Origin of the sequence: Micromonospora sp. WMMD1076 (genome assembly GCF_029581475.1) — a bacterium.
GTDB classification, from domain to species: domain Bacteria; phylum Actinomycetota; class Actinomycetes; order Mycobacteriales; family Micromonosporaceae; genus Micromonospora; species Micromonospora aurantiaca.
Genome location: NZ_CP120862.1, coordinates 614,940 through 660,000, shown reverse-complemented (window position 1 = coordinate 660,000; position 45,061 = coordinate 614,940). Strand labels below are relative to the sequence as shown.

General features: G+C 72.2%; 37 protein-coding genes, 2 tRNA genes, 2 rRNA genes, 1 other RNA gene and 1 pseudogene (2 of these 43 only partly in view). 27 read left to right on the top strand and 16 right to left on the bottom strand.

Annotated features, from left to right (window positions below; genetic code table 11):
- The 3 genes from O7622_RS03325 to O7622_RS03315 form a co-directional block, all read left to right on the top strand.
- Window positions 1-1,321, top strand: a 23S ribosomal RNA gene (locus O7622_RS03325) (it extends 1,789 nt beyond the left edge of the window).
- 79 nt (window positions 1,322-1,400) lie between these two features.
- Window positions 1,401-1,517: ribosomal RNA gene (gene rrf, locus O7622_RS03320) — 5S ribosomal RNA — on the top strand.
- A 206-nt stretch (window positions 1,518-1,723) separates the two neighbouring features.
- Complete coding sequence (locus O7622_RS03315) at window positions 1,724-2,350, top strand: NAD(P)-binding domain-containing protein (RefSeq protein WP_282311802.1); 627 nt, start codon at window positions 1,724-1,726, stop codon at window positions 2,348-2,350.
- Between the two features lie 58 nt (window positions 2,351-2,408).
- On the opposite strand, the gene O7622_RS03310 is transcribed toward O7622_RS03315, so the two are convergent.
- Entirely contained in the window at window positions 2,409-4,226 is a 1,818-nt protein-coding gene (locus O7622_RS03310; protein WP_282314021.1) for a VanW family protein, read from the bottom strand.
- Window positions 4,227-4,412: 186 nt separating this feature from the next.
- Here O7622_RS03310 and nudC point away from each other — a divergent pair.
- A pseudogene (gene nudC, locus O7622_RS03305) lies at window positions 4,413-5,318 on the top strand (NAD(+) diphosphatase); the annotation flags it as partial.
- On the opposite strand, the gene O7622_RS03300 reads toward nudC, so the two are convergent.
- Together O7622_RS03300 and O7622_RS03295 are read right to left on the bottom strand one after the other, a co-directional pair.
- Window positions 5,227-6,510 carry a polysaccharide biosynthesis protein gene (locus O7622_RS03300; protein ID WP_282311801.1) on the bottom strand — a complete coding sequence of 428 codons (1,284 nt, stop codon included), beginning with the start codon at window positions 6,508-6,510 and terminating at the stop codon, window positions 5,227-5,229. The pseudogene nudC and the gene O7622_RS03300 overlap by 92 nt on opposite strands.
- Entirely contained in the window at window positions 6,507-11,228 is a 4,722-nt protein-coding gene (locus O7622_RS03295; RefSeq protein WP_282311800.1) for an alpha-(1->3)-arabinofuranosyltransferase family protein, read from the bottom strand. The genes O7622_RS03300 and O7622_RS03295 overlap by 4 nt, the downstream gene beginning before the upstream one ends.
- A 163-nt stretch (window positions 11,229-11,391) precedes the next feature.
- On the opposite strand from O7622_RS03295, the gene O7622_RS03290 reads away from it, so the two are divergent.
- From O7622_RS03290 to O7622_RS03280, 3 genes are read left to right on the top strand one after another with little or no spacing between them, the layout of a single operon-like run.
- Complete coding sequence (locus tag O7622_RS03290) at window positions 11,392-13,275, top strand: hypothetical protein (protein WP_282311799.1); 1,884 nt, start codon at window positions 11,392-11,394, stop codon at window positions 13,273-13,275.
- Window positions 13,275-14,984, top strand: coding sequence for a hypothetical protein (locus tag O7622_RS03285; RefSeq protein ID WP_282311798.1), 1,710 nt, complete (start codon window positions 13,275-13,277; stop codon window positions 14,982-14,984). The genes O7622_RS03290 and O7622_RS03285 overlap by 1 nt, the downstream gene beginning before the upstream one ends.
- 35 nt (window positions 14,985-15,019) lie before the next feature.
- Complete coding sequence (locus O7622_RS03280) at window positions 15,020-15,214, top strand: hypothetical protein (protein ID WP_282311797.1); 195 nt, start codon at window positions 15,020-15,022, stop codon at window positions 15,212-15,214.
- On the opposite strand, the gene O7622_RS03275 is transcribed toward O7622_RS03280, so the two are convergent.
- The gene (locus O7622_RS03275; protein WP_282314020.1) at window positions 15,199-16,377 is read right to left on the bottom strand and encodes a glycosyltransferase family 4 protein; all 1,179 of its coding nucleotides are present in this window, start codon (window positions 16,375-16,377) and stop codon (window positions 15,199-15,201) included. The two genes, O7622_RS03280 and O7622_RS03275, sit on opposite strands and share 16 nt — an antisense overlap.
- A gap of 151 nt (window positions 16,378-16,528) precedes the next feature.
- Window positions 16,529-17,779 carry an acyltransferase gene (locus tag O7622_RS03270; protein ID WP_282311796.1) on the bottom strand — a complete coding sequence of 417 codons (1,251 nt, stop codon included), beginning with the start codon at window positions 17,777-17,779 and terminating at the stop codon, window positions 16,529-16,531.
- A gap of 113 nt (window positions 17,780-17,892) precedes the next feature.
- Between O7622_RS03270 and O7622_RS03265 the strand changes: the two genes are divergently transcribed.
- The 3 genes from O7622_RS03265 to O7622_RS03255 all read left to right on the top strand — a co-directional run bounded on the left by O7622_RS03265 (window position 17,893) and on the right by O7622_RS03255 (window position 21,706).
- Entirely contained in the window at window positions 17,893-19,050 is a 1,158-nt protein-coding gene (locus tag O7622_RS03265; protein ID WP_282311795.1) for a DUF3068 domain-containing protein, read from the top strand.
- A gap of 392 nt (window positions 19,051-19,442) precedes the next feature.
- Entirely contained in the window at window positions 19,443-20,066 is a 624-nt protein-coding gene (locus O7622_RS03260) for a DUF6230 family protein (RefSeq protein ID WP_194803292.1), read from the top strand.
- Between the two features lie 77 nt (window positions 20,067-20,143).
- Window positions 20,144-21,706, top strand: coding sequence for a DUF6114 domain-containing protein (locus tag O7622_RS03255; RefSeq protein ID WP_282311794.1), 1,563 nt, complete (start codon window positions 20,144-20,146; stop codon window positions 21,704-21,706).
- Window positions 21,707-21,751: 45 nt separating this feature from the next.
- On the opposite strand, the gene O7622_RS03250 is transcribed toward O7622_RS03255, so the two are convergent.
- Window positions 21,752-23,422, bottom strand: a complete 1,671-nt coding sequence (locus O7622_RS03250) for a DUF885 domain-containing protein (RefSeq protein WP_282311793.1) — start codon at window positions 23,420-23,422, stop codon at window positions 21,752-21,754.
- 73 nt (window positions 23,423-23,495) lie between these two features.
- On the opposite strand from O7622_RS03250, the gene O7622_RS03245 reads away from it, so the two are divergent.
- Complete coding sequence (locus O7622_RS03245) at window positions 23,496-24,470, top strand: DMT family transporter (protein WP_282311792.1); 975 nt, start codon at window positions 23,496-23,498, stop codon at window positions 24,468-24,470.
- Window positions 24,471-24,473: 3 nt separating this feature from the next.
- Here the strand turns inward: O7622_RS03245 and O7622_RS03240 are convergent, their stop codons facing one another.
- The gene (locus tag O7622_RS03240) at window positions 24,474-25,544 is read right to left on the bottom strand and encodes a PHP domain-containing protein (protein ID WP_282311791.1); all 1,071 of its coding nucleotides are present in this window, start codon (window positions 25,542-25,544) and stop codon (window positions 24,474-24,476) included.
- Window positions 25,545-25,601: 57 nt separating this feature from the next.
- Window positions 25,602-26,342: a M23 family metallopeptidase gene (locus O7622_RS03235; RefSeq protein ID WP_282311790.1), complete on the bottom strand. Its 741-nt coding sequence runs from the start codon at window positions 26,340-26,342 to the stop codon at window positions 25,602-25,604.
- A gap of 172 nt (window positions 26,343-26,514) precedes the next feature.
- Between O7622_RS03235 and O7622_RS03230 the strand changes: the two genes are divergently transcribed.
- From O7622_RS03230 to O7622_RS03215, 4 genes are all read left to right on the top strand, one after another.
- Window positions 26,515-26,811, top strand: a complete 297-nt coding sequence (locus tag O7622_RS03230) for a hypothetical protein (protein ID WP_282314019.1) — start codon at window positions 26,515-26,517, stop codon at window positions 26,809-26,811.
- A 72-nt stretch (window positions 26,812-26,883) separates the two neighbouring features.
- Window positions 26,884-27,054 (top strand): hypothetical protein, encoded by a 171-nt coding sequence (locus O7622_RS03225; RefSeq protein WP_018786529.1) that lies wholly within the window; start codon window positions 26,884-26,886, stop codon window positions 27,052-27,054.
- A gap of 122 nt (window positions 27,055-27,176) precedes the next feature.
- Complete coding sequence (locus O7622_RS03220) at window positions 27,177-27,701, top strand: tRNA adenosine deaminase-associated protein (protein ID WP_282311789.1); 525 nt, start codon at window positions 27,177-27,179, stop codon at window positions 27,699-27,701.
- Window positions 27,702-27,849: 148 nt separating this feature from the next.
- Window positions 27,850-28,317 carry a nucleoside deaminase gene (locus tag O7622_RS03215; RefSeq protein ID WP_348774067.1) on the top strand — a complete coding sequence of 156 codons (468 nt, stop codon included), beginning with the start codon at window positions 27,850-27,852 and terminating at the stop codon, window positions 28,315-28,317.
- A 28-nt stretch (window positions 28,318-28,345) separates the two neighbouring features.
- Here O7622_RS03215 and O7622_RS03210 read toward each other — a convergent pair whose 3' ends face one another.
- The 3 genes from O7622_RS03210 to deoD form a co-directional block, all read right to left on the bottom strand.
- Window positions 28,346-28,813: a thioesterase family protein gene (locus O7622_RS03210; RefSeq protein WP_282311788.1), complete on the bottom strand. Its 468-nt coding sequence runs from the start codon at window positions 28,811-28,813 to the stop codon at window positions 28,346-28,348.
- Window positions 28,810-29,448 (bottom strand): TetR/AcrR family transcriptional regulator, encoded by a 639-nt coding sequence (locus tag O7622_RS03205; protein ID WP_282311787.1) that lies wholly within the window; start codon window positions 29,446-29,448, stop codon window positions 28,810-28,812. The genes O7622_RS03210 and O7622_RS03205 overlap by 4 nt, the downstream gene beginning before the upstream one ends.
- Before the next feature lie 111 nt (window positions 29,449-29,559).
- The gene (gene deoD / locus O7622_RS03200) at window positions 29,560-30,267 is read right to left on the bottom strand and encodes a purine-nucleoside phosphorylase (protein ID WP_030502133.1); all 708 of its coding nucleotides are present in this window, start codon (window positions 30,265-30,267) and stop codon (window positions 29,560-29,562) included.
- Between the two features lie 75 nt (window positions 30,268-30,342).
- Here deoD and O7622_RS03195 point away from each other — a divergent pair.
- A tRNA-Ser gene (locus O7622_RS03195) sits at window positions 30,343-30,432 on the top strand.
- A gap of 39 nt (window positions 30,433-30,471) precedes the next feature.
- Here O7622_RS03195 and O7622_RS03190 read toward each other — a convergent pair.
- Genes O7622_RS03190 through O7622_RS03180 form a run of 3 tightly spaced genes read right to left on the bottom strand, consistent with a single transcriptional unit; the run spans window position 30,472 to window position 32,168 of the window.
- The gene (locus O7622_RS03190) at window positions 30,472-30,993 is read right to left on the bottom strand and encodes a hypothetical protein (RefSeq protein ID WP_348774048.1); all 522 of its coding nucleotides are present in this window, start codon (window positions 30,991-30,993) and stop codon (window positions 30,472-30,474) included.
- Window positions 30,990-31,604 carry a hypothetical protein gene (locus O7622_RS03185; protein WP_282311785.1) on the bottom strand — a complete coding sequence of 205 codons (615 nt, stop codon included), beginning with the start codon at window positions 31,602-31,604 and terminating at the stop codon, window positions 30,990-30,992. Before O7622_RS03185 ends, O7622_RS03190 begins: the two co-directional genes overlap by 4 nt.
- 51 nt (window positions 31,605-31,655) lie before the next feature.
- Window positions 31,656-32,168: an NUDIX hydrolase gene (locus O7622_RS03180; protein WP_282311784.1), complete on the bottom strand. Its 513-nt coding sequence runs from the start codon at window positions 32,166-32,168 to the stop codon at window positions 31,656-31,658.
- 323 nt (window positions 32,169-32,491) lie between these two features.
- On the opposite strand from O7622_RS03180, the gene O7622_RS03175 reads away from it, so the two are divergent.
- Entirely contained in the window at window positions 32,492-32,824 is a 333-nt protein-coding gene (locus tag O7622_RS03175; RefSeq protein WP_282311783.1) for a YciI family protein, read from the top strand.
- Complete coding sequence (locus O7622_RS03170; RefSeq protein ID WP_282311782.1) at window positions 32,821-34,041, top strand: DUF6596 domain-containing protein; 1,221 nt, start codon at window positions 32,821-32,823, stop codon at window positions 34,039-34,041. Before O7622_RS03175 ends, O7622_RS03170 begins: the two co-directional genes overlap by 4 nt.
- Before the next feature lie 64 nt (window positions 34,042-34,105).
- Here O7622_RS03170 and O7622_RS03165 read toward each other — a convergent pair.
- Window positions 34,106-34,190, bottom strand: a tRNA-Ser gene (locus tag O7622_RS03165).
- 81 nt (window positions 34,191-34,271) lie between these two features.
- On the opposite strand from O7622_RS03165, the gene ffs reads away from it, so the two are divergent.
- The 9 genes from ffs (at window position 34,272) to O7622_RS03120 (ending at window position 44,835) form a co-directional block, all read left to right on the top strand.
- Window positions 34,272-34,361, top strand: an RNA gene (ffs, locus tag O7622_RS03160) — signal recognition particle sRNA small type.
- A 107-nt stretch (window positions 34,362-34,468) separates the two neighbouring features.
- A complete protein-coding gene (locus tag O7622_RS03155; protein ID WP_282311781.1) occupies window positions 34,469-37,558 on the top strand; it encodes a DNA polymerase III subunit gamma and tau in 3,090 nt (1,029 codons plus the stop codon).
- A 108-nt stretch (window positions 37,559-37,666) separates the two neighbouring features.
- Window positions 37,667-37,975, top strand: coding sequence for a YbaB/EbfC family nucleoid-associated protein (locus tag O7622_RS03150; protein WP_013289051.1), 309 nt, complete (start codon window positions 37,667-37,669; stop codon window positions 37,973-37,975).
- Window positions 37,976-37,983: 8 nt separating this feature from the next.
- Complete coding sequence (gene recR / locus O7622_RS03145) at window positions 37,984-38,577, top strand: recombination mediator RecR (protein WP_013289050.1); 594 nt, start codon at window positions 37,984-37,986, stop codon at window positions 38,575-38,577.
- A gap of 322 nt (window positions 38,578-38,899) precedes the next feature.
- Window positions 38,900-40,561 carry an ABC transporter substrate-binding protein gene (locus O7622_RS03140; RefSeq protein ID WP_282311780.1) on the top strand — a complete coding sequence of 554 codons (1,662 nt, stop codon included), beginning with the start codon at window positions 38,900-38,902 and terminating at the stop codon, window positions 40,559-40,561.
- Window positions 40,562-40,638: 77 nt separating this feature from the next.
- Window positions 40,639-41,643 (top strand): ABC transporter permease, encoded by a 1,005-nt coding sequence (locus O7622_RS03135; RefSeq protein ID WP_282311779.1) that lies wholly within the window; start codon window positions 40,639-40,641, stop codon window positions 41,641-41,643.
- The gene (locus O7622_RS03130) at window positions 41,640-42,608 is read left to right on the top strand and encodes an ABC transporter permease (RefSeq protein WP_282311778.1); all 969 of its coding nucleotides are present in this window, start codon (window positions 41,640-41,642) and stop codon (window positions 42,606-42,608) included. Before O7622_RS03135 ends, O7622_RS03130 begins: the two co-directional genes overlap by 4 nt.
- A gap of 11 nt (window positions 42,609-42,619) precedes the next feature.
- Window positions 42,620-43,735 carry an ABC transporter ATP-binding protein gene (locus tag O7622_RS03125; protein WP_282311777.1) on the top strand — a complete coding sequence of 372 codons (1,116 nt, stop codon included), beginning with the start codon at window positions 42,620-42,622 and terminating at the stop codon, window positions 43,733-43,735.
- On the top strand, window positions 43,732-44,835 hold the full coding sequence (locus tag O7622_RS03120) for an oligopeptide/dipeptide ABC transporter ATP-binding protein (RefSeq protein ID WP_282311776.1): 1,104 nt from the start codon (window positions 43,732-43,734) through the stop codon (window positions 44,833-44,835). The genes O7622_RS03125 and O7622_RS03120 overlap by 4 nt, the downstream gene beginning before the upstream one ends.
- 58 nt (window positions 44,836-44,893) lie before the next feature.
- Here the strand turns inward: O7622_RS03120 and O7622_RS03115 are convergent, their stop codons facing one another.
- Window positions 44,894-45,061, bottom strand: partial view of a hypothetical protein gene (locus O7622_RS03115; RefSeq protein ID WP_282311775.1) — the 3' portion only. The gene runs 291 nt beyond the window's last position; only the last 168 of its 459 coding nucleotides appear in the window; the start codon falls outside the window, past its right edge; it ends in the stop codon at window positions 44,894-44,896.

Below are 45,061 nucleotides of genomic sequence, written 5' to 3'. Positions count from 1 at the left end.
AGCGAGTTCTTAGCGGCCCGTACCCCAAACCGACACAGGTGGTCAGGTAGAGAATACCGAGGCGATCGGGCGAACTGTGGTTAAGGAACTCGGCAAATTGCCCCCGTAACTTAGGGAGAAGGGGGGCCGGAGACGTGAAGCCCCGCGCGGGTGGAGCGTTGTATGGCCGCAGAGAGCAGGGGGAAGCGACTGTTTACTAAAAACACAGGTCCATGCGAAGAAGTAATTCGATGTATATGGACTGACGCCTGCCCGGTGCTGGAACGTTAAGGGGACCTGTTAGCTCTTCGGGGCGAAGCGGAGAACTTAAGCGCCAGTAAACGGCGGTGGTAACTATAACCATCCTAAGGTAGCGAAATTCCTTGTCGGGTAAGTTCCGACCTGCACGAATGGCGTAACGACTTCCCCACTGTCTCAACCACAGGCCCGGCGAAATTGCATTACGAGTAAAGATGCTCGTTACGCGCGGCAGGACGGAAAGACCCCGGGACCTTTACTATAGCTTGACATTGGTATCTGAATTAGCTTGTGTAGGATAGGTGGGAGCCGGTGAAGTCCATACGCCAGTATGGGTGGAGGCAATCTTGAAATACCACTCTGGTTGATTCGGGTATCTAACTTCGGACCGTTATCCGGTTCAGGGACAGTGTCTGGTGGGTAGTTTAACTGGGGCGGTTGCCTCCTAAAGGGTAACGGAGGCGCCCAAAGGTTCCCTCAGCCTGGTTGGCAATCAGGTGTTGAGTGCAAGTGCACAAGGGAGCTTGACTGTGAGACTGACAGGTCGAGCAGGGACGAAAGTCGGGACTAGTGATCCGGCACTGGCATGTGGAAGCGGTGTCGCTCAACGGATAAAAGGTACCCCGGGGATAACAGGCTGATCTTCCCCAAGAGTCCATATCGACGGGATGGTTTGGCACCTCGATGTCGGCTCGTCGCATCCTGGGGCTGTAGCAGGTCCCAAGGGTTGGGCTGTTCGCCCATTAAAGCGGTACGCGAGCTGGGTTTAGAACGTCGTGAGACAGTTCGGTCCCTATCCGCCGTGCGCGTAGGATACTTGAGAAGGGCTGTCCCTAGTACGAGAGGACCGGGACGGACGAACCTCTGGTGTGCCAGTTGTCCCGCCAGGGGCACGGCTGGTTAGCTACGTTCGGAAGGGATAACCGCTGAAAGCATCTAAGCGGGAAGCTCGCTTCAAGATGAGGTATCCCACCCACATTTGTGGGGTAAGGCCCCCAGCTAGACGACTGGGTTGATAGGCCGGAAATGTAAGCCCGGTAACGGGTTCAGTTGACCGGTACTAATAGGCCGAGGACTTGACTACCAAGCTGCTACGCGTCCACTGTGCAACTCTGAACAAACCACCACCCATGTTGTTGGGTTGGTTGACATGTTCATAGAGTTACGGCGGTCATGGCGGAGGGGAAACGCCCGGTCACATTCCGAACCCGGAAGCTAAGCCCTCCAGCGCCGATGGTACTGCACTCGGGAGGGTGTGGGAGAGTAGGACACCGCCGGACAATCCTTCAATTCAGGGCCACCCCACACCGGGGCGGCCCTGAATTGCGTCGTCCCCCGGAAACACCACGACGGACCGCCTCGGTCTCGTACCGTCGAGCCGGGACCGTCGACGCACGTCCGCCCGCCGGCTCGGTTGGCGCGAAACGTGACGTGCCGTACGCCGGGATCGTGATCGGGTCCGACCGCGCGGGGTACAGGAGTGGACATGGAGATCGGAATCATCGGGTCGGGGCACATCGGGGGCACCCTCACCCGTCGTCTGCGTTCACTCGGTCACGACGTCGCGGTGGCCAACTCCCGCGGGCCGCAGAGCCTGACCGACCTCGCCGCCGAGACCGGCGCCCGGGCGGTGCCGGTGGAGGAGGCCGTGCGGGGCGCCGATCTGGTGGTCATCGCGATCCCGGTGAAGGCGGTGCCGCAACTCCCTGCGGCGCTGTTCGACGGCAAGCTCGTGGTCGACGCCGACAACTACTACCCCCAGCGGGACGGGGACATCCCCGAGCTGCTGGACCGCAGTCTCAGCTCCAGCCGCTGGACGGCCGACCACCTCAAGGGCGCCCGGGTGGTGAAGGTCTTCAACAACATCCAGGCCGCGCACCTGATGGACGAGGGCAAGCCGGCGGGTACGGCGGGCCGGATCGCGCTGCCGGTGGCCGGTGACGACGCGGACGCCAAGCGGATCGTGATGGGGCTGGTGGACGAGCTGGGCTTCGACCCGGTCGACGCGGGCACCCTGGACGAGAGCTGGCGGCAGCAGCCGGACACGCCCGTCTACGGCACCGACCGGGACGCCGGCGGCGTACGCGAAGGGCTGGCCGCGGCGCGGCCGTGACAATCATGGGAAAGGCCCCGCCGGATACGTCCGGCGGGGCCTTTCTGCGTCTCGTGGATCAGTCGTCGCCCGGCTTCGGGGCGCAGATGAAGCGCGGCTCGGCGTCGTAGCGCCAGCTGAACTTCTCCCGCTTGAACACCTTGCCGTCCTTCTTGATGACCCGGTAGGCGTCCTGGGTGAACCCGACAGCGCCGGCGGCGGCGATGCAGGTCGGCCCGGGCGTCAGGTGGACCGTCTTCGGCTGGGTGATGTTGCGGCGCGGGCCGTACTCGGTCTTCACGCTGTCGTAGATCTTGGTGCTCCAGATCGAGACGGTGATCGAGCCGGACGTGTACGACGTGTCGATCAGGACGCCGTACGGCGTGTTGTTGCGGAACTTGAAGTCGAGCTGCGGCCAGTAGATGGTCGACTCGATCACCGCCGGGTAGCGGCTGAAGTAGAACGAGTGCGGCTTGTGCTCGACGTCCTCCAGCCCGGCGTAGTAGGTGGCGTTGAACAGCGTGGTGGTGAACTGGGAGACGCCGCCGCCGACGCCCGGCACCAGCTTGCCGCCGACGATCGTCGGCGCGTCCTTGTATCCCTGGTCGTAGCCGCGTTCGCCGGTGTGCCCGTTGAGCGAGAACGTCTCGCCCGGCTTCACGAGCGCACCGTCCACGTCCTTCGCCGCACGGACGATGTTCTGGCTGCGCGGTGACGAGAGGCCGCCGGGGAACTGGGTGGTGAACGTCGACACCCGCTCCTTGATGCCGAGCTTCGCCAGCTCCGCCTCGGTCAGCTCGGGGGCGGCCGGCTTCAGCTCGGCGGTCACCGTGCGGCCCTCGGCCTTCGGGAGCACCGCGAGCAGCGCCGGGCCGAGCGCGGCGGCGTCGACCTGGCGTCCGGCCTTGCTGGGCAGCACCTTCGGCTTGCCGCCGCTGATGGTCAGCCCGGCGTCCCGCGGCTCGACTTCAAGCTTCGTCAGCCGGTCCCCGAGCGCGGTACGCAGCCGCTTGACGTCGACCTTCGGGGTGAGCGTGCCGGCGTCGTCGGCGGAGAATCGCAGCGACCGGGCGATGGCGGCGGGCGGGACGGTGACCGAGCCGCCGTCGGTGGCGAGCGTGACCGGTGCGGCCACCGCCGGCCGGGCCAGCTCGGCGACGAGGCGGTCCACGTCCTCGCGAGTGGTCGCCGGCCACTTCTCGACGAGCGGCACGGTGACCGGCTCGGCGGCCAGCCACCCGGCCTTCACCACCGAGGTGGCGCCTTCGGTATCGATCGTCAGCGCCGGCTTCGGGTAGACCGGTTTCGGTGTGGTCCCGGTCCAGATGATCGCCGGCATGGTCATCTCACGCCCCTGCGCGCCCATCACCTTGCGCAGGGCCGCCCCCAGCTTGGCCTGGTCGACGGTCACCACCGGCTCGACCGCCCGGGAGCCGACGAGCCGGCTCACCGCGTGCGCGTCGGCCTCGGCAGCCGCCGCCACCGTCGCGTCAACGTCGATGGCGAGCCCCACCTCGGACGGCTTCAGCTCGGCCTTGTTCTCACCGACTGCGACAGCGAGCGGGGCGTCCAACTTGTCGGCCCGGCGTTCCAGCTCGGCGCGGAGCACCTGGGCCGCCTCCGCGCGGCTCCGCCCGCCCAGCTCGGTGCCGAGCACGGTGGTGCCGCGGGGCACGTCACCGGCGTACGCGTAGGCGCCCAGGCCGACGCCGCCGGCGAGCACGGCCGCGACGATCCCTCCGGCCAGCAGCAGCCGCGCCCGCCGCGAGCGTGTGGGCTTGGCCGCGCCGCCTCCGGGTGGTGTGGCGACCGGCTCCATCTCGACGCCGGGCCAGCTCACCGCCGCCACCTTGATGGTGGGACGGTCGTCGGCCGCCGGCATCTTCTCGCCGTACATCGTCACTGCAACCTCGATCGGAAGTACACGCGGGGACCGCTTCCCCCGCAGGAGACACCTACGGTAACCAACGCTCGGGCCCGCCGGGAGTGTCCGGTCCGGCGGTCGCGTCGGTTCACCGCCGGTGTCGCACCGATCACCCGTTTCGGGGCCGTGCCGTGGTGCGGAACGTGGCACGGTGAGATGGTGCGGACACAGGATCGGGTTCCGGCGTGCGGGGGCGGATGGCTGGACCGGGCGGCGGCGCGGCGCGCCGACGCGGACTGGCTGGCCGAGCGGCTGACCGACCCGGCGAGCGTCGTGCTGCCGCTGTGGCGGGACCGCTGCCTGGTCGACGGGGACGGCCCGGTCCGGCTCACCGGGGAGCGGGCGTCGACCGTCCGGGCCGCCGCGGGCGAAACCGTCTTCCTCGGGGTCGACGGGGACGCCGCTGTGTTCGCCGTCGATCTCTCCACGCTCGGCGAGCGGGCCGCCGTGGAGGCGGCCGCCGCGACGCGGGCGGCCGACCTGCGGGCGCTGGCCGGCCGGCTCGACCCGGCCGGGGCGGCCGTCCAGGCGTACGCCCGGGGGTTGCTGCTGTGGCACCGGCAGCAGCGATACTGCGGCGCGTGCGGCGCGGCGGCGGTCGCCGGTGGCGGCGGACACGTCCGGACCTGCGCGGACGCGGAGTGCGGGCGGCTGCTGTTCCCCCGGATCGAGCCGGCCGTCATCGTGCTCGTCGAGGCGCCCGGCCCACCGGGGCGCTGCCTGCTGGCCCGGCACGCCGGCGCGGCCGAGGGGGCGTATTCGACGCTCGCCGGCTTCGTCGAGGTCGGTGAGAGCCTGGAGGACGCGGTCCGCCGGGAGCTGGCGGAGGAGGCGGGGGTGACAGTCACCGACGTGATCTACCAGGGGTCGCAGGCATGGCCGTTCCCGGCCGGCCTGATGGTGGGTTTCCGGGCCGTCGCCACCTCCGAGCAGGTCCGTGTCGACGGCGTGGAGCTGCTGGAGGCGCGCTGGTTCACCCGGGCGGAGCTGCGGGAGCGGATCGCGTCCGGTCGGCCGCTGGGCCGGGTGGATTCGATCGATCACCTGTTGCTGGGCGACTGGCTGGGCGCCGAGGCGCCGGCACGGCCATCAGCAGTGTCGTGACCGCGGCCGTGGCGAGGGCCGCGACGACAAGACCGCCGACGGTACGCGGACGCACGATCGCGGCAACGGTCACCAGCGCGCCGGTGCCCAGCCACAGCGGCGCGGCCGGCCACCTGACGCCCCCGGCGAGACGGTCGTTGAGCAGGACGAACGTCACCGCGTAGAGCGCGCCGACGGCGGCGAAGAGCGGCGCGTACCGGCCGAGCGCCGTGTAGCCGGGTCCGCCGACGAGCCGGAAGGCAAGCCCGCCGGCGACTGCCGACGCGCCCACCAGGACCAGGCCGCAGGCACCCGTCACCGCGAGCGCGACCGTGCGGCTGCGGCGGTCCCCACGGGCCAGGCGTGGCAGGGCGAGGACGGCGGCGACCTGCGGCGCCCAGAGCGCGCCCTTGGTCAGGACGGTCCCTACCGAATACGCCCCGGAGCCCGGCGGCGGCAGCAGTTGCCGGGCCAGGAGCAGATCGGCGTAGGAGACGACGAGCATCGCCAGCGTCGCCCCGCACCCGGCGGTCACCTGGGCGACGGTCAGGCGCGGGGCGGCCGACGGACGCCGGGGCGTACCGGTGAGCCAGGCCAGCGCCGGGGGCGCCAGCGCGGCGGTGAGCGCCCCGATCGCGAGCGCGCCGGTCAGGCCCGCGCCGAGCAGCAGCCCCACGATCACCCCGCCGTAGCGCGCGGCGGCCAGCAGCGCCATCGCGACGGCGAGCCGCAGGAAGCGCTGACCGCCCTGCAACTCGCCGAGCGAGCGCGACGAGAGCACCACCGAGGCCGTGGTGACCGCCAGCAGCGCCGGTACCACTGCCGGCAGGTCCAGCGCGGCGACCAGCACCGGCGTCGCCACCAGCAGCGCCCCCGCGCACAGGGCGGCGGTCAGCACGGTGAGCCGCCGGGTGTCGGAAGGGCCGTGCCGGGCGTGGTGCACGGCGACCGCCAGTTGCAGGCCGAGCCCCGGCACACCGGCGATGGCCACCAGGCCGAGGGCGGTGGCGAGCGCGCCGAGGTCGTCCGCGGCGAGCTTCCGGGCGGCGAGCACCGGCACCAGGTAGGCCAGGCCGTTCACCAGGACACCGGCGAGCGTGACGGCGACGCCCGCCGCTCCCAGCCCGGTCCTCCGGCCGTCCGCCGGCTGCGGGCCTGGCCGGCCCTCGCTCACGTGATCTCCGAGACGCGGGACGCCGGGCCGCCGTCCGGGCCCGGCGCGACGTCCGGGCGCGGCCGCCCGTCCGAGTCGGGCTCGGCGCGACCGTCCAGGTCCGGATCCGGCTCGGCCTCACCGTCCGGCATTCGGCCCGCGTCGCGGTCCGTGGCCGGCTCGGCCTCGCCTTCCGGCATTCGGCCGGCGTCGCGGTCCGTGGCCGGCTGGGCGTCGCCTTCCGGCCCGAGGTCCGCGTCCGGCTCGGTGTCGCGGTCCTGCCCTCGGTCCGCATCGCGGTCCGCATCCCGGTCCCGACCCGGCTCAGCGTCGTGCGCCGCGCCCGGCCCGGCGTCCCGGTCCGGACCCGGCTCGACGTCGAGGTCCGGCCATCGGCCCGGACCCGCGCCTGGACCGGCGACGGCCCCGGCGAGGGCGGGGACGGGCGTCGGCCGCCCGGCCGGCTCCGGTGCCCGGGGAGCCGGCACGGCCGGGGCCGGGCTGATCCGGCGTACGGGCCGTCGGCGGGCGGTCGTGGAGAGCCAGAGCGCGCCCAGGGCGGCGACCGTCAGGAGTTGCGGCAGCAGGTCGGTGTGCCGGTCGCCCGATTCCAGATAGACCCACCCGGCCAGCGCCACGAGCGCGCCGGGGAGCCATGTCTCGGCCGCCCGGGCGATCCTCCGGACCCGCCGCGGGTCGCCGGTCCAGGGCAGGCGACGCGGCCCGGGTACGGCGAGCATGAAGCCCGCCGCGACCAGCAGGGCGCCGATGAGGCCGCTGTGGAGCACGAGCGCGGCGGCGCCGACTGCGAGCAGCGGCAGCGAGCGGGTGAGCCGTCGCCGGGCCGCCGGTGCGACGACGACCGCCCGATCCCCCGCGGGCCGGCGGTCGGGCAGCACCGCGAGCAGGACGACCGCCGCCAGCAGGACACCGCCGAGCAGCAGACCCATCCGGTACGGGGTGTCCGGCGTGAAGCGCAGCACCACGTCCCCGGAGACACCGGCGGGAAGGATCCAGCCCTGCTGCCAGCCGTCCACCACGAGCGGGGTGAGCGTCTTCCCGCCGACGGTCGCCTGCCAGCCGGTGTTGGTGTTCTCCCGGACCGCGAGCACCCGGTCGACGAGGTGCTCGGACACCCGTACCCGCCGCTCGGTGGCCGACCAGGAACCCACCTCGATGTCGCCGGCGGTGGCCGCCGCGGCGGGCGTCGCGGTCCGCGGCGCAAGCGCGACCCGGGTGGCGGTGGCGAGCGTGCCGGCCGTGGTGACCAGGCGGTGCTCGCCACTGCCCAGGTCGAGCTGCCGGGGCGTGTTCCGGCCACAGGCGGTGACCGGCATCTCGCGGAGCTCCAGCAGGTCGCGCACCGTGCCGGTGAGCGTGGTGGTGATCCGGGACGAGCCGACCTGGAGCGTCGGACCTGATCCGCAGGCCAGCTTCAGCGGTGTCTCCGGACGGGGTGCGACAGTGGTCCCGAGGGGCAGCACCGTCACCTCGCCGACAGCGATGGGCAGCGGCTCGGGCAGTCGCAGGCCGTACGGGTCGGTGCTGGTGGCGGACGGCTTGTCGAGGAACTGGATGGTGATCGAGTCGGTCCGCATCGGCGGGTCGAGCGTGAGCACGCCGTCGCCGGTGAGCAGGTTGCTGCGGAACCCGTCGTTGCCGACCACCCGGACGCTGCCGATCCGGGTGGCGGCGGTCCCGTCCTCGACGGTGAAGCGGATCCGGCTGATGACCTGCGGTTCGAGCCAGGTGAGGCGCAGGATCGGCGCCTCGTCGTTGAGTGCCGGCGACCAGCTCGTGGCCGGGTTGCCGTCGAGGACCGCGCCGGGCCGGCCGGCCGGGTCGGGTACCGCCGTCGAGGACGCGGTGACCTGCGGCGCGAGGCGCAACGGCTGGGCGTCGGCGACCAGCTTGTCCAGGGCGGCGTTCAGCTCCGGGCCGGGCGTCGGCCGCGCCCACAGCTTCGCGTCGTACGTCCCGGCCGTCGGCAGCGTGAATGTGCGGTCGATGGTGGAGGCGTCCTCCGAGCCGCGGATCGCGTCGGTGGAGCAGCGCGGACGGCCGTCGACGATGAAGCAGGCGGGCGTGGACGGCGCCGCCGACACGACCACGCCGGCCGGCTGGTCGGTGGCGGGGGCGGCGGGCAACTGGAGGGTCCGGCCGGTCTCGACGCCGGGGATCTTGATCTCGGTGATGCCGACCGTCTTGTCGCCGAACGGGCGCAGGTCGAACGCGGCGTCCACGGAGACCTCGACCTTGCGGGTGGCGTGCACGCCGGGCAGCTCGAAGACCATGTGGTCGCCGAACTGCTCGACGGTGCGGCTCTCGTACCCGGCGGTCACGGTGACTGTGGTGGGCAGGGCGTCGGCCTTCAGGTCGAACCACACCTCCACCCGGGTGACCCGGGTCGGGTTCGCCAGGTTCACCTCGATCCACTGCCTGTCGCTGCGCGAGTGCGGCGCCGACCGCCAGGACGTGGCGGTGTTCCCGTCCATCGCCGCGTACGGCTGGTATTCGGGCCGGGCGCCGCCGGTCGCGTCGATCTGGGAGCGGGCGGTCGAGGCGCGGATCCCGCTGATGCCCTCGAAGCGGGCGACCGTCGACCACTCCGGCCCCCAGTCGGGCAGGTAGTCGTGCGCGGGCGCGGACACCGCGAAGGTGTCGTCGGCGGTGAGCGTCTGGGAGGAGTTGTCGCGCAGCCGGCCGAACGAGACGTCGCGCCGGCGCAGCCCGTCGGTCATCACGACCCGCCCGGTGGTCTCACCGGCCTTCGCGTCGCCGGCCAGGATCGCGGGCGCGGCACCGAGCTGGCCCGAGGCGGCCAGGTCGAGCAGCGACTCGGGACCGCCGACGACAGTGGTCACGTCGTCGCGGTCGTACGCGACCACCGGCTGGACGGCCCGGTCCACCCGGTACACCTCAAGCGCCCGTCCGGGCACGTCCAGGCCCTGGTCGCGGAACTCGTCAGGGGTGTCGGAGCCGCCGCGTACCGGGCCGAAGGACACGACGCGGGTCAGGCCGGGCGAGCGTTCCAGTGCCTGCCGGACGACCGCCGGGCGGGCCGTGTCCGAGCGACCGTGGTCGAGGTCGGCGCGGAACAGGACGTGGCTGATCCCGGAGCGGGCGAGCAGGTCGGCCAGGCCGGTCGACCCGGCGCCGGTGGCGAGCGTCGACTCGATCGCGTCGAGCAGCCGGATCGTGGCGGGCGGGGTGAACGGGATGGCGTTGCGGACCGCCCACCGGCTGTCCAGCAGCGGCTGGGCGATCTCGTCGGTGGTGCTGCCCCAGTCGTACGTGGGGAAGCGCGCGGCGGGGACGACGAGCACGCGCCCGCGTCCGGTGTTCGCATCGAGCCAGTCGGTGGCCTCGTGCCAGTAGCCGGGCACATCCTTGACCGCGCCCGGCGTGGCCAGGCCACCGGCGAGTGCCGGTGAGGCGACGCCCGCGACCGCGACCATCGCGGTGCCGGCGGTGAGCCAGGCCCGGGCCGTGGCGCGGCCACGGCGCGGCTCGGGCGCGGTCCGGGCCGCGCGTACGGCGAGGCTGACCAGGTGCGCCAGGCCGAGCGCCAGCGGCAGGCGGAGCAGGACGTCGAACTTGTGCACGTTGCGCAGCGGGGCGCCGATGCCGTCGAGGAGCTGCTGCTGCGGCCCGGCGAGGATGTTCGGCAGGTCGCCGGTGTGCCCGAGACCGACGAGCGCGACGCCGAGCAGCAGACCGGTGATGAGGAACCGGCGGTGCGGCATCCCGCGCCGGGACAGGCCGAGCACTCCGAGCGCGGCGACGGCCAGGGTCGCCACGACGAGCAGCGTGTCGTTGGCCAGCCGGGCGCCGGGCGGGATGGTCGCGCCGAACGGGGAGGCCAGGTACGCGACCCAGTAGGAGGCGCCGCGCAGCGTCGTCACCGCGTCGGTGACGCTCGTGGTGTTGCGGGCGGTCTCGATGTAGTCGAGGAAGGGCGGGCTGTACCGGCCGAGGACCAGGAGCGGGATCAGCCACCACGCGGTGGCCAGGGCGACAGCGCCGCACCAGGCCGCGAGGGCGGTGACGCGGCGGCGCAGCGGCCGGAGCGTGGCGAGCCAGAGCAGGGCGAGCGGCACCACAGCGGCGACGGCTGTGGCGTTGACGCCGCCCGCGCAGGCGACGGCGACCGCCGACCCGGCGACCGCGCGGCGCAGCCGGGCGCCCCGGGCGAGTCCCACGAGCGGGATGAGCACCCACGGCGCGACGGCGCTGGGCCAGGACTCCACCGACGACCAGCCGAGCTGGGTCAGGATGCGCGGGGACAGCGCGAACGCGACGCCGGCGATCATCCGGCCGGCCGGGCTGCCGATGCCGAGCCGGCCGGCCAGCCGCACCACACCGAGGTACGCGACGCAGAACAGCAGCGCCCACCACAACCGCTGGACGATCCACGGCGCGATGCCCAGTTCCGTCCCGAGCAGGAAGAACGGGCCCATCGGCCAGAGATATCCGTACGCCTGGTTCTGGAGCTGGCCGAACGTGCCGGTGGGATCCCACAGGTGCAGCGAGCGCAGCAGCCAGCCGGCCGGATTGACGTTCAGGTCGACCTTGGTGTCCGGTACGACCTGCCCGGGGGCCTGCTGGAAGGCGAGGGCGGTGAGCGCGAGGCAGATCGTCAGGTGCCGGAATCGTCGCGCCGTCTGCCGGGCGCGGCCGGTCTCCCGGGCGGGGGTGTCAGTCCCCGTCGGCGACGTTGTCGTCCCGTCCGCACGCATTTTCGGCTCCCGTCTCCGCCGGCCGTACGCGCACCTGCAACATGACGCGTGTCGCGCGACGCTATCCGGACCGGACGCGCAGTGGCGACCTGGGGGCGCGGCGAGGCGTTATCAGGAGAACGGCCGTCCCCACGGCGTGTAAGCGTGTGGCAGGCTGCCGACCATGTCAATGCCACAAGCAGCGGCCGAGACGCGTCCGGCAGCCGTCGGCGCGGAGGACGACGGACCCGGACCGATCGGTCGCTGGATCGCCGCCGACCGCGTCCGCGCGGTCGCGATCGCCCTCATCGTCGTGTCCGTCGCGTCGCGCGCCGGGCTGGCCGCCCGTGGCTGGTTCTCACAGGACGAGTTCGTCATCGCCGCGCAGGTGCTCGACACCCGCCTGGACCCGGACTACCTGCTGGGCACGTTCAACAACCACCTCATGCCGGCCGGGCTGGCGGTCGCGTGGCTGATGGTCCGCGCGGCCGGTTTCGCCGGCTGGCCGTGGATCCTGCTGCTGGCGGCCGGGCAGGCGGCGGTGGGGATCGCCCTCTACCGGCTGCTCCGTGACCTGCTGCGGCCCGGCTGGGGGCTGCTGGTCCCGCTGGGCCTGTTCCTGTTCAGCCCGCTGACGCTCGAGGTGTCGTCGCTGTGGCTGGTCGGGCTGCTCGTGCTGCCGCCGCAACTCGCCCTGGTCCTCGCGGTGGCATCCCAGGTCCGGTACGTGCGCACCGGTCGTAAGCGGCACCTCGTCCTGGTCGCGCTCTGGGTCGTGTTCGGCCTGCTCTTCGACACCAAGGCACTGCTGATCGTGCCGCTGCTGTTCCTGCTGACCGCGTTCCTGTTCACCAAGGGCCGCGCGTGGCGCAGTCTGGTGACCACCGCCGTGCGGTTCTGGCCGGCGTGGCTGATGCTCACCGTGCTGTCCGGGGCGTACCTGGCGTACTACCTGACCCGCCCGGCCCGGGGGCTGGACGAGCCCACCTCGGTCGGGCAGGTCTTCTCCTTCCTCGGCGACCTGATCGGCGACACGGTGGTGCCGGGCCTGCTCGGCGGCCCGTGGCGCTGGACGTACGCCGGTGACGGGCCGCCGCTGTCCGACCCGTACGACATCGCGAAGTGGCTGTCCTGGGCGGTGCTCGCGGCGCTGATCGTGGTCACCGTGCGGCGGCGGCCGTCCGCCGGGCGGGCCTGGCTGCTGCTCGCCTGCTACCTCGGCCTGGTCGCGGCGCTGTTCGCGGTGACCCGGCTCGGCGGGCCGCTCGGGCCGCTGGTCGGCGTCGTTCCCCGGTACGTCGCGGACGTGGTGCTGGTGGCCGCGATCTGCGTCGGCGTGGCACTGCTCGGGATGAAGGACCACGACGAGGACGACGTCTCCACGTGGCCGCTGCCGACCGTGCTGCGGGAGCCGGGCGCCTTCGCCGTCGGCCTGGTCTCGATGGTGGTGCTGCTGGCCACGATCGGCGTGGGCACGCTGTGGAGCACCGCGCGGTTCGGCGACAACTGGAGCACCAAGCACGGGCGGGACTACCTGGCCACGACGCAGGCCGAGCTGGCCGCCGCGCCGCCGGGCACCGTCTTCTTCGACACGATCGTCCCGGACCGGGTGGTGGCCGGGTACTTCTGGCCGGACAACCTCCAGTCCCACTTCTTCCGTCCGGCGGAGCGCCGTCCGACGTTCGTGACGATGAGCGAGAAGCCGTCGACGTTCGACGAGAACGGCCGGATCCGGCCGGTCGTGGTCGAGGGACGCAAGGTCGCACCCGGCACCGTGGAGGGCTGCGGGCACCTGGCCGAGGGCGGCCGGACCGCCCGCATCCCGATGGACGGCTACCTGGTGGAGTGGCCGTACGTGGTGCACTTCGGCTACGTCAGCTCCGGTGACTCGACGGCGGTGTTCAAGCTCGGCGACGCCACCCGCGAGATCACGCTCGAGAGCGGGCTGAACGACGTGTTCTTCATGGTGGAGGGCGCCGGGTCCGCCGTCGAGCTGACAGTGAACACGCCCGGAGTCAGGTTGTGCACCAACCTGGTCACCATCGGCCGGGCGGTGCCGAAGCCGTAATGACCGGACGTCCCGCCGAGGGCGGCGGCCCCGCGGTCCGGCGGTGGCGGGAGGCGCTGCCGCTGTACCTCGTGGCGGTCGTCGTCACCTCGTTGATCCTGGCCCCGCTCGCGGCGCCGGGCTACGCGCTGCGGTACGACATGGTGTTCGTCCCCCGGCAACCGCTGAGCTGGGATCTGGTGGCCCCGGCGCAGAGCCTGCCCCGGGCGGTGCCGATGGACGCGCTGGTCTCGCTGGTGACCCAGCTCGTGCCGGGCTGGGTGGTGCAGCGAGTGGCGCTGGCCGGGGCGGTCCTGTTCGCCGCCGTGGGCGCCGGACGGCTGGTGCCGACCGAGCGGCGTGCGGTGCGGCTGGTCGCCGCCGTGGCGTACGCGTGGACGCCGTACCTGGCCGAGCGACTGCTGATCGGGCAGTGGGGGCTGCTGCTTGCGTACGCCGCACTGCCCTGGCTCGTGCGGGCGGCGCTGGACCTGCGGGCGGGCCGCGACGGCGCGCTCGCCCGGGTGGTGCTGCTCGCCGCGCCCGCCGCGATCACCCCGACCGGCGGCCTGATCGCGCTGGCGACGGTGCTGGTGCTGGCGGCGGACCGGGCCCGGCTCCGGCTGTCCGCGGTCGCGGTGGGCGGTGTCGCGCTGCTCAACGCCCCGTGGATCGTGGCGGCCCTGGTGACCGGCGCGGGCGGCACGTCCGACCCGGCCGGGGTGGCGGCGTTCGCGGCACGTGCCGAGAACTGGGCCGGGCCGCTGGTGGCGCTCGCGGGCACCGGCGGCATCTGGAACGTGCAGGCCACCCCGGCCAGCCGGTCCGCCACGCCGGCCCCGCTGGCGACCCTGGTGCTCGTGGTCCTGGCCGTGGTCGGCGCCGGCCTGTTGCGGCGCCGGCTGCCGGCGGGCGCGGCGGTACGGCTGGGCGTGCTGGCCGGTGGCGCGTACCTGCTGGCCGCCCTCGCCGTGCTGCCCGGCGGGAACGCGGCGCTGAGCTGGGCGGTGGTGCACGTGCCGGGGGCGGGACTGCTCCGCGACGGGCAGAAGTTCCTCGCGCCGTACGCCCTCGTGCTGGTGGTGTGCGCGGCGCTCGGCGCCGAGCGGCTGGTGGCCCGGATCGACCGGGAGGTCGGCGGGATCGTGCTGGCCGGGCTGCTGCTCCTGCCGTTGGCCGCGATGCCGGACCTGGCGTTCGGCGGGGCCGGCCGGATCAGCCCGGTGCGCTACCCGGCGGACTGGCGGGCGGTCGCCGAGCGCCTGCCCGACGACCCGGGTGAGATCCTCGCCCTGCCGCTGACCACCTACCGGGCCTATCCGTGGAACCCGGGCCGGGTGGTGCTGGACCCGGCGCCCCGCTACCTGCCGGGAACCGTGCTCACCGACGACACGCTCGTGGTCGACGACGTCGCGGTGGCCGGGGAGAATCCGCGCCTGCGCGAGGTACGCCGGGTGCTCGCCGAGGGACGGCCGGTCTCGGCCACCGGCGTGCGCTGGGTGGTGGTGCAGCACGGCACGCCGAGCACAGTGGACCCGGCCGTCCTGGCCGGTCTCGACCTCCGGTACGAGGGGGAGTCGCTGAGCCTCTACCGGAACCCGGCTCCTTCGGGCGCACGGCAGCGGGCCGGATCCGGTCGCCCGCTGGTCGTGCTCGCGTGCGGAACTGCCGTTCTGGTGGTCATGGCTGCCGCCTTTTCGACCCTACGCCGGCGAGCTACTGCGTGGTAACGTCCGCTCGCACGTCTCACCACTGGAGGAATGGCATGCGTAGAGTTCTAACCCTTGTCGTGTCCGGCCTGGTGGCGGCGTTGCTCGGGGTCCTGGCCCTCGGCGGGCTCTCCGCCGCGGCGACCGCCACGGCGGAGGAGGCCGCGACCGAGGCGCGTAACGCCTCGGAGGCGGCCAAGCGGGCCGGGAAGCAGGACCCGTACGCCCCCGAGGTCTACGGCAACAGGTAGGACGGATCGCCCCGCCGCTGCACCCGGCGGGGCGAGTCCGCGGTCTCCAGCAGGGTCGCGAAGCGTTCCCCCGCCACCGGCCAGGTGAAGTTCGCCGCGTGCCGCCGGGCCTGAGCGCCCATCTCCTGACGCATCTCGTCGTCGTGCAGCAGTGCGCGCACCTTCGCGAGGTAGTCGTCGATGTCGTCGGCCAGCAGGCCGGTACGCCCGTCGACCACCGCCTCCGCGACGCCGCCCGCCTCCCGGAACGCCACTGTCGGCGTGCCCGCGGCGCCGGCCTCCACGATCGTCAGCCCCCAGCCCTCCTTGAGCGACGGCGTCAGGGCGACCCAGGCCGAGGCGAGCAGCGCGGCCTTCTCCTCCTCCGTCACGAAGCCCCGGAAGTCGACCCGGTCGGTGATGTCCAGCTCGTCGGCTACCTCGCGCAGGTGCGACTCCCACCAGCCCTGACCGGCCACCACCAGCCGGAGCTGGGGCAGCTCGTCGGCGAGCGCCGCGACCGCGCGCAGTGCCACCTCCACCCGCTTGTGCGGCACCAGCCGGTTCAGCGTCACGAGCAGCGGGAACGGGGCGCGCCCGGCGTCGGTGCGGGGCAGCTCCGGCGTGCCGTTGTAGACCACCGAGACCTGCTCCGGCGGTACGCCGAGGGTGGCGAGTTCGCGCCGGGTCGCCTCGGACACGGTGACGTACCGGCACCGCCGGTAGACGCGTACCGCCAGCGACGACTCGACCCACCAGCCGAACCGGGCGGCCCACTGCGGCAGGACCACCGGCCACTGCTCGCGGTGCACGTGGTGGATCAGCTTGACCACCGGACGCCGGGCCCAGAGCGGGGAGAGGAACGGCAGGCCGTTGCAGACGTCGACGACGATGTCCGGCCGGCCGCCCCGGCGCGCGGCGAGCGGGCCGAGGCCGAACGCCCCGAAGAGGTAGCAGAGCGCGGCCCAGAGGTAGACGGTGTGCCGGCCGCCGCGACGGACGAACCGGATGCCCTCGTCGTTGACCTCGTCGGCGGGAGCCTCACGGTGCGCGGCGCAGAACAGGGTGGCGCGGAATCCGCGCGCCACCAACTCGGCGGCGATCCGTTCCACGTACACCTCGGAACCGCCGCCCTCGGGGTTGCGAGTGTCTCGCCAGTTGAGGAACAGCACGTGTCCGGGCATGCCGAAGCGACGCTCCACGCGAACCCTACTCTCAGGTAATTTAGCGGTGCGCGTCACATTAAGGGCTGGGCCTGCGCCCGGCAATGCCCCGAGCGGCGGCGTTGAGCCGCCGGGCGTCGTCGGATGACGCTCGGTGTCCGGGCGGTGACCGCTAGGCGGGTGCCGCGACGTCCGGCGTGGTGGCCGGGGCGTCCGTCGTGGTGGCCGGGACGGCCGGTGTCCCCGCCGCCGGTCCGCGCCCGGCCGGCCGGCGGCGGCGCTGTGTGCCGAGCGTCTGGAGAGGGCGCTCGACGCCGTAGTAGCTGGCCGCGGCGTACATCAGGCCGAAGATCATGGTCAGGGCGAAGACGTCGACGAACTCGCCGGTGAACAGCGGCCGGTCCTCGATCAGGTAGATCAGCTCGATGACCAGCGGGTGCCACAGGAACAGCCCGTACGACACGTGGCCCATCCAGCGCGCCGACCCGGTGCTGAAGACCTTCTTCGCCCGGGTCGGGCCGCCGAACGCCACCGGGACCGTGATCAGGACGGCGATCAGGAGGTAGAGCGCCATCTTGGTGCCGAACTCGACGGCGGTCGGGCTGGTCAGGTCGCGCGGGCCGGCGATCGGCGTCGTCGCGATCGCCATCACCGCGACCGCCGCTCCCCAGCAGGCGAGCGGCGCCGAGGCGAGGTCGTCGAGCACGCGGAAGGCGGCCGGTGCGGTGCCGGTACGCAGGGCCACGTGCGCCGCGGCCAGCGCCATGCCGCCGCCGAACCAGGCGCCGTACGACGGGAACCACATCGTGTGCAGCGCCCCGTCGAGCCAGCCGGCGCCCATCATGGCGACCCACGCGGCGGTCAGCAGCGCGCCGGAGGAGGCGAGCAGCACGGTGCGGACGGGACGCCAGGTCCGGCCCACGGCGAGCACCGCGAGCAGCGGCAGGAGCAGGTAGAAGATGACCTCGGTGGCGAGGCTCCAGGTCTGGCTGAGCCCGTGGCGGAGCTGGCCCGGGCCGTAGATCTGGGTGAGCGTGAGGTGGCGCAGCCAGTCACCGGCCGACACCGGGTGGTTGCCGGGCAGGACGACGAAACAGACCACCACCGCCAGCCAGTACGCGGGCAGGATCCGCAGCGCCCGGCGCCAGAAGTACCGCTCGGCGCGGGGCCGTGGGCGTCCGGTGGCGACGGTGAGCGCCCACGGGCGGAACAGCAGGAAGCCGGAGAGCACGAAGAAGATCGCCACGCCCACGTCCAGGCGCGCCAACCAGCCGCCCCACGTGGTGTTCATGGTGACGGCGGTCTGGAAGCCGACGTGGTGACCGACGACCGCCACCGCGCCTATCGCTCGCAGCGCGTCGAGGGCGGGAAGACGGCCCGTTACCGGTGGCTCCGGGATTGTTGGCGTGGTGGCTGTGGACATCTGGACATCCAGGGGGTCGCTTTTGCAGGTGACTGGGGAGTAACCTCCCGCCAATGCTAAGGATCGGGTGCCCCGGACGACAGACCGTAGGGCGGCAGGTTACAGGAGGATGAGTGAAGCTTCGCGTGGGCGCCGCGCTCTTCGGGCTAGGTGTCTTGTTGCTGGTCTTCGCGGCCGGGCTGCCGTTCTACGTGGCCCCCGCCGTGACCAAGCTGCCCTATGACCTGGAACCAACGACGTCCGTCGCGGAGGCGAAGGGCGCGAAGTTCCTACAGATCAAGTCCGAAGCCGGCGGCGTGAGCATCGACGTGCCACAGGCCGATCTCGTGTCCAGCATCGAGGTCATCCCGCAGCCGGAGGACACGAAGGACCGCTTGCCCAAGGAGCTGAAGGGCGACGCGGTCGTCTGGAACGTCTTCCAGACGGTCAAGCGCGGCGACAACCAGGATGTGATCAGCCAGTACAGCACCGAGCTGGCGCTGTACCGGATCTCCGGCGCGGCGGCGCCGTGGGACGAGCAGTGGCTCAACGAGTCCGGCGCGCAGCAGACCCCGGTCGGCAACGTGCGCTACTCCGGCCAGATCTACAAGTTCCCGTTCGGCACCGGCAAGCGTGACTACCAGGTGTTCGACCGTGACCTGAAGAAGGCGGTTCCGGCGCGGTTCACCGGCACCGAGAAGATCAAGGGCGTCGAGACGTACCGCTTCGAGCAGCGGATCGAGAACGAGCCGCTGAACACCCCGCAGGACAGCGTCAAGACGCTGCTGGGCAAGTTCGCGCCCGGCGCGACCACCGGCCAGGTCGTCTACAGCAACACCCGTACGCTCTGGGTCGACCCGGTGACCGGCGCCTACGTCAAGGTCCGCGAGCAGCAGTACAAGGAGCTGCGCCCGGACACCGGCGCCCCGACCGTACTGCTGGACGCGGACTTCAACTACAACGACGCCACGATCAGCCGCAGCGTCGAGACGGTGAAGGACAACCGTTTCAAGATCGGCCTGATCAGTGTCTGGGGTCCGATCATCGCCGGTGTGCTCGGCCTGATCGCCCTGATCGCGGGCGTGTGGCTGGTGACCCGGCCCAAGGGTGACGGCAGCGCCCGGCACCGCGCGGACGCGCCGACCTCCGACCCGACGCCCACCCGCGTGGACCAGGAGCCCGTCGGCGGCCCGCTCGACGACGAGATCCCGCCCGCGTCGACGAACTGGCGGTCCGACGATCCGTCGGTGCCGGCCCAGCGTTCGGGCGCCGGCGAGGTGGAGCGCCGCTGACCGGTGCGCCGGAAGCACGACGGAGGGGTGGACCGCACTGCGGTCCACCCCTCCGTCGTGGAGATCTCCCATGCGGGCGAACGTACTTTACATTCGTTACTTGATTGTAACGGCGAGGTATCCAGTGACTTACCGTCGTGCTCACCATCATCTATGTCCTGTTTAGCGCGACATTTCGCCCTGCGCGCCGTGCCGGGGCGGGAACGTCGTGACGCTCGGTCGCCGCCCCCTCTCACTCCGGTGTTACCGCCGGGTAATCAGGGGGTTGTGAGCTGCACCGCATCGGGTGCACGATCAGGCTCGATCGTTACCCGTCGGTAACAGAGGACGGGCCCGGCGCGGGCCGCCGGTTCGACACCGGCCGCCGCGCACATTCGTTCGAGGAGGAACCCGTGCAGAATCGGCTCGACAACCAGGGGCGTACCCGGTGGCGGCGGTTCGCCGCCATGATCGTGCCCACCACGGCCGCCGCCGGTGCCATCCTGTTCGGCATGTCGACCGGCGCCATCGCCTCCGACATCACCGTGTCCGGGCAGACGTTCAAGATCGGTGCCGACCGCCTGGAGGGCGAGGGCTTCAAGCAGTACGGCGGCATCGTCCGCGAGAAGGGCGAGGACGGCAAGGCCGGCGCGACGCGCCCGGTCGCGATGGCCGAGATCAGCAGCGCCGAGCTGTACAAGCTCTGCCAGTCCGTCCGCGCCGACCTGCCCGGCCTGCCGGTGGTGCTCACCATCAACGCCGGTGAGGGCAAGGAGCCCGCCCGGGCCAAGGACCTCGTGATCGCGATGGACTCGCTCGAGGGCAACGCCACCTTCACCAACATCAAGATCGGCCGCGACGCCAGCGACCTCAACCCGACGGCGCAGCGGGGCTCGTTCGGCCAGAACTCCGACCGGGTCACCATCCGTGACCTGAAGCAGGTGTCCCGCTACACCACTTCCTCGACGTTCAACCTGGTCGGGCTCCGCCTCAAGGTCAACGTGGGCGACGACGCCAAGGGCAAGGAGTGCTTCTGAGCTGAGCACGGCCCGCGGTGGCCGACCACCGCGGGCCCGCCCGATCGTTCCCGTCCCCGCTCCGCCAGGAGGAGTACGTGACAACCGTCGAACCGTCCCCCGCCCGGCTCGGCACCGCGGCCCGGGCCTGGCGTACCTTCCGCCGCTGGCAGCGGAGCCGGCCGTTCTGGGGCGGCCTGTTCATCATCCTGGCCGGGGTGGAGATGCTCGCCTCCACCCGGTTGACCCTCAACGGCCTGAGCTTCAGCAGCGGGGCCACCGGCCTGCTCTCGCTGCTGATCCCGGCCATCCTCGTGACCTGCGGGGTGCTGCTCTGGCTCAGTCCGCCGCAGCGGCTGTTCTACTCGATCGTCGCGGCGATCACCACCGTCTACTCCCTGATCGGGCTCAACCTCGGCGGCTTCTTCGTCGGCCTGCTGCTCGGCATCGTGGGCAGCGCGCTCGCGTTCGCCTGGGTGCCCACCGCTCCGGCCGGTCCCGCCGGTCCGGCCGCCGACGAGCGCGACGTCGAGGCGGACGACGAACCCGGCACCGCTGCGGACGCCGGGCCCGACACCGCTGCGGACGCACAGCCCGTGGACACGCAGCCCGAGGACGCACAGCCCGCGGACGAGCGGCCGACCGTCGAGGTGCCGGCCGGCGTACGGCCGGCCGTCGAGCAGCCGACTGCCGAGCGGCCGGGCGGGGAGCGGCCGGTCCCTCGGCAGCCGGTGGACGAGCAGGCGGCCGGATCCGAGGGCGGGCCGCCGGAGTGGGCGGGCCGTTCGGCGGACCCGCGCGCCTTCGGCATCGTCCTCGTGGTGCTCGGCCTCGCCGCCGCCGGCCTGGCCGTACAGCCGGGGGCGGTGCAGGCCGCCCCGAGCAGCCCTGCCGCGAGCGCCTGCCCGTCGAGGCCCGCCACGCCGTCGTCCGGCGCGAGCGCACCCACCGCGACGCCCACCCCGTCGCCGAGCGCGAGCCCGACGCGGGCGGGCAACATCATCACCGACTTCTTCGAGGGGATCGGTGACCTGTTCAAGGGCGGCAGCACGAAGAGCGCGACGCCCTCGCCCACACCGGCCGCGAGCGGATCAGCGGCCCCGACGAGCAAGCCGGCGACCCGGCCCGGATCGACCGAATGCCCGGCGCCGGGCAAGCCGGGCAAGGTGGACCCGGCGAAGCCCGGCAAAGTGGAACCCGGCAAGCCCTTGCCGCGTATCGCCGCCGACCCGAGCCTGCCGAAGGTGGGCCGGACGCCGTCGAAGCTCACCGGCTCCAAGGTGACCATGACCGGGCTGCGGTTCGACGGGATCACCGACCTCCAGACCGAGCAGGGTGCGCTCAAGGTGCTGAAGTTCAGCATGAGGGAGGCGGTGACCGACGACTTCCTGCTGGTCGCCGACGGTCCCCGGGGCCGTACCCAGCGGTACGCGACCGACCGCCTCACGGTCCGCGACGACGTCGCGTTCTACTGCACCCGGTTCGTCGGCAAGCTCGCCGGCATCAAGCTGACGCTGACGCCGGACCTGCCGTTCCCGGACGGCCTGCCGGTCACGCTGCCCATCCCGGTGACGTTCACCGACCCGGTCATCGACCTGGCGTACGTCACCAGCAACACGCTCACCGGCCGGCCGACGTTGCGGCTGACGCTCGGCGCCTGACCCGGCGGGTGCCGGCGGGACTCCCCGCCGGCACCCCGCACCGGCCTAGAGCCGGGCCAGCGCCTTGCGCAGCGGGTCCAGCCCCAGCGCGCCCAGGTCGAGCGCCTGGCGGTGGAACTCCTTGAGGTCGAAGTCGACGCCCTTGCGGGCCTTCGCGTCCTCCCGGGCCTGCAACCAGATCCGCTCGCCCACCTTGTACGACGGGGCCTGCCCGGGCCAGCCCAGGTAGCGGTTCAGCTCGAAGCGCAGGTTCTCGTCCGGCACCCGGCAGTGCGCCCGCATGAACTCCCAGCCCAGCTCCGGCGTCCACCGCTCGCCCGGGTGGAAGCCGAACGGGTTGTCCTTCGGGATCTCCAGCTCCAGGTGCATGCCGATGTCCACGATGACCCGGGCCGCGCGCAGCGCCTGCCCGTCGAGCATGCCGAGCCGGTCACCGGGGTCCGCGAGGTAGCCCAACTCGTCCATCAGCCGTTCGGAGTAGAGCGCCCAGCCCTCGCCATGCCCGGAGACCCAGCACAGCAGCCGCTGCCAGCGGTTGAGCAGGTCGGCCCGGACGGCGGTCTGAGCGACCTGGAGGTGGTGACCGGGTACGCCCTCGTGGTAGACGGTGGTCACCTCCCGCCAGGTGGAGAAGTCGGTGATGCCCTGCGGCACCGCCCACCACATCCGTCCCGGCCGGGAGAAGTCCTCGCTCGGGCCGGTGTAGTAGATGGCGCCGTCGCTCGTCGGCGCGAGGCAGCACTCGATCCGGCGCACCTGCTCGGGGATGTCGAAGTGGGTGCCGTTCAGCTCGGTGATCGCCTTGTCGGCGAGCGCCTGCATCCAGTCCCGGAACGCCTCCTTGCCGCGTACCGTCCGTGCCGGGTCGGCGTCGAGCGCGCGTACCGCGTCGTCGACCGAGGCGCCGCGCCCGGCGATCCGTGCGGCCACCGCCCGCATCTCGGCCTCCAGCCGGGCCAGCTCGGCGAAACCCCAGGCGTACGTCTCGTCCAGATCGACCTTCGCGCCGAGGAAGTACTGCGAGGCCAGCTCGTAGCGCTCCCGCCCGGCGGCCTGCTTCTCCCGCCCCACCGGCGCCAGCTCGGTGCGCAGGAACTGCCCGAACTCGGCGGTGGCGGCAGTCGCGGCGGCGGCGCCCTTGCGCAGCTCCGCGCCGAGCGCGCCGTCCGCGTCGATCCGCTCGACCAGCCCGTGGAAGAAGTTGTCGCCCTCCGGGTCGACCCAGACGTCGCACTGCTTGGCGACCTCGACGAGCTGCACCCGCGAGCTGACCCGTCCCGCCGCGGCGGCCTCGCGCAGCGTGCGCTTGTAGCCGTCCAGCGCGGACGCGAAGCGGTTGAGCCGGGCCGCCACGTTCGCCCGGGCCTCCTCGCCGTCGGTCGGCATGAGGTCGAAGACCATCCGGATCTCGTGCAGCCCGCTCGCGATCACGTTGACCTCGCTGCCGGTCTCGCCCGCGTCGTAGCGGGCCAGCTCCAGGCCGAGGCGTTCCTGCATGGCCTCCTGGGCGGTCCGCTCCGCCTCGGTCTCCGGCTCGGTCACGTCGAGTCGGCCGAGCGTGCGGCGGGCCAGTTCGGCGCGGGCCGCGTAACCCTCGGGCGACAGGTCGTCGAGCTGGTCGTCGTAGCCGGCGATGCCGACGTAGGTGGCGCCGGTCGGGCTCAGCGGGGCCCACTCGGCCACGTACCGGTTGGCGAGGTCATCGATTCGTCCCACCAGGCGACCCTACGTGACCCCGCATCCGGAATACCGCGCGACTTCGTCGTACCTCTCCGGCAGAGTGTCAGGGGTGAACGTCGAGATCACTCCTGACCGCGCGCCGGTGCGGAGCTGGCTGCCCGGGTTCGTCGCGCTCGCCGCCATCTGGGGTTCCAGTTTCCTGTTCATCAAGGTCGGTGTGACCGAGCTGCACCCCGTGCACCTCACCCTCTACCGGGTGGCCACCGGCGCGCTGACGCTGCTCGTGGTGCTTGCCGTGCTGCGCGACCGGCTGCCCCGCGACCCCCGGGTCTGGGCGCACATGCTCGTGGTGGCCGCGTTCGGCGTCGCGGTGCCGTTCACGCTGTTCGGCTACGGCGAGCAGCGGGTCGAGTCGATGCTCGCGGGCATCTGGAACGCCACCACGCCGCTGATCGTGCTGCCGCTGGCGGTGCTGGTGTTCCGCACCGAGCGGCTGACCGTCCGGCGCGCGGTCGGGCTGGGGCTGGGCTTCGCCGGCGTACTCGTGGTGCTCGGCGTCTGGGAGGGCGTGGGCGGCGCCCACTTCGTCGGCCAGCTCATGTGCTTCGGCGCGGCGGCCTGCTACGGGCTGGCGATTCCGTACCAGAAGAAGTTCGTCGCGGGCAGCGCGTACTCCGGGCTGTCGCTGTCGGCGGCCCAGCTACTGGTGGCGGCCGCGCAGCTCGCGCTCGTCGCGCCGTTCGTCGGCACGCCGCCGTCGCCGACCGGCCTCTCCCCGCGCGTGATCGCGAGCGTGCTGGCGCTCGGCGCGCTCGGTACCGGGCTCGCCTTCGTGATCAACATGCGCAACATCCGGCTGGCCGGGGCGAGTACGGCGTCCACTGTGACGTACCTGATCCCGGTGTTCGCGGTGCTCGTCGGCGCGGTGGTGCTCGGCGAGCGGACGAACTGGCACCAGCCGGTCGGCGCGTTCGTGGTGCTCGTCGGCGTGGCGGTCGCCCAGGGCCTGTTCGGGCGGCGTCGCCCACGCCCGGAGGCGGTGGCGCCCGCAGTCCGCGCCGCCGAGCCGGCCACCCGGGGCTGACTGTCAGCTACGGCCGGCCGTCCACTTCACCAGGCGGTCGGCCGTCCAGGTGTTCACCACCCGCTTCGCCGGCACCCCGCACAGCGCGGCACGCTCGCAGCCGAACCGCTGCCAGTCGAGCTGGCCCGGCGCGTGCGCGTCGGTGTCGATGGCGAACCGGCACCCGGCCTCCAGCGCGAGGCGGATCAGCCGCTTCGGCGGGTCCTGCCGCTCGGGCCGGGAGTTGATCTCGACGGCCACGTCGTGCTCGGCGCAGGCGGCGAAGACGGCGTCCGCGTCGAACTCGCTCTCCTTGCGGGTACGCGCCCGGTGCCCCCGGTCGCCCGGCCCGGTCACCCCGGCGGGCCGGGAGGAGACCATCCGGCCGGTGCAGTGGCCGAGGATGTCCAGGTGCGGGTTCGCGATCGCGGTCAGCATCCGGCGGGTCATCTTCGCCCGGTCGTCGTTGAGGCCGCTGTGCACCGAGCCGACCACCACGTCCAGGCGGGCCAGCAGGTCCTCGTCCTGGTCGAGCGAGCCGTCGGCGAGGATGTCCACCTCGATGCCGGTGAGGAGGCGGAAGCCCTTCGGCAGCGCCTCGTTGACGGCGGCGACGTGGTCGAGCTGTTTGCGCAGCCGCTGCGCGGTCAGGCCCCGGGCCACCGTGAGTCGCGGTGAGTGGTCGGTGAGCACCAGGTACTCGTGGCCCAGCTCGACCGCCGCCAGCGCCATCTCCTCGATCGGTGAGCCGCCGTCGGACCAGTCCGAGTGGGTGTGGCAGTCGCCGCGCAGCGCGTCCCGCAGCTTCGCCGCCGCCTCGTCCAGGTCGGTGCCCTCGGTCGCTAGCAGGCGGCGCAGATAGACCGGCTCCTCGCCGGCCAGCGACTCGGCCACGCAGCGGGCGGTGACGTCACCGACGCCGGACAGCTCGGTCAGCTTGCCGGTGCGGGCCCGCTCGGCCACCTCGGCGGCGGGCAGCGCGCCGAGCGTCTTCGCCGCCGACCGGAACGCCCGCACCCGGTACGTGGCCTCGTTCGCCCGTTCCAGCAGGAACGCGATCCGGCGCAGGTCGGCGAGGGGATCCCGGGCACTCATGTCCTGGAACCTACGCGCATACGCCGTCCGCCGCGTGGCCCCGCAACCGCGAGCCGGTCAGCCGCCGCGGGTGGACCGGCCGGGCGAGGCCGGGCACCCGTGCCTGCGCTGCCAGGCGGTGACCTCGGCGACCGGCGAGCGGTTGCCGCCCTTGCGCCACGAGTTCAGGTACGGCGCCGGCCAGACCACGCCCCGGCGGATCCACCAGTCGTCCGCGCCGGTGCACTTCGGGGAGAGCCCGAAGTGCAGGTGGCAGACGTTGTTGGCGTTGCCCGTACGGCCCACCTCGCCGAGTTGCTGCCCGGCACGCACCCGAACCCCGGCGTCGACACCGGCAGTGATCGCGCTCAGGTGCGAGCCGTAGTAGCGCACCCCGTCGTCGCCGAGCAGCGAGACGGAGAGCCCGCCGTTGTCCGGGCCCAGCGGCCCGCGCTTGTCGAACCGGTCGACGCGGCTCACCTCCAGCACGACGCCGTCGGTCACCGCCACCACCGGTTCCCCGCAGTCGGCGAACACGTCGGTGCCCGGGTAGCCGCCGTGCGTCGGGTGGTAGTCGACGTTGCCCGCCCGTACCGGGAAGACCCGCTTCACGTCGGTGCGCGCCGGCGACGGCGCGGCGGACGAGGAGGCGACCGGCGGGGCCGGGTCGGCGGGCTGCGCCGCGGTCGCGATCGGGCTCGGTTCCTGCCACCTGTCGGCGCGCCCGGCAGGGGCGCCGCACCCGGCGGCGAGCGCCGCGACGAGCAGCAGGACCGGGTACGCCGGCCGCGTGCGGCGTCCGATCGATGGCGAGCGCATCCGGTCATCCTGACAGACCACTACCGTAGGGACGAAAGCCGAACGCGGGACGGACGGTCCGGGAAAGGGGGCGGCGGTGACGCACGGGTGGCACGGCGGACCCGAGGGGACCGGTCCGGGGGCGTTCCCGCCACCGCGTACGCCCTCGGGGCTGTTCCCGTCGAGCACGTCGATGCGGCCCAGCTACCGCGAGCCGTACCCGATCACTGGCGCCGGTGTCGCTGTCGGTGCGCTGGTCGCGTTCGCCTGGTTCCTGCTGTTCGGGCTGGTCGGCGGCGGCGTTGCCGGTTACGCCTGGTGGACGCTGCTGGCCGGCGGCCTGGCCTGGCTGGCCGCCGCGGTGCTGGTCCGCCACGGCGACCGGGGGGTCGCGACGGGCGTGGCGATCGTCACCGCGGGTGGCTGGAGCATCGCCGCGGCGATGGTCGCGATGCGGTGGGCGCAGACCGGGGACTGGCCGCTCTGGTGACCTTCGGTGCCGGTTTCGCTGCGTAGCGAAGGCCACCTTGACGTACGCCTGAGGACGGTCCACGCTCGCGGTATGGCCTGGACCACACCGCCGCGGCTCGACCCCGATCGGAGCCGCCGACGCCTGCAACTCCTCGCCGAGTTGGCCGGTGCCCGTGCGGTACAGCAGCGCCAGCGGCCCCAGCGGGCCCGCACCGAGCGGCTGCGCCAGCTCATCGCCACCCGCCGGCGCGTCGTCGGCTGACCGGCTTTCTCTCAAGGAACGGCCGGCCCATACGGGGCGTTGACCGCTCGCCCGCCGACCCGACCGGTTAACGTGCATCGCGTGACGTGTCGGCGTGCTGCCGAGGCTGATTTGGGGGGACCGTGTCGTACTTCGCTGCTGCCGTGGCGCGCGTCGACGGCGGCTGGACCGCCGGTGAGGTGAGCCTGCGGGGCGTCACCGACATCGAGGAGGTGGCCGACCGGCTGCGCGACGTCGAGCCGGACGCCGACCTCTCGCTGCTGTTCGTCGAGGCCGACGACACGTACCTGGTCGTCCTGCGCCTGGACGAGGGGGAGGACCTGCGGGTCTTCGGCTCGGACTCGGCGTACGCGGAGGAGTCCCGGCTGGGCGCGCTGCTCGTCGGCGACCTGAAGACCTCGGTGACCGGGCTGGAGGAGGTCGACGAGCCGAGCGCATCCGGCGGCGGCGACGACACCGAGCAGCCCGCTGTCGACCCGGAGGCCGACCCGGTCGGTGACGCCGACCTCCTCGCCGACCTGAGCATCCCGGCGCAGAAGCTGCTGGCGCTCTGCGCGCACGAGGGCTCCATGCCGGCCGACGTGACAGCCGAGATCTGCCAGGTGCTCGGCTGCGCGGACGAGGTCGAGGAGCTGCGTGAGGTCTGAGCCCGGGGAGTCCCTGACGCCCGGCGCCGCCGAACCGGCCGACGCGACAGATCCGGCGCTGGAGACCGTACGCCCGGGGCAGCCCACCCCGGGCCGGGCCGCGCGTGTCGGTCCGGGCGCCGACGAGTCGCTCGCCGACCCGGGCGCGATCGGCCGCCGGCAGCGGCACGAGCTGTGGATGCGCCGGGCCCTCGAGGTCGCGGTGACCGGCCCGGACGATGCGACCCCCGACGCCGGCGACGTGCCGGTCGGCGCGGTGCTCTACGGCCCCGACGGCACCGAACTGGCGATCGGGCGCAACGAGCGGGAGCTGACCGGCGACCCGACCGCGCACGCCGAGGTGCTGGCGCTGCGGCGGGCCGCGAAGCGGCTGGGCCGGTGGCGGCTGGACGACTGCACGCTCGTCGTGACGCTCGAACCGTGCACCATGTGCGCCGGGGCGATCGCCCTGGCCCGCGTCTCGACAGTGGTGTTCGGCGCCTGGGAACCCAAGACCGGCGCGGTCGGGTCGCTCTGGGACGTGCTGCGCGACCGCCGCGTCACGCACCGCCCCGAGGTGTACGGCGGCGTGCTGGAACGCGAGAGCGCGGCGTTGCTGCGCGCCTTCTTCCGCTGAGGGTTTCCCGGCTCAGGCGCTTCCGGGCTCAGGCACTTGCTGGCGCGGGGCGCAGCAGCGTCACGGCCACCCCTCGGGCGACCTCGGTCCAGGCGGTCGGACGCAGCGTGGCCGGGTCGAGCCGGACGATCGACCGGGTGCCGGTGGCGTGCACAGTCGCGCTGTCCACCGAGCGGAACTCGAAGGCGTAACGGGCGCTGCTGGTGCCGAAGTGTTCGAGCCAGAAGTGCACAGCCACGGTGCCGACACCGATGACCGGCGCCCGGTAGCTGATGGTGAACTCGCGGACCGCGTGGAACACGTCGGGTGCGGCGTGCACGTCGCCGCGGAACGCGACACCGCGCTCGGCCCAGTACGGCGTCAGCGCGCGTTCCAGCAGCACCGCGTACCGGGCGTTGTGCAGGATGCCCATCGCGTCCAGGTCGTCGAAGTGCACAGGCACGTGCTCGACGTGCCCGAACTCCGCGACCGGCCGGTCGGTGGTGGCGTGGCTCATGACTGGCCTTCCGGTAGCAGGGCCGGATCCGGGCAGAGCGCCCGCAGCCGGTTCAGCAGGCCCTGGCGGGCGTGCCGGTAGGAGGCGTCCGGGTCGAGCAGACGGGACCGCATCACCGCGCTGATCCCCAGCGCGTCGATCTCGTACGCGAGCAGCGGCACGTCCAGGTCGGCGGGGAGTTCGCCGAGGTCGACCGCCTCCTGGACGAGGCGCTCGAGCAGCGCGGTCCACCTGCCGAAGGCCTCGGCGAGCCGGTCCCGGACCGGGCCGGGACGGGCGTTGTACTCGAACTCGGTGTTGGCGAAGAAACAGCCGCCGGGCAGCACCCGGGCGGCGTAGAAGTCGATCCGGGCCTCGTGCAGCGCGCGCAGCCGGCGTACGCCTCGTGGCGCGCTCAGAGCGGGTGCGACGATCCGCTCCTGCCACTGCGCCACGGCCCGGTCGACTGTGGCGAGTTGTAGTGCCTCCTTGGAGCGCCAGTGCGCGAAGAGGCCGGACTTGCTCACCTCCAGCCGGTCGGCGAGCTGGGCCAGGGACAGGCCGTGCAGGCCGACCTCGGTGGCGAGCGCCACTGCGGTGTCCAGCACCGCGGTGCGGGTGCGGTCGCCGCGGGCGACGCGGCCGTCAGAGGTCATGGGGGCAGCGTAACGAAAATAAGAACGACCGGTCGTATTTATTTTTGTGACGACGGTAACGCGGACCGCCCCGCCGCCTTGCGACGACGGGGCGGTCCTGGATCGATCAGGTCAGGCGATGATGGTGTCCAGCGCGATCTCGACCATCTGGCCGAACGTCTGCTCGCGCTCCTGCGACGTGGTCTTCTCGCCGGTCTTGATGTGGTCGCTGACGGTCAGGATGGTCAGCGCGCGGGCCTTGAAACGCGCCGCGATCGTGTAGAGCGCCGCCGACTCCATCTCCACCGCCAGCACGCCGTAGTCGGCCAGCGTGTCGTACAGGTCAGGCCGGTCCGTGTAGAAGGCGTCCGCCGCCAGGATCGGCCCCACCCGCATGCTGATGCCGCGCCGCTCGGCCACCTCGACCGAGGTACGCAGCAGCCCGAAGTCGGCCACCGGGGCGTAGTCGATCAGCCCGTCGAAGCGCATCCGGTTCATGTTCGAGTCGGTGGACGAGCCGATCGCCGCCACCACGTCCCGCAGTTGCAGATCCTCGGTCAGGGCACCGCAGGAGCCGACCCGGATCAGCGACTTCACGCCGTACTCGTTTACCAGCTCGTGGGCGTAGATCGAGGCGGACGGCATGCCCATTCCGGAGCCTTGGACGGACACGTCGACACCGTTCCACCGGCCGGTGAAGCCCAGCATGCCGCGCACCGTCGTGTAGCAGCGGGCTCCCTCCAGGTAGGTCTCCGCGATCCACTTGGCCCGCAGCGGGTCGCCCGGCATCAGGACCCGCTCGGCGATCTCTCCCGGCTCAGCGCCGATGTGCGTACTCATGGCAAAGATCCTGCCAGGCCGGGCCGAGGGATACCGGTTCGGCGTCCAAGCCGACGGTCCTGTACCCTCGTCGGCGGTGGCGTGTCCGAGTGGCCTAAGGAGCACGCCTCGAAAGCGTGTGAGGGTTTACGCCCTCCGCGGGTTCAAATCCCGCCGCCACCGCCATATCGATCGAGCGCCCGGGTTGTCCCGGGCGCTTCGTCGTCAGCAGGGGCCGTAGCCCTCGTCGAAGAGGCGGCGGGCCCAGTCCGCGTACCCGGCGATGATCTCCCGGACGGTGACCCCGTCGTGCAGGAACAGGTACGCGCGGTCGCCGTCGCGGGCGAGCAGCCCGGCGAAGCGGTGACTGCCGGGCGGTGCCGGCAGGTCGACGGCGCCGGGGTACGCGGCGCGGACCTCGCCGACCGGCGCGCCGGCGCTGATGCCCTCGGGTGTGCTCATCGGGTCGTCCAGCCAGAGCAGGACGAGCCGGTCGTCGACGAAGATCGGGCTGACCGATCCGTGCCCGACGAGCGCGGGCCCACAGGCCGCCTCGTCGGCGCGCAGCACGCCGCGCCGGGTCAGGTCCGACTCGGTGTCGCCGAACTCCGCGTTGCGCAGGCCGTCCAGGCTGACCACCTGAGCGGCGCCCACTGGACGGGCGGGCCACTGTGGATGAACGCCGCTGCCGGCTGCGGACGCGGCAGCAAGCATCGCGGCAATAAAGCCGAATTGTCGTAGTTTCATGCAATCCCCCAGTCACCAACGGGACCGGGGCGATGAGGTTGCTGGTGTTGGTCGGATTGGCGTAGTTCCCACTCCTCAGCCAGCTCGTCCCAGTAGTCGGCGGACAGTCCGCGCCGGCCGTGCGCCAGCCAGCCGTCCGTGTCGCGCTCCAGGTGCAGCCCCAGCTCGGCGAACGGGTCGATCCACGCGCCCGGCTCCGCGCCCAGCCGGGCCAGCGCCGTGTTGATCGGCCACTCGGTCCGCGGCCGGTCGAGCGCGGCGTCGTACCGCGGCCCCCAGCTCACCTCGCCGCCGAACCAGACCACAGCCGACTGGTGGCCGAGCCCGCCCGCGAACTCCGCCTCCAAGTACGCCACCGGGCCGCCCCTCGACCAGCGGGCCAGCACCTCCGCGAGCGGCGGCGACAGCACCAGCCGGAACGGGCGCTCGGCGCGCGGCTCGTCGGTGGCGTAGTCCGGCAGGTCGCCGGTCAGTTCCTGCACCAGTTGCGGGGTGACCGGCAGCAGCGCGAAGTCCTGGCGGAGCGCGGCGAGCACCGCGTGGTCCAGGTCGGCGGTCTGCTCGCGAAGCAACTCGACGTCGGCGACCACGGCGCTGAGCTGGTAACTCATCCGGTCCTCTCGGCGTCCACAGGCTGTGGATGGAACATGTGTACGACGGTCTCAGGTGGTTCCGTTGGTCAGGTACCTCGGGCGTCCGTCGCTCAGCGCGGCCACCGCGTGACGCAGCCGATGCCAAACGTACGGGCGAAGCAGCGCCTGCGCATCATCGAGCGCGACGAACCGTGCGTCGGCCAGTTCGCCGTCTGCCGGTTTCAACGGCTCTGCGGGAGGCAGTGCGCCGCCGTCGAAGATGAACATCAGGCTGTCGTCCCAGGGGCCGTGCGGTGCCACCCAGTCCACCACCAGCAACGGTCCGACGCGCAGTTCGAGACCCAACTCCTCGCGTACCTCCCGCTCGGCGGCCAGGTGCGGCGGCTCGTTCGCCTCCGCCATGCCGCCCGGCAGGTCCCAGTCCGGCTTGTAGCGCGGATCTACCAACAGGATGCCGCCGCCACCGTTGCGCAGCAGTATGTCGGCCCCCACCCGTTTCCGGGGCTGCCGCGCGTTGCCCTCGGCGAGGTGGACCTGCCAGGCTGCCGGATCTCGCTCGTACAGGGGACGCTCGTCGACCATACCGACCATTGTCGACTGCCCTCACCCAGTCGGCAGCCGGTCCAGAAGCTGCGGCACGTCCGGGCACCTGACGGCTGCGAACGCGGCAGCAATGTCGGCCTGAGCCCGTCCCTGGCATGGCCAAGCGCCCGTTCCACCCGTTCCGTGACTGTCGGTTATACATGCAACGCATAATCGGCCATGACTACGACGAGAGCTTTGACGTGCCACGTACGAGAATTGCGTGATCGACCTCGTCGGAGGCTGTCGGATCGGGGCGGCGGCGTTCGTAGCCGGGGTGACGGCGGCCCGGACGGCAGCTAACGACGGTGAAAGAGGAACCGATGGCGCAGTACCTGATCTCCGTACTCGACGACACGACCGGCTCGGCCACCGACGCGGAGATGGCCGCGATCGGTGAGTTCAACGAGCGGTTGCGAGCCGACGGCCACTGGGTCTTCGCCGGTGGGCTCGCGGCGCCGGAGACGGCCACAGTCGTGGACGCGCGGGGCGGGAGTCCGCTGCTCACCGACGGGCCGTACGTGGAGACGAAGGAGTACGTCGGCGGATTCTGGATCGTCGAGGCGCCGGACTTCGACGTGGCGCTGCCGCTCGCCGCGCTGGCGTCGCAGCGGTGCAACAGGCGGGTCGAGCTGCGGCCGTTCCTGGGCGCGTGACAGACGTCGGCGAGGCGCTCACCCGGGTCCACAGTGAGGAGTGGGCGCGGGTCGTCGCCACGCTCGCCCGGCGCATCGGCGATCTCGACGTGGCCGAGGAGATGACAGCCGAGGCGTTCGCCGCCGCCGTCGAGCGGTGGTCGGCCGACGGTGTACCGCCGAACCCCGGCGCGTGGCTCACCACCACCGCGTACCGCAGGGCAGTCGACCGGATCCGGCGCGAGAGCCGGCGGGACGACAAGCACCGGGAGGCGCTGATGCTGGCCGACGTCCCGGAACCGCTCGGTGTCATCGACGACGACCGGCTCCGCCTCATCTTCACCTGCTGCCATCCGGCGTTGGCCATGAAGGCGCGGGTGGCGCTGACGCTGCGCCTGGTCGGCGGGCTCACCGTGCCGGAGATCGCCCGGGCCCACCTGGTCCAGGAGGCCGCCATGAGCAGGCGGATCACCCGGGCCAAAGCGAAGATCAAGGCAGCCCGGATCCCGTACCGGGTGCCGTCCCGCGAGGATCTCCCGGCCCGGGTCGGCGGCGTGCTCGCCGCCCTCTACCTGATCTTCAACGAGGGCTACCTCGCCTCCGACCCCGGTAAGGAGGCGGTCCGCGCCGACCTGACCGCCGAGGCGATCCGGCTCACCCGGCTGGTCCGCACGCTGCTGCCCGACGACCACGAGGCCGCCGGGCTTCTGGCGCTGATGCTGCTCACCGAGGCCCGCCGGCCCGCCCGGGTCTCCGCGACGGGCGAACTCGTCGTCCTCGCCGAGCAGGACCGCAGCGCCTGGGACCGCGAACTCATCGCCGAGGGGCACGCCCTGGTCCGCGCGTGCATCGCCGCCGGACGGCCGCCGGGCCGCTACCAGATCCTCGCCGCCGTAAACGCCGTACACACCGACGCCCGCGACGCGAGGGACACCGACTGGTCGCAGGTCGCCGCGCTCTACGACCATCTGGTACGCGTCGACCCGTCGCCGATCGTGCGGCTCAACCGGGCCGTGGCGGTCGCCGAACTGGACGGGCCGCAGGTCGCGCTGGCCGAGGTGGACGGGTTGCCGCTGGAGGACTATCACGCGTACCACGCGACGCGCGCCGAACTGTTGCGCCGGATGGGGCGGGGCGGGGAGGCGCGGGCGGCGTACGACCGGGCGATCGAGCTGGCGGGCAACAGCGCGGAGACGGCGTACCTGACGCGGCGACGGGACCAGTTGGGCGGCCGGTGAGGAGCGCCGCGGAGAAACGACTCAGGGCCGGTCCCGCGCGGGATCCGGCCCTGTCGTCTGCGAGCGGAGGATACGAGATTCGAACTCGTGAGGGTGTGAACCCAACACGCTTTCCAAGCGTGCGCCCTAGGCCTCTAGGCGAATCCTCCGCGAGCCAGGATACAGGTCCCTCGACGGCGGGCCACCCCACCCTCCCGGAAGATCCACAACCCTTCGGGTAGGCTTGGCGTCACCTCCCGTGCGGCGGTACCTCGTGAACCTCCCCAGGGCCGGAAGGCAGCAAGGATAAGCGAGCTCTGCCGGGTGCACGGGAGGCCTTTCTGTCTCCCGGGCCGGGTAACGTCGCTGCGGGTCGGGTCACGGGGTGGTGGGTGGTCACCCGGGGCCGACCGGCGCAGAATGGCTCGGTCGAGAGGAGGCGGGACGGGTGGCACTGGCCCTTTACCGCAAGTACCGGCCGCGGACGTTCGCCGAGATGATCGGCCAGGAGCAGGTCACCGATCCGCTGTCGCAGGCGCTGCGCAGCGGCCGGCTCAACCACGCCTACCTCTTCTCCGGTCCCCGGGGCTGCGGCAAGACGTCCAGCGCCCGGATCCTGGCCCGCTCCCTCAACTGCGAGCAGGGCCCCACCCCCGAGCCGTGCGGGCAGTGTGACTCGTGCCGCGGGCTTGCTCCCGACGGCGGCGGCTCGATCGACGTCATCGAGATCGACGCGGCCAGCCACGGTGGTGTCGACGACGCCCGTGAGCTGCGCGAGAAGGCGTTCTTCGCGCCCGCCCGCAGCCGCTTCAAGATCTACATCATCGACGAGGCGCACATGGTCTCGTCGGCCGGCTTCAACGCGCTGCTCAAGCTGGTCGAGGAGCCCCCGGAGTACGTCAAGTTCATCTTCGCCACCACCGAACCGGAGAAGGTCCTCGGCACGATCAAGTCGCGGACCCACCACTACCCGTTCCGGCTGTTCCCGCCGAAGGTGCTCCGGCCCTACCTCGAACAGCTCTGCGAGGCGGAGGGCGTCACAGTCGACCCGGCGGTCTTCCCGCTGGTGGTGCGCGCCGGCGGCGGCAGCATGCGGGACAGCCTCTCCGTACTCGACCAGCTCATCGCGGGCGCCGGCCCGGAGGGTGTCGGCTACGCCCGGGCCGCCGCGCTGCTCGGTGTCACCGACGCCGCGTTGATCGACGAGATGTGCGACGCGCTCGCCGCCGGTGACGGCGCCGCCGCGTACGCCACCGTCGACCGGGTCGCCGAAGCCGGGCACGACTCGCGCCGCTTCGCCTCCGACCTGCTCGAACGCCTCCGCGACCTGATCGTCCTGCAGCAGGTGCCTGATGCCGCCGCCAAGGGCCTCATCGACGGCCCGGCCGACCAGATCGAGCGGATGGCCGCCCAGGCGCAGCGCCTCGGCCCGGCCACGCTGTCGCGCTGCGCCGACATCGTGCACAACGGCCTGGTCGAGATGCGCGGCACCACGGCGCCCCGGCTGCTGCTGGAACTGATCTGCGCGCGCATGCTCCTGCCCGGCGTGGACGACTCCTCGACCGGCCTGCTCCAGCGCCTGGAGCGGATGGAACGCCGGCTGACGCTCGGGGGCGCCGAGCTGCCGCCGGCCGCCGCCGACTCCGCGCACCCCACCCAGACCCAGGGGGTACGCCCGGCGGCTCCCGCCCCGGGCGCGGCTGCCGCCGCGGTCCACCCGGATTCCGCCGGCACGCCGGCGGCTGCCGGTGCCCCGACCGGTGCGGCCGCCGCCCGTGCCGCCGCAGCCGCTGCGGCGGGTGCCCGGAACGCCGCACCCGGTTCCCGCCCGGCCGACGCCGCCACCAATGCCCGTCCGGCCCCGAACGGTGCGGCTACCGGCTCCCGTCCCGCCCCGGCTGGTGCGGCTACCGGCTCCGGCCCGGCCGCTGCCGAGTCCGGCCCGCGTCTCGCCCCGGCGGCGACCGAAGCGACAGTGGGTGCCGGGGTCCACTCCGACACGGACGCCGGGTTCCCTGCGTCGGCCGCCGCCGAGCGGGCCGCCGCCGGGCCGACGACGTCCGGTCCGGCCGCTGCCCGGCGCCCCGTACCGCCGTCGGCTGTGATGCCCGACCCGGCCACGCCCGAGCCGCCCCGCCCCGGCGCGGCGAATCCCGGCGCGCTCGACGCGGTAGCGGTGCGCCGCGTCTGGCCCGAGGTGGTCGGGAAGGTCAACCGGAGCAACAAGCGGATCGCCGCGCTGATGCGGGACGCTGTGGTACGCGACCTGGACGGCGACACGCTCGTGCTGACCGTGAAGTCGACGGTGCTGGCGAAGATGATGGCCGACCACGCCGCCGTGCTGACCGACGCGCTCTACGAGGAGCTGGGCGGTCGCTGGCAGATCCGCTGCGAGGTGGCGGGCGAGCGTGGCGCGTCCTCGCTCGGTGGCCCGTCCCGCCCGTCCGGAGCGAGCCGCACGCAGGCCGACACCGCACCGGCTCGCAGCGCGTCCGACAGCGCTCCGCCCCGTCCGGCGACCGCCCCGTCCGGCCCGGCGTCCGACGCCGCGTCCGGTCGCCCGGACTCCGGGGCGGCAGGCACCGCCGACGCCGGGTATGGACGGCCTGCCTCGGGTGGGGCAGGCACCGCGCAGGCGCACCCCGATTCCGTCCACGCGGACGCCTCCCGCTCGGCCGCAGCCGACGCGGGACCGAACCGTCCCGGCTCCGATACCGGACCGGGCTACCCGGGTTCGGTCCACGCCGGACCGGGCCGTCCGGACTCCGGCGTCGCCGGACGTGATGCGGCCGGTGGCGACCCGGGACAGCCGGCGACCGGCTCGGGCAGCACCGCTGGTAGCCGAGGCGCAGGCAACCCGGCCACCGGAAGCCAAGGTGCGGGAAGCCAGGCCGGAGGACCGGCGGGCAGGGCCGGCGCGGGCTCACCCGACGCCTCGCACCGGCCGGCGGCGACCCCTGCGGTCGACCAGACCGGCGAGGAGGACTGGCCGGAGCCGGCCCGTCCCGGTGGCGCGGCGACCGGCACGGCCTCGGCCCCCGGCACGGCCTCGGCGGCGAGCAGCGGCGACGCGGAGGACTGGCCGGCGGCGGCCCGTCCGGGCGGGGACACGGCTACCGCTACCGCGCCTGTCGTCGTACCCAAGCCTGCTGCACCTGCGACGGCGCCTGCCGGTGGACCGAGGCCGGCGGGCGGCGGGGCGAAGAACAGCGCGATCGCGGCGGCGCGTGCGGCCGCGGCGGCTGCTGCTGCGGGCGGTGGTCCCGGCAAGGGTCCGCGCGTGGCGCAGCCGGCGCGGAAGACGGCCGATGCCGAGTGGGCTGGCGAGCCACCCTACGACCCGGACTTCGACGGCCCGGTGCGGGGTGGGGGCGCGCCTGCGGCGGCGCCCGCCTACGAGGGATTCGACCCGGGCGACGAGCCGCTGGACGACGTGATCGACGAACGGACCGCCCGGCAGTCGAGCGAGGAGCAGGCGGTGCAGCTGCTGCGCGAGACGTTCGGCGCGGAGAAGATCGACGAGGTGGACGCGCGCTGAGCGCGCGCCGACCGCGATTCAGCGGTGCCGTGGCCCGACTAGGCTGGGCGCGGCCGAGCAGACGAGTGGAAGAAGGAGCGGTCCGTGCGCCCAGGTGGACAGCCGAACATGCAGCAGATGCTGAAGCAGGCGCAGAAGATGCAGCAGCAGATCGCCAAGGCCCAGGCCGAGCTGGCCGAGGCGGAGCTGACCGGCACCGCCGGTGGGGGCCTGGTCACCGCGACGGTCGCCGGTACCGGTGAGCTGAAGGCGATCAAGATCGACCCGAAGGCGGTCGACCCGGAGGACGTCGAGACGCTGGAGGACCTGGTCGTAGCGGCCGTGCACAACGCCGCCGAGGCGGCCCGCGAGCTGACCGAGAAGAAGATGGGCCCGGTCGCGGGCGGCATGGGCGGCCTCGGCCTGTCCGGGTTCTGAGCCGGCAGATGTACGAGGGTGCCATCCAGGATCTGATCGACGAGCTGGGCCGGTTGCCGGGCGTGGGCCCGAAGAGCGCCCAGCGGATCGCGTTCCACGTGCTGTCGGCGGATCCGGCCGACGTGAACCGGCTGGCCGGCGCGCTGCGCAAGGTCAAGGACCTGGTCCGGTTCTGCACGACCTGCTACAACGTGGCCGAGTCGGAGCAGTGCCGGATCTGCCGCGACCCACGGCGTACCGACGAGGTGCTCTGTGTGGTCGAGGAGCCGAAGGACGTGGTGGCGATCGAGCGGACCGGCGAGTTCCGCGGGCGCTACCACGTGCTCGGCGGCGCGATCAATCCGCTGGAGGGCATCGGCCCGGACAACCTGCGGATCCGTGAGCTGATGACCCGCCTCGGCGGCGGCGAGGTCCGCGAGCTGATCCTCGCCACCGACCCGAACACCGAGGGCGAGGCGACAGCCACCTATCTGGCGCTGATGGTCAAGCCGATGGGGATCGCTGTGACCCGGCTCGCGAGTGGGCTGCCGGTCGGCGGCGACCTGGAGTACGCCGACGAGATCACGCTGGGCCGGGCCTTCGAGGGCCGACGGGCCGTCTGAATCCAGTCGTGCCGCCTCCGGCGGGTGCCCCGCGGGGTGCCCGCCGGACGTGTCTCCGGGCCGGACCGGGATGTCCGTCGATCTAACAGGAACGTGCGTCCGGGACCGGATCGACGTAATAAATTTGCCCTTCAAACCGACGAAACCTCGGCGATCGAAGGCATTCCCCTTCGATTCGTATGCCTCGTTGCGGAACAGACACGATTCGATACCAACCCGCCCCCCGCCCGTTTCCGCGCCGTCCACCCGAGGGCTAAGGTCTGCGCACATCGGTGACCCTGTCACCACGTTGTCCGTACCCCCAAGGACGAGGTGAAGCACCATGCGTGCATCCAGGCCGAAGGTCGCAATCGCGGCCGTCGCGGTCGCGGCCCTCGCGGTTGCAGGCTGCGCCGAGAGCGACCGTGAGAGTGGCTCCGGAGATAGCAAGAAGGACACCCTCGTCTTCGGCGTCGCCGGAGACCCGAAGGTGCTCGACCCCAGCTTCGCCAGCGACGGTGAGTCGCTGCGCGTGGCGCGCCAGGTCTTCGAGACCCTGGTCCGTCCGGAGGAGGGCGGCACCAAGGTGACGCCGGGCCTCGCCGAGTCCTGGACGCCGGATGCGGCGGGCACGACCTGGACGTTCAAGCTCCGCTCGGGTGTCAAGTTCCACGACGGCACCGACTTCAACGCCGAGGCCGTCTGCGCCAACTTCGACCGCTGGTACAACGCCAAGGGCCTCATGCAGAGCCCGGACGTGACCGCGTACTGGCAGGACGTCATGGGCGGGTTCGCCAAGAACGAGAACCCGGACCTGCCGCCGAGCCTCTTCAAGTCCTGCACCGCCAAGGACGCCACCACTGTGGACCTGGCGTTCACCCGGGTCTCCAGCAAGATCCCGGCCGCGCTCATGCTGCCGTCGTTCTCGATCCAGAGCCCGAAGGCGATGGAGCAGTACGACGCCAGCAACGTGACCGGCACCGCCGAGGACATCAAGTACCCCGCGTACGCGATGGAGCACCCGACCGGCACCGGCCCGTTCAAGTTCAAGGCGTGGGACATCGCGAACAAGACGCTCACCATCGAGCGCAACGACGACTACCACGGCGACAAGGCCAAGCTGAAGACCATCATCTTCAAGACGATCTCGGACGAGAACGCCCGCAAGCAGGCGCTCCGCTCGGGTGACATCCAGGGCTACGACCTGGTCGGCCCGGCCGACGTCGAGCCGCTGAAGAAGGAGGGCTTCAACGTCCTCACCCGGCCCGCCTTCAACATCCTCTACCTGGCGATCAACCAGAAGGGGAACCCGAAGCTGGCCGACCTGAAGGTCCGGCAGGCCATCGCGCACGCGCTGAACCGGCAGGCCCTGGTCGACTCGAAGCTGCCCCCGGGCGCCAAGGTCGCGATGAACTTCATGCCCGACACCGTCGAGGGCTGGAACGGCGACGTCACCAAGTACGACTACGACCCGGCCAAGGCGAAGGCCCTGCTGGCCGAGGCCGGCGCGTCGAACCTGACGCTGAAGTTCCACTACCCGACCGAGGTCACCCGGCCGTACATGCCGAACCCGAAGGACATCTTCGAGCTGCTCTCGGCGGACCTCAAGGCGGTCGGCATCAACGTCCAGGCCATCCCGCTGAAGTGGAGCCCGGACTACCTCAACGCCACCACCTCCGGCAACAAGCACGACCTGCACTTCCTCGGCTGGACCGGTGACTACGGCGACGCGTACAACTTCATCGGCACCTTCTTCGACCGCCCGAAGGACGAGTGGGGCTTCAACAACGCCCAGCTCTTCGCGCAGTTCAAGGACGCCGACACCACCGCCGACGCGGCGGCGCGGACGGAGAAGTACAAGGCACTGAACAAGTCGATCATGGACTTCCTGCCGGGTGTGCCGATCTCGCACTCCCCGCCGGCGATCGTGTTCGGCAAGGACGTGACCGGGATCAAGGCGAGCCCGCTCACGGACGAGCGGTACGCGACCGCAGAGTTCAAGTGATCTGAAGCACCGTACGCGGGCGGGCGCTGTGACCACAGCGCCCGCCCGCACCCCTCCGCACCCCTTCCGAGGCGCCCGTGTTCCGGTTCATCATCAGACGCCTGCTGCAGCTGATACCCACGCTGTTCGGGCTCTCCGTCCTGCTGTTCATCTGGCTCCACCGACTTCCCGGCGGGCCCGAGACCGCGATCCTCGGTGAACGGGGCACGCCCGAGACGCGCGCCGCCATCCGGCGCAACCTCGGCCTCGACGAGCCGATCCTGGTCCAGTACGCCCGCTTCCTGCGGCGGATGATCCGGCTCGACCTGGGCACCTCGACCGGTACGAAGCGGGCCGTCACCACGGAGTTCGTGGAACGGTTCCCCGGCACCGTCGAACTGACCGTCATGGCCATGGTCCTCGCGGTCGGCATCGGCATTCCGCTCGGCTACCTGGCCGCCCGCCGCCGGGGCCGGTTCCTCGACCACGCCTCGGTCGGCGGATCGCTCATCGGCATCTGTATCCCGGTCTTCTTCCTGGCGTACGTGCTCAAGGCGATCTTCGCGGAGAACCTGGGCTGGTTCCCCTCCAGCGGCCGGCAGGACCCCACCATCGGGGCGACCCGGGTCACCAACTTCTTCGTCATCGACGGGCTCATGACCCGCGAGTGGGACGCCGCCGCCGACGCGCTCTGGCACCTCGTGCTGCCGGGTGTCGCGCTCGCCAGCATCCCGCTCGCGATCATCGTCCGGATCACCCGGGCCAGCGTGCTGGAGGTGCTCAACGAGGACTTCGTCCGCACCGCCGAGGCCAAGGGCCTGACCGAGCGGACCGTCCGCCGCCGGCACGTCCTGCGTAACGCCATGCTGCCGGTGGCCACCTCGATCGGTCTCCAGACCGGTCTCCTGCTCTCCGGCGCGGTGCTCACCGAGACCGTGTTCGCGTTCAGCGGCATCGGCGCGTTCGTCGCCGAGTCGATCAGTCAGCGCGACTACCCGGTGCTGATGGGCTTCATCATGATCATTGCGGTGGTGTACGTGCTGGTGAATCTCCTGGTCGACCTCTCCTACAGCGTGATCGACCCGAGGGTGAGGGTGCGATGACCATCACCACTGGCAAGAAGCGCGAGAAGATCGACCGGCTCGCCGAGCTGGCCGCCCGCGACGACGAGCAGGGGGTGAGCCTCTGGAAGGAGGCGTTCCGCCGGCTGCGGCGCAATCCGGCGGCCGTCATCGGCGTGGTCATCCTGGCGGTCTTCGTCCTGGTCGCGGTCATCGGGCCGTTCCTCGTCCCGTACAGCCCGACTGACTCCATCGGCATCCGCGAGGGCCTGGTCAAGTCCGGCCAGGGCATCATCCCGGGCGCCTCCGCCGACCACTGGCTCGGCTTCGACCACCAGGGCCGGGACGAGTTCAGCCGGCTCATCGTCGGGGCCCGGCAGACGCTGCTCGTCGGCGTGGTCTCCACGCTGATCGGCCTCGCGGTCGGCGCGCTCATCGGCGGCGTCGCCGGTGCCGCGGCCGGGCTCGGCGGGCGCTGGGGCCGCTGGATCGACACCACCCTGATGCGCTTCATCGACATGCTGCTGGCCATGCCGAGCCTGCTGCTCGCGGTCAGCATCGCGGCGCTGCTCGGCGCCAGCCTCACCACCGTGATGATCGCTGTCGGTGTGGTGTCCGTGCCGATCTTCGCCCGGCTGCTCCGCGGTTCGATGATCGCGCAGGCGAACAGCGACTACGTGCTCGCCGCGACGTCGCTCGGCGTGAAGCGGTCCAGGATCGCCCTCACCCACGTGGTGCCGAACTCGATCGCCCCGGTCATCGTGCAGGCCACGCTGACGCTGGCGACCGCGATCATCGAGGCGGCCGCGCTGTCCTTCCTCGGTCTCGGCAACCCCGACTCGGCCATCCCGGAGTGGGGCGTCATGCTGGCCGACGCGCAGCCGTACCTGGGCATCCGGCCGGGTCTGGCGATCTATCCGGCGCTCGGCATCATCATCACCGCGCTGGGGTTCACCCTGCTCGGTGAGGCGATGCGTGAGGCTCTCGATCCGAAGCTGCGGAAGTAGGTCAGTCAGCCATGGCACTGCTCGAAGTGGACGACCTCTCCGTCACGTTCGCCCGTCGCGGGCAGCGCACCGTGCACGCGGTGGACGGGGTGTCCTTCTCGGTCGACACCGGCGAGGTGGTCGGCCTGGTCGGCGAGTCCGGGTGCGGCAAGAGCGTCACGTCGCTGGCCATCATGGGCCTGCTGCCCAAGCAGCCGGGCCTGCGCGTGGGCGGCAAGGCGGTCTTCGACGGCACCGACCTGCTCCAGCTCGACGACCGGTCCCGCCGCGACATCCGCGGCCGGGACGTGGCGATGATCTTCCAGGACCCGCTGTCCTCGCTGAACCCGGTCATCCCGATCGGGCTCCAGGTGACCGAGGTGCTGGCCCGGCACCGGGGCATGAAGGGCGAGGCGGCCACCAAGGAGGCGGCCGCCCTGCTCGACCGGGTGGGCATCCCGGACCCGCGGCGGCGCCTGAAGGAATACCCGCACCAGCTCTCCGGCGGCATGCGGCAGCGGGCGCTGATCGCCATGGCTGTGGCCTGCCAGCCCCGGCTGCTGATCGCCGACGAGCCGACCACCGCGCTCGACGTCACCATCCAGGCGCAGATCCTGGAGCTGCTCAAGGATCTGGTCCGGGACTCCGGCACCGCACTGGTGATGATCACCCACGACCTCGGCGTGGTCGCCGGCATGTGCGACACCATCAACGTGCTCTACGCCGGCCGGGTGGTGGAGACGGCCACCCGCCGTCCGCTGTTCCGCCAGCCCCGGCACCCGTACACCGAGGGGTTGCTCGGTTCGGTGCCGCGCCTGGACGCCGGCCGCGGCGAACGGCTCAACCCCATCCCCGGCTCGGTGCGCGACGTGCTGCCCTGGCCGGACGGCTGCGCGTTCGCCCCGCGCTGCGCACGCCGCGTCGACGCGTGCGTGGGCGAGCCGCCGGAGCTGGTGCTGACCCACGACGCGCGCAGCTACCGCTGCGTAAACCCGGTGCCGGTCCCCGGCCTGACCCCGGAGGCGGACGCCCGCGCGACCGCGCCGACGACCACCGAACCGGGTGCGGTGCCGGCCCAGGCCGAACCGGCCGACCCGCCCGCCGTGCCCGGCTTCGGACCGGCTCCGCGCGAGGAGGAGACCCCGTGAGCGACAACGAGATCCTCGTCGAGGTCCGCGACCTGAAGGTGCACTTCCCGATCCGCCGGGGTGTGCTCTTCGACCGGACCGTCGGGCACGTCAAGGCGGTCGACGGGGTCGACCTGAGCATTCCGCGCGGCAAGACGTACGGGCTGGTGGGCGAGTCGGGCTGCGGCAAGTCCACGCTCGGCCGGGCGTTGCTACAGCTCAACCCGCCGACCAGCGGCGAGGTGAAGTTCGACGGCGTCGAGCTGACCACGCTCCCCGCCGGCAGACTGCGCGCGATGCGCCGCCGGATGCAGATGATCTTCCAGGATCCGATGTCCAGCCTGGACCCCCGGCAGAACGTCGAGTCGATCCTGACCGAGGGCCTCCAGACCCACGGCATCGGCGCCAACCGGGACGACCGGCGGCGGATCATCGGCGAGACGCTCGACGCGGTGGGCCTGCCGAAGTGGGCGCTGTCCCGCTACCCGCACGAGTTCTCCGGCGGCCAGCGCCAGCGCATCGGCATCGCCCGCGCGCTGGTCCTCGGCCCGGAGCTGATCGTCGCCGACGAGCCGGTCTCCGCGCTGGACGTCTCGATCCAGGCGCAGGTGGTGAACCTGCTCGACGAACTCCAGGACAGCCTCGGCCTGACCTACCTGGTGATCGCGCACGACCTGGCCGTGGTGCGGCACATCTCCGACATCGTCGGCGTGATGTACCTGGGCGCGCTGGTGGAGGAGGCGCCGAGCGACCGGCTCTACACCGAGCCGCTGCACCCGTACACCCGGGCGCTGATGTCGGCGGTGCCGGTGCCGGACCCGGACGTGGAGGACCGGCGCGAGCGCATCCTGCTCGCCGGTGACCTGCCGTCGCCCGCGAACCCGCCGTCGGGCTGCCGGTTCCACACCCGCTGCCCGTGGGCGCAGCCGACCCGCTGCGCGGACGAGCGGCCGGAACTGCGCCAGATCGGCGCCAGCCGGGTGGCCTGCCACTGGGCCGAGAAGATCGCCGCCGGTGAGCTGCGCCCGCACGAGGTGACCGCAGAGATCACCCGGCCGGAGGGCGAGGGCGAGGAGCCGGGCGTGGTCTCCGCGCCCAGCGAGCCCGGATCGTACGTCTGACGCGACGGGGCGCGCCCCCACCCGGCCCGGGTGGGGGCGCGCCCCGTCGCGTCGTCGGTCAGCCCTCGGGGCGGTTCAGCAGGCCCACCGCGATCGTGTGCACGGCGTCGAGCGCGGCCGGGTCGGCCAGCGGCGCGGAACCGCCGGTGACCGCGTACCACTCGTCGGCGTCCTTGTACTGCACCCGCAGCGTCACCCGGCCGTCGGCGTGCTCGGTGCGCAGCGT

Coding starts and splice junctions, on each gene's coding strand:
- O7622_RS03180 (WP_282311784.1), bottom strand. CDS start 32,168: ATGGTCGACGAGCGTCCCCTGTACGAGCGAGATCCGGCAGCCTGGCAG.
- O7622_RS03315 (WP_282311802.1), top strand. CDS start 1,724: ATGGAGATCGGAATCATCGGGTCGGGGCACATCGGGGGCACCCTCACC.
- O7622_RS03290 (WP_282311799.1), top strand. CDS start 11,392: ATGTCAATGCCACAAGCAGCGGCCGAGACGCGTCCGGCAGCCGTCGGC.
- O7622_RS03225 (WP_018786529.1), top strand. CDS start 26,884: ATGGCCTGGACCACACCGCCGCGGCTCGACCCCGATCGGAGCCGCCGA.
- O7622_RS03270 (WP_282311796.1), bottom strand. CDS start 17,779: ATGTCCACAGCCACCACGCCAACAATCCCGGAGCCACCGGTAACGGGC.
- deoD (WP_030502133.1), bottom strand. CDS start 30,267: ATGAGTACGCACATCGGCGCTGAGCCGGGAGAGATCGCCGAGCGGGTC.
- O7622_RS03175 (WP_282311783.1), top strand. CDS start 32,492: ATGGCGCAGTACCTGATCTCCGTACTCGACGACACGACCGGCTCGGCC.
- O7622_RS03240 (WP_282311791.1), bottom strand. CDS start 25,544: ATGAGTGCCCGGGATCCCCTCGCCGACCTGCGCCGGATCGCGTTCCTG.
- O7622_RS03295 (WP_282311800.1), bottom strand. CDS start 11,228: ATGCGTGCGGACGGGACGACAACGTCGCCGACGGGGACTGACACCCCC.
- recR (WP_013289050.1), top strand. CDS start 37,984: ATGTACGAGGGTGCCATCCAGGATCTGATCGACGAGCTGGGCCGGTTG.
- O7622_RS03150 (WP_013289051.1), top strand. CDS start 37,667: ATGCAGCAGATGCTGAAGCAGGCGCAGAAGATGCAGCAGCAGATCGCC.
- O7622_RS03235 (WP_282311790.1), bottom strand. CDS start 26,342: ATGCGCTCGCCATCGATCGGACGCCGCACGCGGCCGGCGTACCCGGTC.
- O7622_RS03285 (WP_282311798.1), top strand. CDS start 13,275: ATGACCGGACGTCCCGCCGAGGGCGGCGGCCCCGCGGTCCGGCGGTGG.
- O7622_RS03275 (WP_282314020.1), bottom strand. CDS start 16,377: ATGCCCGGACACGTGCTGTTCCTCAACTGGCGAGACACTCGCAACCCC.
- O7622_RS03205 (WP_282311787.1), bottom strand. CDS start 29,448: ATGACCTCTGACGGCCGCGTCGCCCGCGGCGACCGCACCCGCACCGCG.
- O7622_RS03140 (WP_282311780.1), top strand. CDS start 38,900: ATGCGTGCATCCAGGCCGAAGGTCGCAATCGCGGCCGTCGCGGTCGCG.
- O7622_RS03230 (WP_282314019.1), top strand. CDS start 26,515: ATGCGGCCCAGCTACCGCGAGCCGTACCCGATCACTGGCGCCGGTGTC.
- O7622_RS03310 (WP_282314021.1), bottom strand. CDS start 4,226: ATGTACGGCGAGAAGATGCCGGCGGCCGACGACCGTCCCACCATCAAG.
- O7622_RS03280 (WP_282311797.1), top strand. CDS start 15,020: ATGCGTAGAGTTCTAACCCTTGTCGTGTCCGGCCTGGTGGCGGCGTTG.
- O7622_RS03185 (WP_282311785.1), bottom strand. CDS start 31,604: ATGAGTTACCAGCTCAGCGCCGTGGTCGCCGACGTCGAGTTGCTTCGC.
- O7622_RS03190 (WP_348774048.1), bottom strand. CDS start 30,993: ATGAAACTACGACAATTCGGCTTTATTGCCGCGATGCTTGCTGCCGCG.
- O7622_RS03130 (WP_282311778.1), top strand. CDS start 41,640: ATGACCATCACCACTGGCAAGAAGCGCGAGAAGATCGACCGGCTCGCC.
- O7622_RS03125 (WP_282311777.1), top strand. CDS start 42,620: ATGGCACTGCTCGAAGTGGACGACCTCTCCGTCACGTTCGCCCGTCGC.
- O7622_RS03210 (WP_282311788.1), bottom strand. CDS start 28,813: ATGAGCCACGCCACCACCGACCGGCCGGTCGCGGAGTTCGGGCACGTC.